Consider the following 57,671-nt stretch of genomic DNA (forward strand, 5'->3'; position numbering starts at 1 on the left):
GGCAGGGTAATGCTCGCAGATGGACAGGATCTGATCGGCGGCGTCGGCGGCATCCCCGCCGCAGACAAAGCCCAGCACCGCGTTTTTGAAGGGGTAGTTCATCACGCTGTCCAGTCCGTTGCCCAGCAGATAGGTGCGGCGGTGTCCATAGCCGAATTTGGTGGTGGCGTCCTCCCACACCTCGCCCAGCAGGAACTTGTCGGGGCTGACCCGTTTGACCGCCGTGCGGATCTGCTGGATGAAGCTGTCAGGCAGTTCGTCGGCCACGTCCAGCCGGAAGCCCGCTGCCCCCCGGCGCAGCCAGGTGTCGATGACGCCGCCTTCTCCGGTGATGAACCGGGCGTAAGAGGGGTCCTCCTCGTTTACTTCGGGCAGGGTCTCGAAGCCCCACCAGCTGCGGTAGCCGCCCTTGTAGTAGGGGGCGAAATCGTACCAGGAGCGGTAGGGGGAATGGGGGTCCCGCCAGGCCCCCTTGCAGCCATAGCGCCCTTCCTTGTTGAAGTAGATGCTGTCCGAGCCGGTGTGGCTGAACACCCCGTCCAGCACGATGCCGATGCCATAGCGGGCAGCGGCCTGGCACAGCTCCTCAAAATCCTGGTTGGAGCCCAGCAGCGGGTCCACGTTGAGATAGTTGGCGGTGTTGTACCGGTGGTTGGAGTGAGCCTCAAAGATGGGGTTGAGGTAGATATAGTTCACCCCGAGGTGATGCAGGTAGGGGAGCTTGGACTGGATGCCCTTGAGGTCGCCGCCAAAGTAATCGTGGTTGAGATGGCCGCCGTCCTCATTGGGCTGCCAGAAAGGCTCCGCGTGCTTGTCAGCCCGGTAGATCCGGTCCGAGAAGGGCATATGCTTGTTCTCCACCCCCTCGCAGAACCGGTCGGGGAAGATCTGGTAGAACACGCTCCCCTTGATGCACGCCGGCGTCTGGAAGCTGGGGTCGTAGACGGTCAGCTGCCAGCGCTCCCCCTCCTGCCAGGACAGCACCCCGCGGCCCATCTTGCCCCGGTAGATCTTGCGGAAGTCGGTGTACAGATCGAAATAATAAAAGTACAGTCCCACGTCAAAGACCTGCACGTCCACCGAAAAGTGGTTGACACCGGGGGTCTGGCCGTCGAAGCGCATCCGGTAGTACACAGGCTGGTCCCTGGGCCCTTCCTTTTGCAGGACCAGGTGGGGGTCCACATAGCCCATCTGCTCGGGGATGCACAGGGCCATATGCACCGTCTGTCCGGCGGGCAGGGCGCCGAAGGGGCGCTTGTAATAGGTGTCACAGCTGTTGAACAGGCAATCCAAGTTCGATCGTTCCTTTCAAAAGAGAAAAGGGGAAGCAGACCCTCTGTGCGCAGGATGCGCGGGACCACTTCCCCCTTAAAAGATACAAAGAGAATTGCAGGGCTGCTTATTTGACGGTGGGTGCGTGCCAGATGTCGCGGGCGTAGTCCAGCACGGCGCGGTCGGCGCTGAAGATGCCGCTGTTGGCGATGTTCTTCAGGCTCATGCGGGCCCAGCCCTCGCGGTCGGCGTACAGACGCTGCAGGTCGGCCTGGGCGCGGCGGTAATCCTTGAAGTCGGCCATGACCATATAGGGATCGCTGGTGAACAGGTTGGAGGTGACCTCGTGGAAGTTCTCGCCGTTCCAGCCGCGCTCCAGGAAGTTCAGCACCTCGTTGGCCACGTCATCCCCGGTGATGAAGGAGCTGGGATGGTAGCCCACCCGCTTGAGGTTCTCCACCTCCTGGGTCAGCATACCGAAGATGATCTCGTTCTCCTTGCCGGCGGCGTTGGCGATCTCCACATTGGCGCCGTCCAGAGTGCCCAGGGTGATGGCGCCGTTGAGCATGAACTTCATGTTGCCGGTGCCCGAAGCCTCGGTGCCGGCCAGGGAGATCTGCTCCGACACCTCGGAGGCGGGCATCAGGTGCTCGCTGAGGGACACGCAGTACTCCTCCAGGTAGACGATGCGCAGCTTCTGGTTGACGGCGGGATCGTTGTTGATCAGGTCGCCCAGCTTGCAGATCATCCGGATCATCTGCTTGGCCATATAGTAGCCGGGGGCAGCCTTGGCGCCGAAGATATAGGTCTTGGGGATGAAGTTGGCGTTGGGGTTGGCCTTCAGGTACAGGTACTGGGCGGCGATGTTCAGGGCGTTCAGATGCTGGCGCTTGTACTCGTGCATCCGCTTGACCTGGCAGTCGAAGATGGAATCGGGGTCGATCAGCTGGCCGGTGGTCTTGGAGATATAGTTGGCAAACTCGGCCTTGTTCTCCAGCTTGATCTTGTTCAGCTCGTTCAGGACGGTCTTGTCGCCGGCGTAGGCGTTCAGCTTGGACAGCTGGGCGGCATCCTGCTTGTAGCCGGTGCCGATGGTCTGATCCAGCAGCTTGCACAGACGGGGGTTGCCGCCCAGCAGCCAGCGGCGGTAGGCGATGCCGTTGGTGACATTCTTGAAGGCGGCGGGCTTATACAGGTAGTAGTCGTGGAAGACGCTCTGCTTGATGATCTCGCTGTGCAGCTTGGACACGCCGTTGATGCTGTTGGCGGTGTAGGCACAGATGTTGGCCATCCGCACCTGGTTGTCGCCGATCAGGGCCATATAGTCGATCTTGCCCTTGTCGCCGGGGAAAGCCTGGTTCAGCTGGATGCGGGCCCGGCGGTCCATCTCGGCCACGATCTGGTAGATGCGGGGCAGGGTCATCTTGAAGATGTCCACGTTCCACTTTTCGAGGGCCTCGGCCATGACGGTGTGGTTGGTGTAGGAGAACACCTTCTGGCAGATCTCGAAGCTCTTGTCCCAGTCAAAGCCGCACTCGTCCAGCAGGATGCGCATCATCTCGGGGATGGCCAGGGTGGGGTGGGTGTCGTTCAGCTGGATGGCCACCATGTCGGGCAGGTTCTCCAGGGTGCCGTAGGTGGACAGGTGGTTCTGGACGATGTCGCCCACCGAAGCGGCGGACAGGAAATACTGCTGGCGCAGCCGCAGGATCTTGCCCTCCACGTGGTTGTCGTTGGGGTACAGCACCTTGGAGATCAGCTCGGCCGAAGCGCTCTTGCTCATGGCGGTGCTGTAATTGCCCAGAGAGAAGCTGGACATATCGAAGTCGGGGGCCTTGGCCTGCCACAGGCGCAGCTTGGCCACGCCGGCTCCGTCGTAGCCCTGGACGTACATATCCGAGGGCACGGCCATGACGCTGTTGTAGTTCAGATGCTGCACATAGTGGAAACCGTGGTCCCAATTCTCGCGGATCTCGCCGTCAAAGCGCACCTCGATGGCCTGCTCGGGGTGGCTCTTGAGCCAGACCTGGCCGCCGGGCAGCCAGTTGTCGGCCCGCTCCTGCTGCCAGCCGTCCACGATCTTCTGCTTGAAGATGCCGTACTCATACAGGATGGAATAGCCGGTGCCGCCGATGCAGGTGGTGGCCATGCCGTCCAGGTAGCAGGCAGCCAGACGGCCCAGGCCGCCGTTGCCCAGACCAGCGTCGGGCTCTTCCTCATAGATGGTGTCCACGTTGATGTCGGCGGCAGCCAGGGCATCCTTGCACACCTGGTCCAGGCCCAGGTTCATCAGGCTGACCTTCAGGCTGCGGCCCATCAGAAACTCCATGCACAGGTAATACACCTGCTTGGAACCGGTGCCGATCACCTTCGACTGGAACTTCTTGTAGTTGTCGCTCATCATCTGGCGGCAGATCAGGGCCAGGGCCCGGTAGATCTGCTGGTTGGACGCCACCGAAAGATCGACGCCGTACTCGCTGGTGAGCTTGTTCTGCAGAAGGGTAGAGAATTCCTTGGTTGTCATACGTTCAATCTCCTGTCCAATATGGGTTGCGCAGCATAGTTTGCAAAATGTGGGGCGGCAGCGCGGGGCATCGGCCCCCGCCGCCGGCTGCTTGCCCGGATAAAAAACGGCGGAAACGTCGCGGTAACTCCTCATACTGTATCCGCGTTCATAACACAACAAAGTTATTATAATCGGTTCCACGCGGGATTGCAAGGAAGTGAGCCCATTTTTTCCGTATCCTCTATATTTTGATGGAAAAGTTTGTGCTGAAAGTGCACTAATTTCAAATTTGCTCTTTCTCTTAAGGCCCGATTATATTATAATAGGGTCAAATGGAACGCCGTCCGCACCGCCGCCCGGCCCCTGTTTTTGGGGGAAACTCGGGGAGAAATGCGGGGGGAAATGTCTGCGCCTGCATCCTGTATGAACAGGAGCAGGGAGTTTGCCCCCTCTGCGCCGCCGTTTTCGGGGGCGGACAGGCGGAAAGACGACAGGAAAGCGAGGCTGGCAGCTATGGTCAACAAAGTGCGGGTCAACATTGCGGGGGCGCAGTACGCCTTCGCCACCACCGATTCAGAAAAATACATCACCTCCCTGGCCGACAAGCTGGACCGGGACATCGGCAAGCTGATGGAGGCAAACCCCAGCCTGCCGGTGACCAAGGCTGCGGTGTTCTGCGCCATGGACTACCTGGACGAATACCAGAAGAGCACCGGCAGCGCCGAAAATATGCGCAGCCAGATCCAGGATTACATCGCGGACGCAGCCCGGGCCCGCACGGCAGAGGACAAGCTGCGGGCCGAGAACGAGGCCCTGCGCCGGGAAGCCGCCGCCCTGCGGGAACAGCTGGACAAGCTGCGCCGCCACAAGGAAAAGGAAGAGAAGGAGAAAGAGCAGGAGCAGGCCGAAGGCTGACAGGCTCCTGCGGTTGGAAGGAGAGCTATGGCACAGATCGAGATCCTTGCCCCGGTGGGCAGCGAAGAAATGCTCCGTGCGGCTGTATACAGCGGCGCGGACGCGGTGTATTTGGGGTTCGCGGGGTTCAATGCCCGCAGCGGCGCCGGCAATTTTGACGCCGCCAGCCTGTGTGAGGCGGTGCGCTTCTGCCATGGGCGGGGGGTGAGGGTCCATGTGGCCATGAACACCACCGTGTATGCCGGCGAGCTGGAGGCTTTGGCCGGCGCGGTGCGGGCCGTGGCGGCCAGCGGCGCGGATGCGGTGATCTGCCAGGACCTGGCGGTGGCCCGTCTGTGCAGGGAGATCGCGCCTCAGCTGCCCCGGCACGCTTCCACCCAGATGAGCGTCCATACCCTGGAAGGGGCGCTGGAGATGGCCCGGCTGGGTTTTACCCGCGTCATCCTGGCCCGGGAACTGAGCCTGGAGGAGATCCGGCAGATCACGGCCCACTGCGGCATCGAGACCGAGTGCTTTGTCCATGGGGCCCTGTGCATGAGCATGAGCGGCCAATGCTATATGTCCGCTTTCCTGGGCGGGCGCAGCGGCAACCGCGGCTCCTGTGCGGGGCCCTGCCGGCTGCCCTTTGACGCCAGTCCCCTGCCCGAAGGCCGGCCCGGCACCGCCTGCCACCTGTCCCTCAAGGACAACTCGGTGATCGACCGGCTGGACCAGCTGCAGGCGGCGGGGGTGGCGTCGGCCAAGATCGAGGGCCGGCTGCGCACCCCCGAATATGTGGCGGCGGCGGTCAACGCCTGCCTGGCCGGGCGGGAGGGCCGGGCCTATGACCGGGCCCTGCTGCAGGACGTGTTCAGCCGGTCGGGGTTCACCTCGGGGTATCTGGACGGAAAAATCGACGGCACCATGTTCGGGACCCGCAGCGAGGCGGACGCCCGGCAGACCCGCCGCGCCCTGCCTGCCCTGCGGGAACTGTACCGGAGGGAGCGGTCCCGTGTACCGGTGGACTTCAGGCTGGAAGTGGAGGCCGGGGGTGAAAAGCTCACGGCCGCCGACCGGGAGGGCAACCGCGCCATCGTCTACGGGGATACCCAGCCCCAGCCCGCCCGTACCGACCCCGCCGAGGGTCTGCGCCGCAGCCTGGCCAAGACCGGCGGCACGCCCTTTGCGGCCGGGTCCATCGAGATCCGGATGGAGGATGGCCCCTGGTACCTGCCGGGCAGCGCCGTCAATGAGCTGCGCCGCGAGGCCCTGGATGCCCTGCTGGAAAAGCGGTCGGCGGTGCGGCCCTGGCCGGTGCAGCCGGTCCAGATGCCGGCCCTGGTCCGGCGCAGCGCCCCGGCCCGGCCTCAGCTGTGGGCCCGGTTTGAGGAATGGGCCCAGGTGCCCCCCGAAGCGCTGGCCCAGGACGGACCCGTCCGGCTCATCCTGCCCATCGCCCAGGCGGACCAGGTGCCCGGGGAGTGGCGGTCCAGGACCATCCTGGAGCTGCCCCGGGCCATGTTCGGCGCCCTGGAACAGGATACCCTGCGCCGGGTGCAGCAGGCGGCAGGGCAGGGCTTTGCGGGGTTTGAGGCCAACAACATCGCCCACCTGGGCATCTGCCGGGGACTGCCGCTCACCGGAGGGATCGGCCTCAACCTGACCAACCCTCTGGCGGCCCAGGCTTATGCCGATTTGGGGCTGGAGGCCATGCTGGTGCTGCCCGAAGTCAGGGACAGCGAGATCGCCTGCATCGCCCCCCTTCGGCAGGGCGTGCCGGTGCCCACCGGGGCCCTGATCTATGGCCATATGCCCCTGATGCTCACCCGGGCCTGCCCCTTGCAGAACGTCCGGGACTGCGCCCACTGCGACAGGCAGGGGGTGCTCACCGACCGCAAGGCCAGGAAATTCCCGGTGCGGTGCACAGGCGGGGTGCGCACCATCTATAATCCCGTGCCCCTCTATATGGCGGACAAGACCGGGGCCCTGGCGGTGGACTACGGGGTGGCTTACTTCACCCTGGAAAGCCGGGAAGAGGCCGTCCGGGTGCTGGCCCGGGTCGTCCGGGGAGAGCCCTTTGACGGGGAGTTCACCAGAGGGCTGTATTATAAAGGTACGGCGTGAGCCGTCCCGGGTCCGCGGCGCACCTGCCGGCGGCCCTTTTGAATAAGATGAAAGAGACAAGAGAAAAGGATTGTACTGATATGCAGCAGATCACGGTAAAATATAAGGTACTGGACCCGCGGGCCCATGTGCCGGCCTACGCCACCGAGGGTGCGGCAGCCGCCGACCTGTGCGCGGTGCTGGACGCGCCCCTCACTCTGGCCCCCATGCAGCGGGCGCTGGTGCCCACCGGCCTTGCCATCGAACTGCCGGGGCCCGGGACGGTGGCCCTGGTCTATGCCCGCAGCGGCCTATCCATCAAGCATGGGCTGTGCATGGCCAACGGGGTCGGGGTGATCGACAGCGACTACCGGGGGGAACTGCGTGTGCCCATGATCAATCTGGGGACCGAAAGCTACACCATCCAGCCGGGAGAGCGGGTGGCGCAGCTGTGCATCGCCCCGGTGTACACGGCGGCCTTTGTGCCCGCCCAGACCCTGGGGGATACCGCCCGGGGCCAGGGCGGCTTTGGCTCGACCGGTAAGTGAGGAGGCTGCGCTGTGAAACTGATCTTGGCTTCCGGCAGCCCCCGCCGCAGGGAACTGCTCGGACTGTATACTGCGGAATTTGAAGTCTGTCCCAGCGCGTTTGACGAGCGGGCGGTGCACGCCGACAACCCGGCGGCCCTGGCAGGAGCCCTGGCCCGGGGCAAGTGCCTGGCGGTGGCCGCCCAGCATCCCGGGCGCCTGGTGCTGGGCAGCGATACGGTGGTGGAGCTGGAAGGCCGGGTATTCGGCAAGCCGGCCGACGCCGCCGACGCGGCCCGGATGCTGCGGGCTTTGTCCGGGCGCACCCATCTGGTGCACACCGGGGTGTGGGTGTCGGACGGCGAGCGGGACGAAGGCTTTGTGGACAGCTGCAAGGTGACCTTTTTCCCCATCCCGGAGGAGGAGATCCAGCGCAGCATCGCCAGCGGCGAACCCTTCGACAAGGCGGGAGCCTATGGCATCCAGGGCAGCGCCGCCCTCTGGCTGGACCGGCTGGAAGGGGATTATTACACCATCATGGGGCTGCCGGTCAGCCGCACCGTGCGGCTGCTGCACCGGTTTGGAGACTAAAAGGGGCGCCCCAAAGATGAAAAAAGGGGGAAAAATTGCCAAAGGACTTGTGAAAACGGGGCTTTGTGACTATAATAATGAAAGGACTGGCTGTGCCCGGCACACGGGTGGCCGTCTGCAAGATGCATTTTCTGCCCGGGCTGGCCGGTGGGGCCGGGCCGGGTACCGAGATAGGGGGCAGGATCGCGGGTCCGCCCTGTATGCGCGTGGCTGATTGGAGTTTAGGAGTTTAAAGGAGCTGGCTTAGCTATGAATTTTCTGTCGAAGGACATCGGGATCGACCTGGGCACCGCCAACACCCTGGTCTACATGAAGGGCAAGGGCATCATCATGCGGGAACCGTCGGTGGTGGCGGTGGACACCCGCAACGACGAAGTGCGCTGTGTGGGCGCCGAGGCCAAGGCGGTCATCGGCCGCACCCCCGGCAGCATCGTGGCGGTGCGCCCTCTGAAGGATGGCGTGATCGCTGATTTTGATATCACCGCCAATATGCTGGAGAATTTCCTCAAGAAGGCCTGCGGCAACAGCCTGTTTGCCCGGCCCCGGGTGGTCATCTGCATCCCCTCGGGCGTCACCGAAGTGGAGCGCCGCGCCGTCCGTGAGGCTACCCTCAAGGCGGGGGCACGCCAGGTGTCGGTGATCGAGGAGCCCATGGCCGCCGCCATCGGCGCAGGTCTGCCCATCAGCGAGCCCACCGGCAGCATGATCGTGGACATCGGCGGCGGCACCGCTGAGATCGCGGTCATTTCCCTGGGCGGCATCGTGGCATCCCGCAGCGTGCGGATGGCCGGCGATATGTTCGACCAGGCCATCATCGCGTTCATCAAGCGCAAATACAACCTGCTGATCGGTGAGCGCACCGCCGAGCAGATCAAGATCGATATCGGCTCCGCCTACAAGCTGGAGGAGGAGCTGACCATGGAGATCAAGGGCCGCAACCTGGTGGACGGCCTGCCCAAGAATGTGGTGGTCCACTCGGAGGACGTCCGCGAGGCGCTGCTGGAGTGCCTGGTCAAGATCACCGACGCCATCAAGGAGACGCTGGAGCGCACGCCCCCGGAACTGAGCGCCGACATCATCGACCGGGGCATCACCCTGACCGGCGGCGGCGCTTTGCTGCGCGGCCTGGATAAACTGATCCAGAGCGAGACCGGCATCGACGTCCATGTGGCGGAGAATCCCCTGGACTGCGTGGCCACCGGCGCCGGCGCCGTGCTGGACCATGTGGATGTGCTGCACGACGTGCTGGACACCGACGGGGACCATATGTGACGGACCCGGCCCGCAGCCGGCGTGGCCGTAAGAAGCGAACAAGCGCGGATGGCACCGGCTGTCCGCGTTTTTTCGACCCGATGGGGGGCTTGACGCAGTGAAGGACTTTTTCGACACCTGGAAATTCAGGATCTTGATCGCGGTGGCGGTGTTTCTGGCGGGGCTGATGCTGTATGCAGCGGCCAATGGCCGCCTGACTGCCGCCCCTCAGGAACTGCTGAGCGTGGCGGTGGCGCCGTTCCAAAAGGTGGCCGCCGTGATCAGCGGGGGAGTGGCCTCGGTATGGGACAAGTATACCAGCATCGACGAGACGATGGCGGAAAACGAGGCCCTGCGGGAGGAGAATGCGCAGCTGCGCAGGCAGCTGGCAGACTACGACCAGCTGAAAGCCGAGAACGAAGCCTATAAGAATCTGGCCGGCATCCAGGAGGATAACCCGGAGATGAGCTTTGTGTCGGCCTTTGTGATCGGGCGGGACGCCCTGGATGCCTTCGGCGGCTTTACCCTGGACAAGGGCACAGTCAACGGGGTGGAGCGGGGCGATACCGTCATCGACGACCAGGGCCGGCTGCTGGGCACCGTCATCGAGGCGGACCTGACCAGCTGCCGTGTGCTGACCATCCTGCACCCCAGCTTCAACGCGGCCGGGGTGGTATCCCGCACGCGGGACAACGGCATCCTGACCGGGGACGCCGCCTACGCGGCCGAAGGGCAGTGCGTCTTTACCGACCTGTCCCGGGAGTCGATGGCGTCGGTGGGGGATGAGGTGATCACCACCGGTCTGGGAGGCGTCTACCCGCCGGATATCCTGGTGGGGCGGATCGTCAGCATCGAGCCGGAGGCCAGCGGCACTTCGGTGGTGGCGGTGATCCAGCCGGACGCCGACGTACTGGGGGCCAAACAGGCCTTCATCATCACCGACTACTGAGCAAGGAAGGGCGGGGCTTATGGAATCACGGCGCAAACGCAGGCGTTCCCAGCTGTACAAGTGGGGGCTGTACGTCCTTTTGCTGCTGGGATGCACGGTGCTGCAGACCGTCCCGGGGTTTCTTCTGCTGGGGCAGGCCAAGCCTGTGCTGCTGCTCCCCCTGGCGCTGGCGGTGGCCGTCTGCGAGGATGAGTTTTCGGGGGCGCTGTTCGGGGCGGTGTGCGGCCTGATGTGGGACTACACCGCCGGCCGGACGGTGGGGCTGCTGGCCCTCACCCTGATGGGGCTCAGCTTCGCGGTATCGGTGGCCAGCCAGCTGTATCTCAAACTGAACACCCTCAACTTTGCGCTGGTCAGCGCGGGGGCGGTGTGGCTGGTGGTGTCGGGGGACTTTTTGTTCTATTACGCCATGCCCGGTTACAGCAATATGCTGGGCCGCTATCTGGGCTATGTGCCCCTCACGGTGGTGATGAGCGGGCTGCTGGCGGCGCCCCTCTACCGCGCCGCCGTCTGGATCAGCGAGACGTTCAAAATCGACAACGGTGTGATCTGATACACCCGGAAGGAGGGGCACGCGCCTATGGATGAGCACAAGACAGTGGTGCGCCGCCTGGCCATGCTGATCGCCGCTGCAGTGGCTGTACTGGCACTGTATACCCTGCGGCTGATCTTTCTGCAGCTGGTGCATGGGGAGGAGTTCGCCGCCCAGGCCACCAGCACCACCGAATACCGCTTCAACGTCACGGCGGCCCGGGGGGACATCGTAGACAGCGCCGGCCGCCGCATTGCCACCAGCACCACCAGCTACAATGTGGTGCTCAGCCGGCTGCTGATCGGGGACAACGACCTCAACGAGACCATCCGCAGCGCGGTGGAGATCCTGCAGGCCAACGGCGAAAGCTGGAACGACGGGCTGCTGATCGGCCAGGCGGACGGGGCGGGGCACTATGCCTTCACCGATGACCCCGCCAGCGAGAGCCAGCAGGAGGATGTGGCCAGCCTCAAGGAGGCCCTGGGCCTCCAGCAGTATGCCACCGCCGACGATGTGATGGACCGCCTGATCCAGCGGTACGAGCTGGAAGGATATGACCCCGCCTGGCAGCGGGTTCTGGGGGGCATCCGCTACCAGATGGAGCAGGAAGCCTTTTCCAATGTGAACAACTTCACCCTGGCGGAGAACGTCTCGGACAAGACGGTGGCCACCGTGATGGAGCACAGCCTGACGCTGCCCGGGGTGGAGATCGCAGAGACCAGTGTGCGCAGCTACACCGACGGCACCATCCTGCCCCATGTGCTGGGCCGGGTGGGCAAGATCACCGCCGAGATGTGGCGCGTTACCGACGAAAACGGCCAGGTGACCTACCCGCTGCGGGAAAAGGGCTACGCGATGAACGACGTCATCGGCATCTCGGGGCTGGAGTCCGCCTATGAGGACCAGCTGCGGGGTCAGGACGGCGTGGAGACCATCACCCGGGACAGCGACGGGGTGATCATCGACACCAGCATCACCACCGAGCCCCAGCCGGGCAAAACGGTGATGCTGACGGTGAACAGCGAGTTCCAGAAGGCTGTGGACGAAGCCCTGGCCCGCAACATCCAGCAGATCGCCGCCACCTACAACACCGATGCCAGCGCCGGCGCGGCGGTGGTCATCGACGTCAAGGACGGCAGCATCCTGGCCTGCTCCAACTATCCCACCTACGACCAAAATCTTTACAGCACCCAGTACAGTGCGTACAGCGCCGACCCCGGCCTGCCCCTGTACAACCGCGCCCTGCAGGGCCTGTACACTCCCGGCTCCACCTACAAGCCGTCGGTGGCCATCGCGGCCCTCCTCAGCGGGGTGATCGACCGCAACAGCACCGTCTACTGCAACGGCGTCTACAACTATTTCAGCGATTACCACCCCCGCTGCACCCGCCACGGACACAGCGGCGACATCGACGTGGTCACCGCCATCAAGTGGAGCTGCAACATCTTCTTCTACGACGTGGGCCGCCGCACCACCAGCGAGATCTACGACCAGTATGCCTACCAGCTGGGCCTGGGCACCCCCACCGGGGTGGAAGTGAGCGAGTCCACCGGCCGCCTGACCACCCGGGAGGACTCCAACTACACCGCCTCGCTGGAGATCCAGGCCGCTATCGGCCAGGGCAATACGGTGGTGTCCCCGGTGCAGCTGGCCACCTATGCCGCCACCATCGCCAACAAGGGCGTGCGCTACCGCACCCACTTTGTCAAGGCCCTGGTGGACACCAACACCGGTGAGGTGCTGGAGGAGACCGCCCCCGAAGTGATGGACGTCATCGAGGATCAGGTGGGCGCCTTTGACATCGTGGAGGAGGGGATGGTGGGGGCGGCCCAGACCGTCAGCGGCCTGGCCAACTACCCCTATACCATCGCCTGCAAGACCGGTACCCCCCAGCGCAGCGAATACACCATGGTGGGCAACCGGCGGCAGTATTACACCAACTCCACCATCATCGCCTATGGCCCGGTGGAGGACCCCCAGATCGCTGTGGGCATCGTCATTGAATATGGCGGCGGCGGTGCCCGTGCCGGCGAGCTGGTGGCGGATATCTTCAACGCCTATTTCTTCGAGCGCTCCAACAGCATGATCCCCGTACAGGAGGGCGAGCTGCTGGAGTGAGCCGGCCTCCCCAAACAGGCCCGGCGCCCCGCAAAAGCGGGCCAGTTCTTTGCATCTGTATGGAAAAAAGATGCGGATTCTAAAAATATTGAAACTAATGTATAAAAACGGTTGCTATTCTGAGAAAATTGTGGTAATATCATAATTGAATAGTAGCACTGTTTATTTGGATTGAATCGGGTTTAGACAAAGGAGATGGATACGGATGACGATTGCGCTGATCGCACATGACTCCAAAAAGGAATTGATGGTGCAGTTTTGTACGGCGTACTGCCGTATCCTCAGCCAAAACCAGCTGGTCGCCACAGGCACCACCGGCAAGCTGATCGCTGAGGCCACCGGCCTCCAGGTCAAACGGTTCTTGTCGGGCAAGCAGGGAGGAGACCAGCAGATCGCCGCCCGCATCGCCTGCAATGAGATCGACCTGCTCATCTTCTTCCGCGACCCGATCAATGCCAAACCCAGTGAGCCCAACGAGATGACCCTGCTGCGGCTGTGTGATGTACATAACATCCCCATGGCCACCAATATCGCCACCGCCGAAGTGCTGATCCACGGCCTGGAGCGGGGCGATCTGGACTGGCGCAGCATCGTCAATCCGCCTCAGGCGTAACGGCTGCCCCTGATCGTACTGCAAAAGCCCCGCTGTGCCCCGGTATGTCCGGCGTGCAGCGGGCTTTTTCGCGTCCGGACGCAAAAAAGCTCCCGGCTAAGGCTTCCGGGAGCTTTGGCTGTGCAGGCAGAAGTCAGCGTGCGGACGTGATGAAGCCGCTGCCGGCCACCGCGTCGTTCCGGTAGAAGGCCGCAGTCTGGCCGGGGGCGGGGGCGCGTACCGGCTGCTCAAAGACCAGGGTGTCCACACCGTCAAAGGCGGCGCTTTGAGCTTGGGCGGCGCTGCGCACCTTGACCTTGTATGTCCCGGCGGGCAGGGGCTGGCCGTCCGGGGTGACGATGCCGTCTACCGTCACGGTGGTGAAAAATTCCTCCCCGGCCCGGGCCAGACGGATATCGCCGTTGGGGCAGATCTCGCGGATGAACACCGGCTCGCCCAAGGCAATGCCCAGGCCCTTGCGCTGGCCCACCGTGTAGTGCAGCACCCCTTTGTGGGGGCCAAGGTCCTCTCCGTCGGGGGAGATGAACCGTCCGGCCTTGCCCTCCATGCCGCGGTCCCGGATGAAGGCGGCATAGTCCCCGCCGGGAATGAAGCAGATCTCCATGCTGTCGGGGGCGTCGGCGCAGTCCAGGCCGAAGTCCCGGGCCATCTGGCGCACGTCGTCCTTTTCAAATTCGCCCAGGGGCAGCACCAGACGGCTGAGGACCTCCTGGTCCAGCCGGCTGAGCATATAGGTCTGGTCCCGGGCAGCGCTTTGGGGCAGGTGGATGCGGCTCACCCCGTCGGCGTCCACCTCCACCCGGGCATAGTGGCCGGTGGCGATGTACTGGATGCCCAGCCGGTCGGCCGCCGCCAGCAGTGCGGTGAACTTGACGGCGGGGTTGCACCGCACACAGGGATTGGGGGTGCGGCCGGCGCAGTAGTCGGCGCAGAAGGGAGCCACCACTTCCTGCTCAAACAGAGCCTGGGCGTCCAGCACGATGCATTCGATGCCCAGCTGCTGGGCGGCCTGCCGGGCGGCCTGAACCGCTCCGTCGTGGGCGTCCGAGAAACGGATCACTGCGCCGGTCACCGCAAAGCCCTGCTGCTGCAGGATGCGCACCGCCACGCTGGAGTCCACCCCTCCGCTCATCCCCACCAGGACCTTGTCCTGCTCCTCATAGGTGTCAAACCCGCTGCCGGGCAAAATGGTATCGTTCATGTTCAGCTCTGCCTCCCGCCATGTGCTTTGCTCTGCGCCACGGCCAGACGGTCGCAGCGCTCGTTCTCCGGGTGGCCCGCGTGGCCCTTGACCCAGACGTAGGTGATGGTGTGTTTTTCGGCCAGTTCCAGCGCCCTGGCCCACAGATCGGGGTTCTGGGCAGGGGATTTGTCCGCCTTTTTCCAGCCCCGGGCCCGCCAGGACCTGGCCCAGCCTTTTTCCAGCCCGTTGATGACATACTGGCTGTCGCTGCAAAACCGGATCTCGCAGGGTTCCTTCAGCAGGCCCACCGCCTCGATGAAGGCGGTCAGCTCCATCCGGTTGTTGGTGGTGGAGCTGTCGCCGCCGCTCAGCTCCTTCTCATAGACTTTATCGCCGCTGCGGTACCGCAGCAGCGCCCCCCAGCCCCCCGGGCCGGGGTTGCCGCTGCAGGCGCCGTCGGTGTAGATCTCGACTTTTTTCATATCGCTCTCCTTGCAGGGTTCAGGGGCACGCAGCGCCCGCTGTCCCTCTTATATTAGAGGCAGGCAGGGGGCGCTGTCAAGGGCAAAACGTATATTTTCCCGCCGCCCTGCCCAAGCTCGAATTGACAAAACCCGGCTTACCTACTATAATGATTGCAAGTAGAAAGCGCCAGGATGTGCGTACAGCGCGCATTCAGGGCGTATCCGGGGCCCTTCCTGCTCTGTGCAGAGCATCCGATCCCGCGTCGTGCGCAGGGGTCTTTCAGGACAGGGCGGCCCGGGTATGCCCCAGCCTCCGGGGGGCCGGCCGCGGTCGCATTGAGCAGATGGACCGTGCAGGCCACCAGCGCCCGCCCCGGGGCCACAGCATCCGATCAGCAAGCCGGAGAGCGGCTTTTTTGAGATACGATCCTTTACCGGAGACCGGGCGGAAGGCCGCGGCCTCCCCTTTGGTAAGGGCCGGACGGCCCTTGCCCTGTTTGCGTTATGGAGGTACACATGGCAACAAAAGAGAACACTGGCACATCTTCCGGCAGCACCCGCCGCCCCAGCCCTGCGGCTGACAACCGCGTCCAGCGCACCCGCCGCCCCATGCGCCGGCCCCGCCGGCCCCAGCCCCCCAAAGGCGGCGCGGCAGTGCCCATCCACATCTACCCTCTGGGCGGCCTTGGGGAAGTGGGCAAGAATATGACCGTCTATGAGTGCTGCGGCGATATGATCATTGTGGACTGCGGCCTGGTGTTCCCCGACAGCGAGATGTATGGGGTGGATATGGTCATCCCCGACTTCACCTTTGTGCTGCAGAACAAGGACAAGATCAAGGGGCTGCTGATCACCCACGGCCACGAGGACCACATCGGCAGCATCCCCTATCTGCTGCAGAAGATGGACCTGCCGGTCTATGGCACCCGGCTGACCCTGGGGCTGATCCGCAACAAGCTGGAGGAGTTCAACCTGGCAGGCAAGACCCGTTTTGTGGAGATCGTCCCCCGGCAGAAACTGCAGCTGGGATGCTTCACGGTGGAGCCCATCCACGTCAACCACTCCATCCCCGATGCGGTGGCCTTTGCCATCGAAAGCCCCGCCGGCGTGGTCATCCAGACCGGCGACTTCAAGATCGATTACACCCCCCTGGCCTGCGGTCCCACCGACCTGACCACCCTGGCCGAGTACGGCCGCAAAGGGGTGCTGGCCCTGCTGAGCGATTCCACCAATGCCGAGCGCCCCGGGTTCACCGCCACCGAGCAGAAGGTGGCTGCCGGCGTCCACAACCTGTTCACCCAGGCGCGGAACAAGCGGATCATCATTGCCACCTTTGCTTCCAACATCTACCGCATCCAGCAGATCATCGACCTGGCGGTGCAGGAAGGCCGCAAGGTGGCGTTCAGCGGGCGGAGCATGGTCAACAACACCGCCATGGCCCAGGAGCTGGGCTATATGCATATCCCGGACGGCACCCTGATCAGCGTGGACGAGCTGAACCGCTATGCCCCCGAGGAAGTGGTGCTGATCACCACCGGCAGCCAGGGCGAGCCTTTGAGCGCTTTGTCCCGGATGGCTTCCTGCAGCCACCGGCAGGTGCGGGTGGGCCCGGGGGATTTCATCATCATCTCGGCCAACCCCATCCCCGGCAACGAAAAGAGCGTCACCAAGATCGTCAACGGCCTGCTTTTGCTGGGGGCCGAGGTGATCTATGAGAGTATGTACGATGTGCACGTCTCGGGCCATGCCTGCCAGGAGGAGCAGAAGCTGATGCTCACGCTGACCCGGCCCAAGTTCTTCCTGCCGGTGCACGGCGAGTACAAGCAGCTGAAAAAACACGCCCTCACGGCGGCCAGCCTGGGCATCCCCCACAGCAACATCCTGATCGCGGAGAACGGCTCCAACGTCATCCTGACCCAGGATGAGATCAAGCTGGGAGAGCCGGTCACCGCCGGCGCCGTCATGGTGGACGGCCTGGGCGTGGGCGACGTGGGCAATGTGGTGCTGCGGGACCGCAAGCACCTGTCGGAGGACGGCCTGGTGATCATCGTGGCCACCGTGGACGGCAAGACCGGCCGTGTGCTGGCCGGGCCGGACCTGGTCAGCCGGGGCTTTGTGTACGTCCGTGAGAATGAGAGCCTGATGGAGGGCGCCCAGAGCACGGTGGAAATGGCCCTGAACCGCTGCGTAGAGGAGCGGGTCCGGGACTGGAACAGCGTCAAGACCCGTATGCGGGAGGCGCTGAGCAGCTATATCTACCGGCGCACCAAGCGCAGCCCCATGATCCTGCCCGTGCTGATGGAGGTATGACCTCCATCCCCGCCGGGGCCGTGCCGTGCAGGATGGACCTGCGCGGCTGAACCGCCGGGCCGCCCGCCCCGGGGGCATCCCGGGGACACAGCGGCAGAGGGGATGCAGGCAGCTCCCCGGCCCGGCCAGTGAAGTGTGTCCTCCCGAAGGGGAGGGGAAAAGAGGCATCCGCCATGAAGCAAAAACCCAGATGGACGCTGGAAATGTTTACAATGGGCTTTGCGCTGCTGGCGGCGGCGCTGTCCCTGCTGCTGCTGGTGGTACAGCCCGCCCTGGGCCCTGTGGTGCTGGTGGTGGCGGTGGTGTGCATCATCCTGGTGGTGGTGTCGCGCTACCGCATCCGCCGGTGGGCGGCCCGCTGGGTCACCGGCACCAGCTTTGAAAATTCCCGCACCCAGTACAGCCTTGCGTCCCTGTCCCAGCCGGCGGCCCTGCTCAGCGGGGACACGGTGGTGTGGTATAACCTGCCTTTCCGGGACAGGGTCCTGGCCGGCGGGGACCAGCTGGCCGGACGCGTGAACAAGATGCTGCCCGGACTGGATATGGCCCAGTGCGCCGGTCCGGACGGCCAGGTGCTGGCCTGCGTCAGCGGTACCTGGCGCATCCATGCCTCCACCGTCAAGGGGGAGGGAGAGAAGGTCAGCATCCTGATCCTCAACGATGAGACCGCCCTGCGCAGGGTCGAGCTGGAATACAAGGCCAGCCGTCCCGGTTATATGATCTTCTCGGTGGACGGCTACGACGATGTGTTCAGCGACATGCTGGACAGTGAGAGCGCCCGTTTGCTGGAGCGGATCAACCGCACCATCGAGGCCATGATCGCCCGGGGCACCGGTTTTCTGCGCCGGGTGGCCAACGGGCGCTACATCGCTGTGGTGGAGGAGCGTCAGCTGGAGCAGTTCGCCCAGCAGGGCTACGATGTGCTGGACAAGATCCGGGCCCTGGAGCCCAGCATCAACCTGTCCATCTCCATCGGCATCGGCCGGCGGGCCCCCACCCTCCACGAAGCCCAGGAGATGGCGGTGCAGGCTCTGGATATGGCCCAGGGCCGCGGCGGCGACCAGGCCGCCGAGATGACCCCCGACGGCTTCACCTTCTATGGCGGCGTCAGCCATGGCGTGGAAAAGCGCAGCAAGGTGCGCAGCCGCATCGTGGCCGAGGCCCTGGTGGGGCTGATCAAGGCCGCCGACCATGTGGTCATCATGGGCCACCGGATGAGCGATCTGGACGCCATCGGTTCGGCGGAAGGGATGCTGCGGATCTGCAAGATCTGCGATGTGCCCGCCGTCATCGCCGTCAAGCGGGAAGCCACCCTGGCCTCCAGCCTGATCAACGCCATTGAGGACGCCGGTCAGGAGGGGGATTTCATCGACCCTCGCAGCGCCCTGAGCATCATTTCCAAGGAGACTTTGTGCATCGTGGTCGATACATACCAGGTCGGCCAGGTGGAGTGCAAGGAGATCCTGGAAAAGTGCGGCAAGATCGCCGTCATCGACCACCACCGCAAGGGGGTAGGCTATATCGAAAACGCCGTGCTGGTCTGCCACGAGCCCTATGCGTCCTCGGCCAGCGAGCTGGTCACCGAGCTGCTGCAGTATGTGGGCACCCGGGATGACAAGCCCACCCGCATCGAGGCCGAGGGCCTGCTGGCGGGCATCATGCTGGATACCCGCAACTTCAGCCTGCATACCGGCGTGCGCACCTTTGAGGCGGCGGCGGCCCTGCGCCGCTACGGCGCCGAGACCGAGCGGGCCTGGGCTTTGTTCGACGTCAGCCTGCCCGAATACAACGCCAAGGCGAGCCTGGTGGCCAAGGCCCAGATGTACAAGGGCTGCGCCGTGGTGCTGAGCGGGGAATTGCCCGCCGAAGCGCAGGTGGCGGTGCCCCAGGCGGCCAACGACCTGTTGAGCATCGAAGGGGTGCAGGCCAGCTTTGTGGCGGTGCAGGCCGGCAGTATGGTCAAGATCTCGGCCCGCAGCATGGGCCAGGTGAATGTGCAGGTGATCATGGAGAGCATGGGCGGCGGCGGACACCAGACCATGGCGGCCACCGTCCTCAAGCACACCACCATGGAGCAGGCCCACGCCCACCTGTGCGCGGCCATCGACGCCTACCGGGCTGCCCAGAAAAAGGGCAGCGTGAAAGCCTGACAAGCTGAAAGGAGAAGGGAAATGAAGCCCTATGATTATCTGATCGTGGGGGCGGGGCTGTTTGGCGCCGTCTTTGCCCATGAGGCCCGCAGCAAGGGCAAGCGCTGCCTGGTCATTGACCGGCGGGACCACATTGCGGGCAATGTGTACACCCAGCAGGTGGAGGGGATCAACGTCCACCGCTATGGCGCTCATATCTTCCACACCAACTCCAAAGAGGTGTGGAACTATGTGGGCCGGTTTGCCGAGTTCAACCGCTACACCAACAGCCCGGTGGCCAACTACCACGGCCAGATCTACAACCTGCCCTTCAACATGAATACCTTCAATAAGATGTGGGGCGTGGTGACTCCCGCCGAGGCCAAGGCTGAGATCCAGCGCCAGCGGGACGCCGCCGGCATCACCCAGCCCAAAAACCTGGAGGAGCAGGCCATCAGCCTGGTGGGCACCGACATCTATGAGAAACTGATCAAGGGCTACACCGCCAAGCAGTGGGGCCGTCCCTGCGACCAGCTGCCCGCCTTCATCATCCGGCGGCTGCCGGTGCGGTTCACCTACGACGACAACTATTTCAATGCCCTCTATCAGGGCATCCCCAACGGCGGCTACACCGCCATGGTGGAGCGTATGCTGGAGGGGGTGGAGGTCCGCCTGGGGGTGGACTACCTGCAAGAGAAAGCGCAGCTGGACGCTTTGGCGGACCGTGTGATCTACACCGGCGCCATCGACGCCTATTTCGGCTATCAGCTGGGGGCGCTGGAATACCGCAGCGTCCGGTTTGAGACGGAGGTGCTGGACACCGACAACTACCAGGGCAACGCGGTGGTCAACTACACCGACGCCGAGACCCCCTACACCCGCATCATCGAGCACAAGCACTTTGAGTTCGGCACCCAGCCCAAAACGGTGATCAGCCGGGAGTACAGCGCCGAGTGGAAGGTGGGGGACGAGCCCTACTATCCCGTCAACGACGATAAGAACAGCGCCCTCTACGCCCGTTACCAGGCCCTGGCCGGGGAGGAAAAGAAGGTCCGCTTCGGCGGGCGTCTGGGCGAGTACCGCTACTACGACATGGATAAGGTGATCGAGAGCGCCCTGGCCGCTGCCCGGGAGGAGCTTGCATGAAGATGGATCGGAACATGATCGCCTATTGCGGCGCCTACTGCGGTGTGTGCGAGTGGAAGGACAAGATCGGCTGCAAAGGCTGCAAGGCCAATGCGGGAACGATGTTCTGGGGCGAATGCGATAAGGCGTGCTGCTGCATCGAAAAGGGCTTTGCCCACTGCGGCGAGTGCCCGGATCTGCCCTGCCAGAAGCTGCAGGAGCTGTTTGATGACCCGGAACACGGCGACCGGGGCGTGAGGCTCCGCAACCTGATGCACTGGAAAGCCGGAGACAGCGTGTATGAAGAACTGGGCAACGCAGCCCAGGAGAAAGCAAAGGGCCTGCAATAAAAAGGACGCGGGCAAAGGGCTTGCCGCCCTTGCCGAAACGGCCCGGATGCGCTATACTGTAAGATAGAGACAGGCCTGCGCGGCGCGAGCTGCCAGGCCGGAAATGAGGGATTGCCATGAAGGTTATTTTGAAGCAGGACGTCAAGGGGATCGGCAGGAAGGACGAGATCCATGAGGTGTCGGACGGCTATGCCCGCAACTACCTGTTCCCCCGCAAGCTGGCTGCTGTGGCCGACGCTACCGCGCTGAACATCGCCCGCAGCAAGGAGGCCGCCGCCGATTTCCATGAGGCGGAGAATGTGGCCGCTGCCCAGGCGCTGGCGGCCAAGATCAACAGCCGCATCGTCACCGTCAAAGCCAAGGGCGGCGCTTCGGGCCGCCTGTTCGGCAAGGTGACCGGCAAGGAGATCGCCGCCGCCCTGTCCGAGGCCACCGGCGAGACGGTGGACAAGAAGAAGATCGAGCTGGAGGTCAAGGATATCCGGGACGCCGGCGTCTTCAACGGCAAGGTGCGCCTGTATCCGGGCGTCGTGGCCAGCTTTAAAGTGAATGTGGAGGTCGAGCAGGCCTGAGTGACCTGCCCGGCGGCCGCTGCGCTCCCTGCAAAAGAGGGGGCGCTTTTTTGAGTTTCTGCCCCGGATGGGCAAAACGAGTGGAAGGGGGAGGCAGATATGCCGGAACAACGCCGGAAGGGCGGCTATTCCAATCAACTGAACCTTGAGAGCATGGGCATCCAGCCGCCTTACAGTATGCAGGCGGAACAGAGCGTGCTGGGTGCGGTGCTGCTCAAGCCCGATGTGCTGACCGACCTGGTGGAGATCCTGCGCCCCGAGATGTTCTATGCCGCCCAGAACGGGCGGATCTATGCCGAGATGGTGCGCCTGTTCACCGGGGATCAGACCATCGACTTTGTCACGCTGCTGGACGCGGTGGTGTCGGACAACATCTTTGCAAGCCCGGACGAGGCCAAAGTCTACCTGACCGGCCTGGCCGAAACGGTGCCCAGCATCTCGAATGTGCGGGCCTATGCCGAGATCGTCCAGGAAAAATACCTCATCCGCCAGCTGATGGGGGTGGCGGCGGATATTTTGCAGGACGCCGGTGACGAGCCCGACGCCAGTATGCTGCTGGAAAACGCCGAACAGCGCCTGTATGAGATCCGTTCGGGGCGGGATTCCAGCGCCCTGACCCCCCTGTCCTCCAGTATGGTGGAGACCCTGACCAACCTGCAAAAGATCAGCGGCCCCGATGCCGACAAATACAAGGGTATCCCCACCGGCTTCCGGCTGCTGGATACCGTCCTGACCGGTCTGGGCCGGGGCGACCTGATCATCCTGGCAGCCCGTCCGGGCATGGGCAAATCCAGCTTTGCGCTCAACATCGCCACCCGTGTGGCCATGAAACAGCACATCCCGGTGGCCATCTTCAGCCTTGAGATGACCAAGGAGCAGCTGACCAACCGCATCCTGTCCGCCGAGGCGGGGATCGACAGTCAGGCGTTCCGCACCGGCGCCCTCACCGCCTCGGACTGGGAATACCTGGCCCTGGCCACCGAGAAGCTGCACGATGCGCCCATCTACATGGACGACACTTCCTCCATCACCATCACCGAGATGAAGGCCAAGATCCGCCGGATCAACCAGGACCCGGCCCGGCCCAACATCGGCCTGATCGTCATTGACTACCTGCAGCTGATGACCTCGGGCCAGCGCACCGAGAACCGTGTGCAGGAGATCAGTTCGATCACCCGCAATCTCAAGATCATGGCCAAGGAGATGAATGTGCCCATCATCGCCCTCAGCCAGCTGTCCCGTGCGGTGGAAAAGCAGGGCAGCAATTCCGGCCACCGGCCCCAGCTGTCGGACCTGCGCGACTCGGGCTCGATCGAGCAGGACGCCGACTGCGTGCTGTTCCTCTACCGGGATTCCTACTACGCCAGCCAGCAGCCCGACGGCGCCGACGTGGACGCCGATACCGCCGAGTGCATCGTGGCGAAGAACCGCCACGGCGAGACCAGCACCGTCCCGCTGGGCTGGGACGGCGCGCATACACGCTTTATGGATGTGGATTTCAGGCATTGATATGACCGAAGAAGAAAAGACTCTGCATGGGACACGGGACCGGGTGCTGGCGTTTTGCAGGCAGGCCGGGCTGCTGGCTCCGGGCCAGCAGGTGGCGGCAGCCGTGTCGGGCGGGGCGGACAGTATGGCCCTGCTGCGGCTGCTGCTGGATCTGGCCGGCCCTCTGGGGATCCGGGTGTCGGCCTGCCATGTGAACCACAGGCTGCGGGGCGCCGCGGCCGACGCCGACGAGGCCTTTGTGCGGGCCCAGTGCGCCGGGCTGGGGGTGCCCCTGCGGGTGTTCCGCGCCGGAGAGGAGGGCCTGCCTTCTGCGGCCGGCGGGGAAGCCGAAGCCCGGGCGCTGCGCTACGCCTGCTTTGCCCGGCTCCACCGGGAGGGGATAGACCGGGTGGCCACGGCCCATACTGTTAGCGACCAAGCGGAAACGCTCTTGTTCCGGCTGGCCCGCGGCACCGGGCTGCACGGGGCGGGGGGCATCCGCCCGGCCCGGGACTTTTACGTCCGGCCGCTGCTCTGCCTGACCCGCCTTCAGGTGGAGTCCTATTGCAGGGCCTGCCGTCAGACATGGGTCACCGACGAGACCAACCTGGAGGACGGCTATGCCCGCAACCGGCTGCGCCACGATGCGCTGCCCGCTTTGCGCCAGGCCAACGCCGCCGCCGAGGAAAATCTGGCCCGCTTCTGCGAGAAGGCTGCCCGGGCCGACGCCTACTTTGCCCGGGCGGCCCGGGAGCTGCTGGACCGGGCCGCAGCCGCCTGGCCGGGAGCCTGGGACCTGGGACCTCTGCGCCAGGCCGACCCCCTGATCCTGGAGGCGGCGGCCCACGCCCTGGTGGCCCCGCACCGGGACCCCGAGGCGCTTTATATCCGGCTGGTCTGCGAGGCGGTGGCCCGGGGCGCCGGAGCGGTGCAGCTGCGGCCGGATGTGCGGCTGCGGGCCGGCCAGGGCTGCCTCTGGCTGGAGGAGGGGCCTCCTGCCGGACCGCTGCAGCCGGCGACTTTCTGCCCCGAAAAACAGTCCCGCTATCCCCTGGGCGGGGGCAAAACCCTGTCGGCACAGCTGGTAAGAGAGACTTTTCAAGAAAAAACACAGGTCGTTCACAAAAAAGACTTAAAAAATGTAGCAGATTATGCTAGAATAACCATGTTGCATCCTGCCCTCACCCTGCGCAGCCGTCAGCCGGGGGACACCTACCGGCCTGCGGGCCGCGGGGTGACCAAATCCCTGCGCAAGTGGATGAACGAGCAGGCCATCCCGCCCTGGATGCGGGACAGCCTGCCGTTGCTGGCGGATGGCAGCCAGGTCGTTTGGGTCTGCGGCGCAGGCTTTGCGGAGGGCCTGGCCCCCGATGGGGCCGCCGGCCTTGCCCTGCGCCTGGAGATACAACCCGAAAGGGAGAACAGAGAGGATGTTGAGTCATGACGATGCACGATGATATTCAGACCATTCTGGTCACCGAGGAACAGCTGCAGGCCAAGGTGGCCCAGCTGGGGGCCCGGATCAGCCAGGATTACGCAGGCAAGGACCTGCTGCTGGTGTCCATCCTGAAAGGGGCGGTGGTCTTTATGGCCGACCTGATGCGGGCGGTGAGCATCCCCTGCAGCATCGACTTTATGGTGGTGTCCAGCTATGGCGGCACCAACACCGAGACCACCGGCCTTGTCAAGATCGTCAAGGATCTGGACGCCGATCTGACAGGCAAGGACGTGCTGATCGTGGAGGATGTGCTGGATACCGGGGTCACCCTGTCCAACCTGGTGCCCATGCTGAAAATGCGCAACCCCAGCTCGGTGAAGATCTGCGCCATCCTTGACAAGCCCGCCCGCCGCAAGACCGACATTGCCGCCGACTACCGCGGCTTTGAGGTGCCCGACGCCTTTGTGGTGGGCTATGGCCTGGATTACAACGAAAAATACCGCAACCTGCCCTATGTGGGCGTGCTGAAGCCGGAGATCTATCAGTGAGCCCGGCGCCAAAACCATTCAGAACTGGAGTTGATCGTTTTTGCAGCAGAAAAGACCACATCTGAACCCGCTGATCCTGGCGCTGGCGCTGGCCGCCGTGCTGATGATCTGGTCGGTGTTCACCACTTCCAACACATCGTCCGGCGCCACCATGAGCTATTCTACGGTGGTGCACTACTTTGAACATTTGCAGGTGACCGCCTTCACCCTGGACCGGAACACCGGCGTCATCACCATGAACATCAAGGAAGGGGATCTGCCCCTGCCCGGCGCCACCAGCGACACCCAGACTTCCGGTACAGGCGGTCTGATGTCCGGCCTGCTGGGGTCGGGCAGCTCCTCGGGCGACTCGGTGCAGCAGAATGACGACGGCACGGTGACCGTCCGCTACCAGCTGCCCTATGCCGCCATGTTCGTCAATGAGGTGCAGGGCTATATCGAGGCCTATGACGCCGCCAATCCCGACGCCCCCATGGAGTACGACTACACCGCCCTGCGGGAGTCGGTGCCCTGGATGGAGATCTTCTTCTATCTGGCCATGCTGGGCTGCACCGGCTTCATTCTGTTCTCGATGCTGCGGGGCGGCGCCGGGGGCGGCAACGTGATGAACGTGGGCCGCGCCAAGGTCAAGGACGAGTCCACCAACCAGAAGACCGCCACCTTTGCCGACGTGGCCGGCGAGGACGAGGAAAAAGAAGAGCTCAAAGAGGTGGTGGAGTTCCTCAAGAGCCCTGAGAAATTCAACTCCCTGGGCGCGCGCATCCCCCACGGCGTGCTGCTGGTAGGCCCTCCGGGCACCGGTAAGACCCTGCTGGCCCGGGCCTGTGCCGGCGAGGCGGGGGTGCCCTTCTACTCCATTTCCGGTTCCGACTTTGTGGAGATGTATGTGGGTGTGGGCGCATCCCGTGTGCGCGACCTGTTCGACAAGGCCAAAAAGAGTATGCCCTGCATCATCTTCATCGACGAGATCGACGCCGTGGGCCGCCAGCGCGGCGCCGGCCTGGGCGGCGGCCACGACGAGCGCGAGCAGACCCTGAACCAGCTGCTGGTGGAGATGGACGGCTTTGAGGCCAACGACGGCATCATTGTCATGGCGGCCACCAACCGCGCCGACATCCTGGACAAGGCCCTGCTGCGTCCCGGCCGCTTTGACCGCCAGGTCTATGTGGGCCTGCCCGACGTCAAGGGCCGTGAGGAGATCCTCAAGGTGCACACCCGCAAAAAGCCTCTGGCACCCGACGTGTCCCTCAAGGTCATCGCCCAGCGCACCGCCGGCTTTGCCGGTGCGGACCTGGAGAACCTGGTCAATGAGGCGGCCCTGCTGGCGGCCCGCCGCAACCGCAAGGCCATCACCATGGAGGACATCGAAGAAGCCTCCATGAAGGTGATGGCAGGCCCCGAGAAGAAGAGCCGGGTGGTCACCCCCGAGGAAAAGAAGCTGACCGCCTATCACGAGGCGGGCCACGCAGTGGCAGGCTTCTACTGCAAGCACCATCCCCGCGTGCATGAGATCACCATTATCCCCCGCGGCCAGGCCGGCGGCTACACCATGTATCTGCCCGAAAAGGACCGCTCCTACGTCACCAAGGGGGAGATGTTCGAGGACATCGTTTCCAGCCTGGGCGGCCGCGTGGCCGAGCAGCTGATCCTGGATGACGTCTCGACCGGCGCTTCCAACGACCTGCAGCAGGCCACCAACATCGCCCGCCAGATGATCACCCGCTACGGTTTCTCGGAGCGGCTGGGCCCCGTGGTCTACGGCACCTCCCAGGAGGAGACCTTCCTGGGCCGTGACTTTGGCCAGGGCAAGGGGTACAGTGAGACCACCGCCGCCGAGATCGACAGCGAGATCCGGGACATCATCGACGAGGCTTACGAGACCTGCCGCCGCACCCTGACCGAGCACATCGACCAGCTGCACGCCCTGGCACAGGCTTTGATCCAGCGCGAGAAGCTGAACGAGGCCGAGTTCAATGCCATCATGCGGGGCGAGACGCTGCCCCCGCGCAAGGATGAGGCCCAGCCCGCCCCTGCGCAGCAGCCTGCTCCGGATGAGTCCAGAGCAGCTGAGGCCGAGCCTGCACAGCAGCCTCTGCCTGAGAACGAGCCCCCCGCCGGCCCGGTGGATATCCCCGGGGAGAGTGCTCCCGGCCAGGACGACCCCAAACCGGACGGGCAGTGAGCCCGCCCCGCCATAGAGAGGGAAGGAGTTGAGTGTTGTGGAGGAGAGCTTTGATCCCATTGCCCAAACCAGAGCCAACTACTATACGCCGGGCAGCCCGGTGCAGTTTGTCCGGGTGGAGCTGCTCAAGGGCAGCATCAGCGGGGACCGCGCAGTCTGCCTGACGTTCAAGAACATTTCCCGGGTGAATCTGACCGCCCTGGACGTCCGTTTCAAGTGCAAGACCACCGGAGGAGAGATCCTCTGTGAGGATGAGTTCGCTTACCAGGGCCTGGATATCAAGCCCGGGGAGCTGTTCGGCATGGACGATGCGGTGTTCATCACCCAAAAGCCCATCACCAGCGTGGACGTGGTGCTCAAGAACGTCTACAACGGCAAGCGTGTGGTCCGCCTGGACAATATCAAGCGGGTGCGGCTGCCTGCCCCCCGCCGCCTGCCGGAAGACCTGGCCGCCGCCCTGGAAGAACGGATGGGCCGCAAGGGGATGGTGTACGCCCCCCAGGTGCTGGACTGTGGCTGGTACTGCGCCTGCGGCGCCTTCCATCCCAAGGAGGAGGACACGGTCTACTGCAGCGAGTGCGGCTCGGACCGGATCCTGCTGCAAAACGCCCTGAACACCCTGATGCAGCCGGAGCAGCCCCCCGAGGAGGATCTGCCTGCCCCCGAGGCCGAGGCAGAGCCCACCCGCATTGCCGGAGCTGCCGAGATGGGCGGTACCCGCGCCTTTGAGCCGGTGCAGCCTGCCCGCCGTCAGGAGACGCGGGCCAGCCAGGAGACACGGCTCTTCACCCAGCCCAGCGCGCCCCCGGCCCAGCCGGAGGAGCCTGAGCCGGAACAGCAGCCGGAGGATGCCACACGGGCCGTCCCGGCGGCGGACCGCTGGGCAGAGGAAAAGCCTGCCCACCGTCCCCGTCCCGCCCCCGTCCGGGAGGACGAGGAGGATGAGGAGGACGACCGCGACCCCATGGCGGAAAATATCATCCGCTGGGTGCCGCCGGTCACCGCCCTGATCTGCGCGGGCATCGCCCTGTATGGCTTTATTTACTATCAGTTCTTTATCTGAACCAGCCCGCCCAGGGGGAGCGTGTTTTGACCGCTCCCCCTGTTTTGGGTCGGAGCGTCCTTTCCCGGCAGGTTTTTCAGAGCCGGGATCGGAACAGAAGGGAGGGGAGAGTATGCCTGAAGCCTATTTGCAGGCGGCCTTTGAGATCAAGGCGTCCTGCGATGAGATCAGCCGCCGCATCCTGCGCTGGCACTGGGACGCCAAACCCGGGCCCCACAGCTTTGACTCCCTGCTGGAGCACATCGCACGCCGCCAGGAGGAGAGCCCCACCTACTACGGCCATATGCCCGACGTCAGCCGCAAGACCAGCTGGCAGCAGCTGGATACCACCCTGTGTATGCGGGTGCTGCTGGACCCCGAAAGCGACGCCGCGCAGCCTCTGGATCTGCTGGGCAGCACGGCCCACCCGGGCGCGGCCCGCAGGGCCTGCAACGCGGTGCGCACCGCCCGCAACGAAGCGGCCCACGCCTCGGACCGGGCGGCAGGGGGCCAGGCGGCCATCCTGTTCGATGAGGCGGTGGAGTGCATCGAGGACGCCTATGCGGGCACCGCTTTCAGCGAAAAGGAGCTGGCCAAGTATTACCAGCTCTCACGGGATTACCTGCGCCGGTGCGGCGTAGGGGGCAGGGAACCGGCTCCGCCCCCCGATCAGCCGCCTGCGCCGGAAGATCCGGCCCCCGAAGTGCGGGTCTATCCCACCGGGGAGGCCCGTCAGAAGGCCGCCGCAGCCCGCCAGAAGGGCAGCCGCAGCGCCGCAGGCACGCCGTCCCGGGAGAGCGCAGCCCCTGCCCGCTCCCGCGCCGCACGCAAGGCGGCCCCGGCCAGGGAGCCGGCCCGCCGTTCCCGCACCTCCAGAGAGGAGGAGCCGGGCAGCCGGGCGGCTGTGGTGCTGGCGCTGGCGGCGCTGGTGATCGGTTTGGCAGTGCGGGCAGCCCGGATGGGCGTGCTGCCCTTTTTGTAAGAACATTGTGAGGGATCGGATATGGACAAACGACTGATTTTTTTGGATATCGACGGCACCTTCATCCAGCCGGGGCGGATGGAAGCCCCGGCCAGCGCGGTGGAGGCGGTGCGCCAGGCGCAGGCCAATGGCCACAAGGTGTTTTTGTGCACCGGCCGCAACTACAAAATGACCTCCCCGGTGCTGCGCTATGGCTTTGACGGCTATGTGTGCAGCGCGGGGGGCTATGTGGTGTGCGGGGACACCGTCCTGTTTGACTGCCCCATGGACAAGGCCCAGAGCGACGGAGTGCGTGCGGTGCTGGAGGCAAGCGGGGTGGAGTGCACCCTGGAGGCCAGGGACGCCACCTACGGGGGCGGCCAGATGATGGAGCGGCTGGCCTCCTACCAGGCCCAGCGCCCCGACGCCGTGAACAGCGAACTGGAGCGCTGGCGTCAGGCTTTTGCGGACGGAATGCTGATCCGCCCGCTGGAGGAATACAAGGGGGAGCCGATCTACAAGATCTGCTACATAGCCCCGGGCCGGGATTGCCTGGCCCAGGCCAGGGCCGCCTATGAGGATCAGTTCCTCTTTTGCGAGGCCGGGGGTCCTGCGCAGCGTCAGGGCTTTGTCAGCGGCGAGCTGATCAACCGCAAGTTCAACAAGGGGGAAGGCATCCGCCGGATCTGCGATTTCTGCGGTCTGCCCACCTCTGCGGCGGTGGCCTTTGGGGACAGCGAGAACGACCTGGAAATGGCCGATGTGGCCGGGGTCAGCTGCTGCATGGAGAACGGCGCCGAGGCCCTCAAGGCCCGCTGCACCTTCACCTGCCCCTCGGTGGACGAGGACGGCATCGCCGTGGCGTTCCGCCGGCTGGGCCTGATCTGACCCGCCGCCCAAAAAGAAAAGCCGGCGTCTGCCGGCTTGTAAGGGATCGCGTTTATGCGCCGCCTTCGGGCGGCGCTTTTTTGTGGGCGGCGGCCTGCCAGCCCATGGTGTATTCTTCCTGGCCGGTGGCGGGATCGATGCCCTGTCCCAGGATCTCAAACCCTTCCCGGCGGTAAAAATCCAGGGCGCGGGGGTTCTTTTGATAGGCGTGGAGCCGCAGGGCAGGCTTGTGTTCTTTGGCGCAGTCCAGCAGCAGCCGGCCTACTCCCTGGCTGCGGGCGTCCTGGCTCACAAAGATCCCCTCGATCCACTGTCCCACAAGGCCGATGAAGCCATCGATTTGGCCGGCCTGGTCCTGGTGCACATAGACCTCTGCCCGGGGCAGAGCGGCCCGCACGGCTTCCCGCTGCTCTTCCCAGTACGAGCGGGGGATAAAGCTGTGGGCCTGGATGTTGGCGTCCAGCCAAAGGCGTACGACGGCGTCCAGGTCTTCCGGCTGAAATGGGCGGATCATACAAAAACTCTCCTTTCAGGGGTCTGCGCTTTCGGGGCGCAGGTCGGTGTAGTAGCAGGTCGGTGTAGTATAAGATCTCCTTTCGGTGATCTCCATCATTTGGCGGGTGAAGCGCAGGCTGCCGCACACCGTGAGGATCTTCATGACAGAGCCTCCCGGATGGCCGCAAGGACAGGGTCCAGGGTGCTTTCGTCCACGAAATCCACCTGTTTGCCGTAGGTTTCCAGCATGGCCCGGGTCTCGGCGTTCTGCTTTTCGGGGGGCAGCTTTTTGGCGTGGCTGCACAAAAGGGACATCATGGTCTTGTGCATCAGGTTCAGCTTACTGTAATCGATGCCGCCCCGCAGATGGAAGATCTGGCTGCGCGCCAGCACCGCCGGGGGCACCTGCAGGGAGATGGAGCGGCGGATGTTGGCGACGTTGGCCGGGTCGGCGGGGTCGGCCAGACCCACCGTGACGATCATCAGCCGGGCGTCCTGGGGCAGGGCCTGCAAGGTCTGCTTGAGCCCTTTGACCCCGCCGGCATACAGTCCCCCCAGGTGGACTGCCAGTCTGCATCCCGCAAGGTCTGGCTTGTGCTGCGCGTTGTGGACGGGCAGGCCGGACATCCGGCCTAGGGCTTCGGCGTAGCGCCGGGTGGTTCCGTACTGGCTGCCATAGAGGATGACGGATTCCATAAAGACTCCTTTCGTTGCGGTCATTGGCTGCGGTAGGCCCGCAGCATCCACCCGCCCAGATTGCCCAGCAAAAGGGCCAGCGTCACCGGCATGAACCAAGCCGGCAGCGGCCGGGCCAGGATGGAGCAGAGGGCCAGAAAGCCGAACACAAGGGCCATCAGCAGCTTGGTGCTGCTGAGCAGGTGGAGCAGGGCGGCATAGACCCGGGCCTGGTTTGCCTCGGTGATCTGCAGGCCCCCGGTATTCCACAGGGCGGGGAAACGGCCGATCACCGACAGCAGCCCATAGAGGACCCAGGCCACACCCAGCAGCGCTGCCAGACTGGTCTTGCTGCCCCACCGGTCGATCTCGCCAAAGGCGTTGTAGTGCATGGGCACCCGGCTGGGCAGGGCCTGCCAGCGGGCAGCCAAAAACACACTGATCCCCGCCAGCACCAGCAGCGCCAGCGCATTCAGCAGGCGGTCCAAAAAAGCAGGCTTCATAAAGGTACTCCTTTGCGGCTTCCAGGGCAGGATTCAGTTGTTTTTGTTGTCCCTGCCGCCGGTGTGGCGGTCGATGAAGGACTGCCAGGCCTTGCCCCGCAGCAGCATGGCGCCGCAGACGGCCAGTGCGGCGGCAATGAGGATGACGATCTCCATAGGAAAACCTCCTTTTGCAGAAAACCTCAGTCCCTCGCCCGGAGCTGCCAGAAGGCCACGGCGCTGGCGGCCGCTACGTTCAGGCTGTCCACACCGTGGGACATGGGGATCCTGGCGGTGTAGTCGCAGTGGGCGATGGTGTCGGCGGTCAGGCCGTCCCCTTCGGTGCCCAGCACCAGGGCCAGCCGGGGTTCGGCCATCAGGGCGGGGTCGTCGATGGACACCGAACGGTCGGTCAGGGCCAGGGCGGCGGTCTTGAAACCAAGAGCCTTCAGCCGGGCCAGGCCGGCAATGGGCCAGTCGGCGGGCTCGGCGCCGATCCGGGTCCAGGGCACCTGAAAGACGGTGCCCATGCTCACCCGCACTGCCCGGCGGCACAGGGGGTCGCAGCAGGAGGGGGTCACCAGCACTGCATCGATGTGCAGCGCTGCCGCTGAACGGAAGATGGCCCCGATGTTGGTGGAATCCACAATGTTTTCCAGCACCGCCACCCGGCGGGCGTCCCGGCACAGAACTTCCACGCCGGGCAGGGCGGGACGGTGGAAGGCCGCCAGTACTCCGCGGGTCAGCTGGTAGCCGGTGAGGGCCGTCAGGATATCCCGGTCGGCGGTGTAGACGGGGGTATCAGCCGGGCAGCGGGCCAGGATCTCCTGGGCCGGACCCTCGATCTTCCGCCGCTCCATCAGCAGGGAAAGGGGAAGCAGCCCCGCGTCCAGGGCCCGCGCAATGACCTTGGGGCTCTCGGCAATAAAGACCCCTTTTTCCGGCTCCAGGCGGCTGCGCAGCTGGGCCTGGGTCAGGCGTGCAAATACGTCCAGGGCGGGATCGGACAGGTCGTTGATCTCGATGATATGCGGCATAGGCTCTCCTTTATGAGGGGTTGGAGGTGAAGTCGCTGTGTCCCGACAGTCCGTCCAGGCTCAGCATCCCTTCCAGGGCGGCGATGTCCGCCGACACGTCCAGGGCGTCCGACTGGAACAGCTTGTCCAGCTGGTTTTCAAAGGCGGTGACCAGCAGGTCGAGTGAGCGCTCGATGCTCTGCTTGGTTTTGGCGATGTTCTCACCGTCCACCCCCTGGCTGTCCAGCTGGGCGTAAGTGTGCAGCAGCTTGAGGGAGGTGGGCAGGTAGTAGCTGGTAAACTTGCGCAGCTGCTCCTCCTTGTCCGGGTCGGCCTCGGCCAGGGCGAAGATGCGAGCGCTGACCTGCTCCAGCCGGTCGGCCTTGCCCTTCATGTCGGGGTCGGTGATGGCCTGTCCGGCCTGATGCAGCTGGCGCAGCAGTTTCTGGTACTGGGTCTCCCCGCCGGCGTCGGGTTGGGGCTCGGGAGCGGGCTGGGCAGGGATGGGGGCCGGGCCCCGCACTACCAGAAAGCCGGTGCGGTTGTCGATGTAAGCATCCGTGCCGAAATAGCCGTGGTCGATGGCGTTTTCCAGCACCTTGCGGCCCTCTTTTTCGGTCAGGCCTGCCGCCGCGAACAGCTCGTCCAGGGGGATGTTGTCCCGGCCGCCCACCACCTTGTCCAGCTGGCGTTCCAGCCGGCGGCTCCGGCGGATCACCAGGCCCAGGGCCAGCGCGCCCCCGCCGCCCACGATCATGGTCAGATTGGAGAACACATCGTTCCACAGGCTATAATAGATGCTCTCCGGCAGGCTGAGCACCCCGGCCAGCAGCACAAGGCCTCCCAGGACAGTGCACCACTTGATCAGGGTCTGCTGGCGGCGGCGGGACTTGCGCTGTTCGTCGGCCGTCATGCCGTCGGGGGTATAGTGGACACTGTAATCGTAGGCTGCCTTTGGGGCGCCGGCCTCTTGGGGGCGGAAAGCGGTGCCTGCGAACTGGCTCTCCTGAAAGGCATTCCGCTCTTTCTTTTCCGCATCCCGGTCGATGGTCCGCAGGATAAACAAAACCACCGCCAGCCAGGGGACGGTGCCCAGCAGGACCAACAGGAAAATGGTGGGGATGCGGGCAAAATAGTGTTTGTGCTCCGGCTGCATCGTGATGAAACCTCCTGACAAAACGGCACAAAAAAGCCGTGTTCCCCTTTATTATAATGGAACACGGCTCGTTTGTTAAGGCTTTCTTATAAGAGAGGAAAAATTTTTGATCCTGGCCGGGATGGACGGTGTGCGCGGCCCTCCTGTTATTTCATGAGGGCGCAGACGGCGTCGGCGTAGGCGACAGGGTCGTCCACCGGCAGACCCTCGATCAGCTGGGCCTGGGCATAGAGGATCTGACTGTACTGGTTCACCTTGTCGGTGTCGCCGGCCTCCTGGGCGGCTTTGAGGGCTGCAAAGACCGGGTGGCTGGCGTTGACCTCCAGCACCTTGTCGCTCTTGACATCCTCGCTGCCGGGCTGGCGGGACAGGACCTTCTCCATCTCAATGGACAGGGGACCCTCCGACGACAGGCAGACCGGGTGGTCCTTCAGCCGGGTGGAGACCTTGACTTCCTTGACCTTGCCCTCCAGGGCGGCCTTCATGGCGTCGAACAGGGACTTGTTCTCGGCGGTGGCGTCCTCGGCGGCCTTCTTCTCCTCGTCGGTCTCAAGGCCCAGGTCGCTGCCGTTGATGTTCTTGAACTCCACGGTGCCGTCCTTGCCCTCGGCATCCTTGCGGGGGAAGCTGTGCATGATCTGGAAGCAGAACTCGTCCACGTCCTCGGTCAGCAGCAGCAGGTCATAGCCCTTGTCCAGCACCAGGGAGGCGGCGGGCAGCTTGGCCAGCCGGTCGGCCGAGTCGCCGGCGGCGAAGTAGATGTACTTCTGCTCGGCGGGCATCTTGTCCACATACTCCTGCAGGGTGACCATCTTCTGCTCCTTGGCGGAGTAGAACAGCAGCAGGCCCCGGAGCAGCTCGGTGTGCATCCCGTAGTCGGAGTAGACGCCGAACTTGATCTGGCGGCCGAACTCCTTCCAGAAGGCTTCGTACTTCTCCCGGTCGTTGACCAGCATGGCGTTCAGCTCGTTCTTGATCTTCTTCTCCAGGGCGTTGTGGATCAGCTTGAGCTGGCTGTCCTTCTGGAGGGTCTCACGGCTGATGTTGAGGCTCAGGTCCTGGCTGTCCACCACGCCCTTGATAAAGCTGAAGTAATCGGGCAGCAGGTCGGCGCACTTGTCCATGATCAGGACGCCCGAGGCATACAGGGCCAAGCCCTTTTCGTACTCTTTGGTGTAGAAATCGTAGGGCCGGTGGCCGGGCACGAACAGCAGGGCGTTGTAGTTGGCGGTGCCCTCGGTGCGGCTGACGATCACCCGGGCCGGGTCGGCATAATCCCCGAAGCGGTTCTTATAGAACTCGTTGTACTCGGCGTCGGTGACCTCGCTCTTCTGCTTCTTCCAGATGGGGACCATGCTGTTCAGGGTCTCCAGCTCGGTGTACTCCTCCCACTCGGGCTTGTAGTCCTCGGGCTTGGGATCGGGTTCGGGCTTCTGGCGGCTCTTGGTGCGCTCCATCTGGATGGGGTAGCGGATGTAGTCGCTGTACTTCTTGACGATGGCGGCCACGCCGTACTCGGACACATAGTTGTCGTAGTTGTCGGCGTCGGTGTTGGGCTTGATGTGCAGGATGATATCGGTGCCGGCGGTCTCCTTTTCGGCGGGGGTGATCTCATAGCCTTCCACCCCGCTGGACTCCCACTGCCAGGCCTGGTCGCTGCCGTAGGCCTTCGAGATGACGGTGACCCGGTCGGCTACCATAAAGGCGGAGTAGAAGCCCACGCCGAACTGGCCGATGATGTCGATGTTCTCATCCACGTTTTCGGCCTTGAAGTCCTGGCTGCCCGAGTGGGCGATGGTGCCCAGGTTCTGCTCCAGCTCCTCCCGGGTCATGCCGATGCCGTTGTCCGATACGGTCAGCATGCGGGCGTCCTTGTCCAGCGTCAGCAGGATGCGGAAATCCTCCCGGTCCATCCCCACCGAGGTGTCGGTCAGGCTCTTGAAATAGAGCTTGTCGATGGCGTCGGAGGCATTGGAGATCAGCTCCCGCAGGAAGATCTCCTTGTTGGTATAGATCGAATTGATCATCAGGTCCATCAGCTTTTTGCTTTCGGCCTGGAACGGCTGCATTGCCATAGCAAAAACCTCTTTTCTGGTATGGGTAGTTAGCACTCATAGTTTACGAGTGCTAATATACACCGTTTTGACCTGAAAATCAAGAGGGAAGGGGCTTCCTTCATAAAAAGTTTAAAAATCCCCCTTTCCAGCCGGGGCGCTGTGAGGTACAATAAGGGGCAGGCAGACCATCCAGGTCGTATAGATGGGAGGATAAAAAGATGAAGATCGAGACGTTGAACCCCTGCGGCAGCCGGCTGACGGTCTATCTGCGGGATGCAGAGCAGGCCATGCCCCTGTTCCAGATCCGGCCTTTGGTGTTGGTGATCCCGGGCGGCGGCTATGAACACGTCAGCCCCCGGGAAGGGGACCCGGTGGCTCTCCGCTTTTTGGCAGCGGGCTACCATGCGGCGGTGCTGCATTACAGCGTGGGCGAACAGGCCCGGGATTACCGCCCCCTGGCCCAGGTGAACGGGGCGCTGGCCGCCCTGCGGGCCCATGCGGCCGAGTGGGGCATCTGTCCGGACAAGATCGCGGTGTGCGGTTTTTCGGCAGGGGGGCACCTGGCGCTGTCCTCGGCTGTGCTGGACCTGCCCGACCCTGCGCTGCCGGCTGGCCAGCAGCGCCCCGACGCCCTGATTTTGGGTTATCCGGTGGTGAGCGCCGGTCCCTGCGCCCATCGGGGCAGCTTCGTGCAGCTCAGCGGCAGCCGGGATGAGGCCAGCCACCTGGCCTTTGGCCTGGAGGACAAGATCACCTCCCGCACGCCCCCGGTCTTTGTGTGGCATACCATGGACGACAGCACCGTGCCGGTGGAGAACACCCTGCTGCTGGTGTCCGCCCTGCGCAAGGCCCAGGTGCCCTGTGAAGCGCATCTGTTCCCTCACGGCGTCCACGGTCTGAGCGTCTGCACCGCCGAGGTCAACACCCCGCTGCCCCATGCGGCCCACTGGTTTGCGCTGGCCTGCGAGTGGCTGGGGGAGACCTTGGACTTCCACCCGTAAGGGAAAGACGACTTTTTCGTAAATACGATGAAAAGATTGTGGAAACCGATTGACACGGGCCACCTGTTTTTGTATACTATGGAGCGGAGGGCATCCGCTCTGTACGGCAAAGGAGAGCGAGAGATATGCCGTTCCGTGATGACCAGCCCAGGATATCGGTGAAGGGCCTGCTGCTGCAGGCTTTCCTGACCGGATGGGAGAAGTCGGGCAAGGCCATCCCCCAGGACGAATATCTGGACAGCTCGATCCGGGTGATCGAGAAACTGCAGGTGGAGCCTGAGACCCTCTATGCAGAGGAGGGACTGGGCCTTTTGGACGGGGACCATGTGGACCACCTGGAGGATCTGCTGCGCGCCGACGGCGCATGGCTGTACTATGGGGTGGAAGCCGAAAACTTCTTCCTGCTGCAATGGTATCCGGACCAGGCCTCGGCCCAGGCCAAGCTGGCCGACCTGGAGGCGCTGGGGGATGGGGTCCAGTATGTGGTGGATCTGACCCTGCGCCGCGAAAACCCTTCACAAGCGGAATATTTTGGGGATTCATCCCCGGTGCAGCTGCGTTCCTGACGGCGGCCCGGGGCCTATCTTAGGGAGGAAACCTATGATCCTGTCTGAAACAGAACACAGCTGCCTGCGGGGCATCCTGCAAGCCTACGAAAAGGACCCCCGTGTGCTGGAGATGGACAACTACATCCAGCACGGCAGTGTGACCACCTACCAGCATTGCTGGAACGTGGCCCGGGTGAGCTTCTGGATCAACCGGCGGTTCCACCTCGGCGCGGACGAGACTGCGCTGGCGGTGGGGGCGCTGCTGCACGATTTTTATCTCTACGACTGGCACTGTGCAGGTCGGTTCCAGCTGTGCAGCGGGCTGCGCAGCATCTTCAAGATGCACGGTTTCATCCACCCGCTGCTGGCCAGAGAGAACGCCGAGCGGTGCTTTTCCCTCAGCCCCAAGGTGCGCAACATCATCCGCAGCCATATGTGGCCCTTGACTTTGCTCCACGCGCCCCGGTGCCGGGAGGCGGTCATCGTCTGCATCGCCGACAAATACTGCGCGGTGCTGGAGGCGCTCTACCGCAACCATCAGAAGGCCATCTGCGTGTGAGCCCCCTTTTACACCCATACAAGACAAAAGCCTGTGCCCTTTAAAAGGCACAGGCTTTTTTGTGTTTAAAGCTTGATGTATCCCGGGGGCTCGTCGGCGGCACAGCGCCGCTCCATCAGCCAGGTGTCCAGCCAGCGGCCGTGACAGTCCCGGGCGATCCGCTCCCGGCGGCCCACCACCCGGAATCCGCATTTGGCGTGCAGGCGCCGGCTGGCCTCGTTGTCCTGGAGGACGGTGGACTGCAGGGTCCAGTAGCCGGCGGCCTCGGCCTCGCGGCACAGGGCGGTCAGCAGGTGGTATCCGTAGCCGTGGCCGCGGTAGCGCTCCCCCACATAGATGCTCACCTCGGCCACCCCCCGGTAGCACCAGCGCATATTCACCCGGGACAGCACCGCCCACCCCGCGATGGCCCCGTCGGGGGCCAGGATCACCAGCCGGCACTCCCGGATGTGGGAGGCATCCCACGCCCGGTAAGGGGGACAGGCAGTCTGGAAGGTGGCGTGTTCGGTGGCGATGCCCTGGGTATAGATCTCGGCCACCTGGGGCCAGTCCTCTGGCCGCATGGGCCGGATCGTCATTTCCTGTTCCATGAAAATTCGTCCGTTCTTTCGTATCAGAAATCGATGGGAGCGCCCTGCAGCTCGGCCTCGGTGACATAGCCGGAGGCGATCACTTTGGCCCGCATGGCTGCGTAGAGCTCGGCATTGGTGGTTGAGGTATAGGGCTGCACAAACAGGACGCCGATGCCCAGCAGCAGGCTGCCCAGCAGGTTCCATCCCAGGAAGGACAGGTCCAGCACAAAGATGTTCCACTTTTCGCCGTCGGTCATCATGGTGCTGATCTCAAAGGCGCGGCTGGCGTCCATGCCGGGATTTTCAGCCAGCAGCCAGCCGACGAAACGGTACTGGTAGGACTTGACGATGCCGGGAACGATCAGCAGCAGGCTCCACAAGACGATCTTCAGGTTGAGAAGGAACATGACCCACACCGTGTTCCAATAGCCATAGGTAAAGCTGGAAAACAGCATGCCCAGCCGGGCGGGAGCGGTGCGGTTGAACAGCAGGTAGCGGTTTAGTCCCACCTGGATGGCCGGGCTGACCAGGATGGTCCAGCACAGCGCCGCAAAGAGGAACAGCAGGATGGCCAGGGTGCCCAGCGTGAAAAGATAGGGCAGCAGCAGGGAATAGGGAAAACCCTGATTGCTGGCCAGCTGGGCGGCTTCCTGGGGCAGGCTGGATGCGCTGTTCGAGCCGACGTTGTACCGCAGCTCGATGGTGCCGCACAGCAGGGAAGTGATGAGGCAGGCGAGAAAGACCTGCCAGTAGCTGCGGCTCAGCACATGTTTGGCGTTGGTCTTTAAAAGTTTGCGTGTCCACATAAAAAGGACCTCCTCCTTTGCAACCAAAATCAAAGGGCACAGCAACAGTATAGCAGATTTCGCCCCAAAGCACAATGCGACGGTTTTGTAAATGTTTTGACAAGGAGCCCTTTGGAGGGTACAATAGAAGAAACTGCGCCGCCGGCTGGCGGAGAGATGACAGGAAAGAAAGGTACTTCTTATGACGATCACAGGCAAGATCCAAAAGAGGCTTTGTGCCGGCGCGGCCCTGGCGATGCTGGCGGCAGCGCTGCTGATGCCTGCACAGGCAGCCGGCGCCCCCCATGTGACCCCTGACACCACGGTGGCCGAGATGCGGGCCAATGAGGGGATCATGGGTTCGGGGGTCAATACATGGGACAGGGGAGACCTGCTGCCCGAACAACCCTGGATGTACGGCCACTGGACGCTGCGCCGGTTCATCGGATCCACGGTGGAGGACGGCGTGGCCGGGCTGAACCTCATCATCGACAACTATAATCAGGGAGTGCAGGTCACCTACCCGATCTATACCCCCGAGGAGATCGCGGCAGACCCCTCCCTGGCTGAGGTGGAGCTGTATTATTTCCCTGCCACCCAGCCCGGCGCCAAATATGCCCTGGTACTGGCGGGCAATATGTTCGAGCGCACGTCGGTGGTCAAGGAGGCCTGCGGGGCGGTCAGCCAGCTGCACGAGATGGGCTATGGGGCCTTTATCCTGCGCTACCGCATCGGGCGCGACCTGAAAGACAACGCCAACTACAAGGACCTGGTGCGGGCGGTGCAGTTCATCACCGAGAACGCCGAGAAGTTTGAGGTCCAGGCCGAGGACTATGCCCTGGTGGGCCACTCGGCAGGGGGGCAGCTGTGCGCCATCTTTGGCACCGACCGGATGGGATACAGCAATTACGGCCTGCCCAAGCCCGGGGCGCTGCTGCTGGCCTACCCCATCATCAATTATATGTACAGCAAACCCGCCTTCTTTTACCTCTACGACGGGGCGGAGCCGGGGGACCACCTGGCGCCGGGGGACTACTATTACAACATCGAGGTGGCGGCGGAAGTGAGTTCCGATTTCCCGCCCACCTTCCAATGGTATGGCCGGAATGACAATACCCTGAAGGGGATCTTCTTCCCCCTGCAGAGCCCCGCGCTGGACCGGGCTCTGGAGGCCCATGGCGTCATGCACCAGATGCTGGTGTTTGACAATGCGCCCCACGGCAGCGCCACCGGCACCGGCACCGACGCGGAGGGCTGGCTGTACCAGGCAGCCGCCTTCTGGGAACAGGCGGTGGCTGCACGGCACGCAGGCGGGTAAGACAGAGCGGTGACCCATCCCAAAAGAGAGGTGATTTTATGCCCCGAGATCTCAATGAAACTTTCCGCAGCCTGAATGAGGGCCTGCCCGGCGATATCGCCAGACTCAAGGCCGCAGGGTATTTTGCCGAGGCCATCGCCCGGATCGATGAACGGCTGGCCGAGGACTGGTCCGCCACCCAGAACGGCCCGGGCCTGGCCGCCAACCCCACCCCCCGCGGGCCGGACGGCCAGCGGGAAGCGATGACGGCGCAGCGGGAGATCATGCGCCGTCTGCCCCTGGAGTACCCTTACGACCAACAGCAGGCCGTGGCCAAAATGCAGGCCAGAGTGCCGGATTTCACTCTGGAGGAGCTGCAGGCCCTGGAGCGGGCCGGCCGGGTGGACTGGCGCTTTGTGGAAGGGGAAAAGCACTACCTGGACCGGTTCGATGAGACGCTGCTGGACACCGACCCCAGCTTTGCGGCCCGGCAGGCATCGCCCCCGCCCCGGGACGGCCAGGCCCTGGCCCGCCGCAGGGCGGTGCACCAAAAGATGAAGCAGCGGGGGTCTGCCCGTGCGCGCATCACCCTGGCCACAGGGGTGGGGATGTCGGACCAGGCCTTTGCCCGGGCGCTGGCCAGGGCCAAAGCCGAGGGCCGGGACAGCGTCCATGTGCGGGCCTGGCTGCCCCTGCCGGCGGCCTGCCGGGCCCAGAGCGACATCCGGCTGGAGGAATGGTCGGTGCAGCCCACCCTCATTGCCCTGGCCGACGTGCCCCAGCGCACCGCCTATTGGGAGGCCGACCTGACCGAGAACCGCTTCTTTACGGCGCGGTACAGCTACATCAGCACCGCCCGCTACATCGAGCCGATGGACGCGGTGCCCGACAGCACCCAGCCCAGCTTTGACACCGCCGAGGAGCCGCCCCACATCGTATTCACCCCCTTCCTGCGGGCGCTGGCGGCCCAGCTGACCCAGGGGGTCACCAGCCCGGTGGAAAAGGCCCGGCGTTTCTATGACTACATCACCCTGAACGTCCGCTACCATTACCAGCCCTCCTACTTTGTGCTGGAGGACATCCCCACCTGCTGCGCTGCCGACCGCCGGGGGGACTGCGGCGTGATGGCCCTGACCTTCATCACCCTCTGCCGCATTGCGGGCATCCCAGCTAAGTGGCAGAGCGGCCTGGCGGTGGGACCGGGCAAGTGCGGCTGCCATGACTGGGCCAAGTTCTACATCGAGCCCTGGGGCTGGATGTACGCCGACTGCTCGTATGGGGCCTCGATGGCCCGGGCAGGGGAGGAGGAGCTGCGCCGCCACTACTTTGGCAGCCTGGACCCCGGCCGGATGGTGGCCAACCGGGCCTTTGGCGCGCCTTTCGATTCGCCCATGTACGGTTTCCGGGCGGACCCCTACGACAACCAGACCGGCGAGGTGGAGGCCGACGGCGTGGGCCTGTACGGGGACCAGGTGGTCAGCACCAAAGAGACTCTGTGCTACGAAGAATTGGATTGACCAGGAAAGGTATATGATGGAAATGAGCATTGTACTCTGCCTGCTGCTCGTGGTGGGCGATATCCTGCTGGTGGTGCTGCTGCTGCGCAGCCGCCGCCCCGATGACAACGCCCGGGAGGAGATGGAACACTGGCTGTCCGAACAGCTGGCCGCCCAGGCTGCCGACTTTGACCGGAGACTGCGGGCCAGCCAGGCCGCCCTGGCCGACCAGAACTATGCGGCCATCCGGGGGGTCAAGGATGCGGTGGAGGGCATGGCCCGCCAGATGACCGACAGCCAGGGGGTCCAGCAGAAAAACCTGGAGGGCCGGGTCCAGAGCATGGAGCGCACCCTGGAGAGCCGCCTGCGCACTCTGGAACTGTCCAACAGCCAGAAGCTGGAGGATATGCGCCGCACCATGACCGAGGGGATGGACGCCGTCCGGGCGGAGAGCGCCAGGAAGCTGGAGGAGATCCGCCATACGGTGGACGAGCAGCTCCAGGATTCCCTGCAAAAACGGGTCAGCGAGAGCTTCCGGACGGTCAGCGACCAGCTGGAGCAGGTGTACAAGGGCCTGGGTGAGATGCAGACCCTGGCCGCCGATGTGGGCGGCCTCAAACAGGTGCTGTCGGGGGTCAAGACCCGGGGCATCCTGGGTGAGATCCAGCTGGGTGCCATCCTGGAGGAGATCCTGGCCCCCGAACAGTATGCCACCAATGTGGCCACCATCCCCGAATCGGCCAACCGGGTGGAATTTGCGGTGCGGCTGCCCGGAGCCGACGGCCAGAACATCTGGCTGCCCATTGACTCCAAGTTCCCGGGGGACACCTACGCCCACCTGCAGGACGCCTATGCCTCGGGGGACGCCCAGGCCGTGGAAGCGGCCCGCCGCGCCCTGGAGCAGGTGGTCCGCGCCGAGGCCAAAGACATCCGCACCAAATATGTGGAGCCCCCCTATACCACCAACTTCGGCATCCTGTTTCTGCCCTTTGAGGGACTGTATGCCGAAGTGGTCAACCTGGGCATGGTGGAAAAGCTCCAGCGCGACTACCAGGTCAATGTGGCGGGCCCCAGCACCATGGCCGCCCTGCTGAACAGCCTGCAGATGGGCTTCAAGACGCTGGCCATCCAAAAGCGCTCCAACGAGGTGTGGCAGGTGCTGGGCGCGGTCAAGACCGAGTTTGAGAAGTTCGACAAGGGGCTGTCCCGCCTGCAGGACCGGCTGCGTCAGTCCGACCGGGAACTGGATGACCTGATCGGCACCCGCACCCGGGCCATCAACCGCAAACTGCGTTCGGTGCAGTCTCTGGACGACGCCAGCGCCGCCGCCCTGCTGGAGCTGGACGCGGCCCCCGGCCAGCCGCCCCGGGCCAGCCTGACCGGCGGGGAAGAATGAGCGGATTTTTTATCCCGTGAGCGGTTTTGGCATTGCTTTTTCCCTATGAATATGGTATGATAACAGCCGCGAAGGAACCAGGGCGCCGCCGCAGGCCCGGTCACGGCCACCCCGGCCCGGCGCCCTTTGCAGTAAAATGGAAATGATAAGAAAAAATGGTAAGGAAAGGACGACCCGCCATGAACGTATACAAGACCCATGTCACCGATTCTGTGTTGGGCATCAGCATCAACGACACCACCCTGGATCTGTTTGAGAGCCAGTACCCGGTGCCCACCGGCGTCAGCTACAACTCCTACCTGATCCGCGACAGCAAGACCGCCGTGCTGGATACGGTGGACGCCCGCGCCACCGACGCCTGGCTGGAGGCGCTGGAGGCGGAACTGGACGGCGCCGCCCCCGATTATCTGATCGTCTCCCATGTGGAGCCGGATCACTCGGCCAATGTGGCCCGTCTGGCCGCCAAGTACCCCGCCATGCAGGTGGTGGGCAACGCCAAGACCTTTGCCTATCTGGAGAACTTTTTCCCCGGCGCCATCGCTGCCGGCCGCAAGGTGATGGTGAAGGACGGCGATACCCTGGAACTGGGCAGCCACACCCTGCACTTTGTGTTTGCGCCCATGGTCCACTGGCCCGAAGTGATGGTCAGCTATGAGTCCAGCGAGAAGATCCTCTTCTCGGCCGACGGCTTTGGCCGGTTCGGCGTGGTGGCCGACGGCGACAGCTTTGACAACTGGGTGGAGGATTCCCGCCGCTACTTCCTGAACATCGTGGGCAAGTACGGCCCCCAGGTGCAGGCCCTGCTGAAGAAGGCCGCCGCCCTGGACATCGCGCAGATCTGCCCCCTGCACGGCCCCGTGCTGAAGGGCGACCTGACCGGCTATCTGCACCTGTACGATACATGGTCCAGCTACAAGCCCGAGGCGCCCGCCGAGATCCTGGTGGCGTCGGCTTCCATCCACGGCCACACCCTGGCCGCCGCCCGTACCATGGCTGAAAAGCTGCGTGCCGCCGGGGCCAAGGTCACCGAGATCGACCTGTGCCGCACCGATGTGTCCTATGCGGTGGCTGAGGCGTTCCGCTGCGGCAAGATGGTGCTGGCCTGCGCTACCTACGACGGATTCCTGTTCCCCCCGATGGAGACCTTCCTGACCCACCTCAAGACCAAGAACTTCCAGAACCGCATTGCGGGTCTGATGGAGAACGGCATGTGGGCTCCCATGGCCGCCAAGCTGATGACCGCATCCCTCACCGGCATGAAGGGGATCACCCTGTGCGAGCACATCGTCAGCATCCACGGCGCAGTCAAGGCTTCCACCGAAGCCCAGATGGACGCCCTGGCCAGCGAGATCATGGCCCGCTGCGCCGCAGCCGACTGAATATAAAAAACGCCCCGGCAGCAATGCCGGGGTATTTTTGTTTTCAGTTCAGGTCGTCCAGGATGTCGGGCCAGAGGGCCTGTTCCTGCCGCAGGGCATCGAACCAGCAGTCCAGATAGATCTTGTGGGCGGCCGGGATGATGGTACGGCGCAGAAGGTACTGCTCCTCGGTCAGGTCGCTGTCTGTGGGGCGCGGGGCAGCATCCAGGCCGAACACCTGGCCAATGGCAGACTCCAACTCGGCGCAGAAGGTGTTGTAGGCCCTCTCCGCCGTACTGATCTCCTGCTGGATGGCAAAAAGCATCTGGATGTTCTCCATCGACAGCACGTTCTTGACCGCCACGATGTACATGAGGTAAGCGATCTGGTCCCGCATATACTTCTTGCGCACCGGGTGGGTGATAAGGCCCTTTTTGACGTAGTTGCTGACCATAGAGCCGGTCAGCTCCATCCCCGCAAAGGTGCGGAAATGGCTGTTCACATATTGGACGGTCTGGTCCAGATACAGCCCCATGGTCGGCAGCTGGTCATACCGGGGCAGGGCAAAACCCGCGGCAGAAGCCGCAACACGGCGTTTCGTTTCAGCATTCATGATTTCAGTATACAGCAAAACGTTGAAATGTCAACAGAAAACGAAAATAAAAACTTGTGTTAAGATTTTTTGATTGTGTTGACAAGTTATTGAAAACCTGATATGATGAAATCAAATCAAGCTACGGTTGGCTCTGCCGGCTGCAGAATGGAGAGATGTATGTATGAAACGGAAGATCGTGGTGGATTCCTCATCGAATCTGAGCCGGATGCAGGGGATCGACTTTGCCTGTGTGCCCCTGAAGATCATTACCGATGAGCAGGAGTATGTGGATGCTCCTGAGACGGATGCTTTTGCCATGGCCCATGCTTTGCGCAGCTACAAGGGCAAAAGTTCGACCTCCTGCCCCAATGTGGGGGACTTTCTGGCCGCCTATGAGGGGGCGGACGAGATCTTTGTGGTGACCATCACCGGCACCCTGTCGGGCTGCAACAACGCAGCCCGCATGGCCGCCGAAGAATATCAGGACAATCACCCCGGGGCCCGCGTCTTTGTGCTGGACAGCCTGTCCACCGGGCCGGAGATGTGCCTGCTGGCCCGGCGGATGGCGGCCCTGGCGGCCACAGATGCCGCCTTTGATGAGATCTGCCAGGACGCAGAGGCATACAGCCAGCATACCCACCTGCTGTTCAGCCTGGAGTCCCTCAACAACCTCGCCCGCAACGGCCGCGTCAAGCTGACCGCCGCCGTGGTGGCCCGGGCGCTGGGGATCCGGGTGCTGGGCCAGGCCAGCCCCCAGGGCGAACTGGATCTGATCTGCAAGACCCGCGGCGAGCACGGCGTGCTGGAGCGGATCATCCTGGAGATGAAGGCCAAGGGCTATGCCGGCGGTCCGGTGCAGATCGCCCATTGCGACAACGAGAATGCCGCCCGCCGCCTCAAGCTGATGATCGAGGCGGTGTGGCAGAACGCCAGGGCCGAGATCGTCCCCTGCGGAGCGCTGTGCAGCTTCTATGCGGAGCTGGGCGGCCTGCTGGTGGGCTATGAGGACGCGAAAGCGCCTGCGCTGCCCGTAAAAGAATAAGAGACCCCGGCCGGCCCGCCTGTGTGTACAGACGGGCCGGTTTTGTCTCTTTTTGGGGAGGGCGGCTTGCAAAAAGCGCACAGGGGCGGTATACTGTCGGAAAAGGAAAGCGTCCCGGGGCCGGCCGGCAGGCCCCGCAAGGGAAGGAGAAGCTATGTTCAGACTGCCCATTGTCAAATTCTTCAGCCGTTTTGTCAATAAGATCACCATTACCTTTCTGCTCATCCTCATCGAACTGGTGTGGCTGGCCTCCCTCTATCTGCGACTGACCGAGTACGCGGCCTGGCTGAATGGCGTCATGACCTCGCTCAGCGTGCTGATCATCCTGTTCCTGGTGCGCAAAGATGAAAACCCCGCCTACACCATCGCCTGGATGGCCCTGATCGGCATTACGCCGGTGTTTGGCGGTCTGATGTACCTGTTCTGGGGCAACAAGCGCCCCTCCCGCCGGATGCGCCGCCGGATGGCCGCTGTGGACCGCCGCCACCGCGGGCTGGTGGCCCAGCACCCAGACCAGGTGGCGGACCTGCCCTCCCGCACCCGCCAGCTGAACAGCTATATTGCAAAGTACGGCCCTTGGCCTGCCTGGCAGAACACCTCGGTGCAGTATTATTCCAGCGGCGAGGAGATGTTCCCCCACCTGCTGGAGGATCTGCGCAAGGCCCAGCGGTTCATTTTCCTGGAGACCTTCATCATCCGTCCCGGCAAGATGTGGAACGCGGTGGAGGATATCCTGCGGGAAAAGGCCGCCGCCGGTGTGGATGTGCGGGTGATCTATGACGATATGGGCTGTCTGACCACCGTGCCCTCGGGCTTTGTGGTCCGGCTGGAACGGGCCCACATCCGCTGCATCCCCTTTAACCCGGTGGTGCCTCTGGTGTCGCTGGTGATGAACCACCGGGACCACCGCAAGATCGTTTCCATCGACGGCAACGTGGCCTACAACGGGGGGACCAACTTTGCGGATGAGTATATCAACGCAGAGGAACGGTTCGGCTACTGGAAGGACGCCGCCGTCCGGCTGGAAGGCCACGCGGTGTGGAATTTCACGGTCATGTTCCTGAATTTCTGGAACGCTTTCCGCCCCATGGAGGAGGATTACAGCCCCTTCCGCCCCACCTGCACCGCGCCCACCGACGGGGTGGTGCAGCCCTATGCCGACAGCCCTCTGGACGAGGAGCGTCTGGCCGAGAGCGTCTACCGGGATATCATCGACCAGGCCCAGCGGTATGTCTATATCTTTACGCCCTATCTGGCCATCGGCGAGGATCTGCTCAACTCCCTCAAGCTGGCGGCCAAGCGGGGAGTGGATGTCCGGCTGGTGCTGCCCGGTATCCCGGATAAGCCCATCGTGTTCCGGCTGAGCCGCTCCTACTACCTGCCCCTGCTGCGGGCGGGGGTGAAGATCTACGAGTTCACCCCGGGGTTCATCCACTCCAAGTGCTATGTCAGCGATGACCACATCGCCACCGTGGGCAGCATCAATATGGATTACCGCAGCCTTTACCTCCACTTTGAATGCGGCACCCTGCTGATGGGGGGCAGCCAGGTGGCGGCGGTGCGCGCCGACGCCGAAAAGGCCTTTGCCCAGAGCCATCGCATCTCCATCGACGACTGCCGCACCAGCCTGCTGGGCACCCTGCTGGACGACGTGCTGCGCCTGGTCAGCCCCCTGCTGTGATACGAGTTTTCAACACGGCTTTGAGAAGCGCTTTGCGGCGCTTGAGCGTGTCGAAAAACGACACGCTCCAGGGGGAACCCATTTCTGCGCGCAGCCGCGCGTCAGAAATTCCTTCCCCCTGGTGGTTGCGGTTCCCTGCTTTTGCTGCGCCCGTCGCAGCGGGCTTGCAAAAGGCAGACCGCTGCCCCTGCTCCGCTTTGGCTGTTTCGTCCGCGGGACGCGCCTCAGCTTCGCAGTCCCTGGGGACAAAATTTAGCGCTGAACCGCGCACTCGCCGCAAGGCGGCTCGCACACTCTCAGCGCCAAATTTCCCTGTATGTGTCCCGTCCATCCGCACATGTCGGCTGGACGGGACTTTTTGATTATCTGCGCTTTTCTGTGCGCATAAAACCGGTCCGGGGCGGGCATACTGGCCCAAAAGCCCCCGCAGGGGCATACAAAGGAGCGAGAAGATGAGAGCAAGACAGTATCTGGCGGCCCTGGCCGCGGCGGTGATGCTGGCCGGATGCGGCCAGACCGGGACGAGCAGTTCGAGCGGAGCCTCATCGGGACAGCAGGCCCTGCGCACCGGCCTGGCCGTCCAGAGCAAGGCCGAGGATGGGGAGATGCACACGGTGGCCGCCGCCGTATGGCTGGACCAGGAGGGCCGCATCCAGCGGGCGGTGGTGGACGAGTTCGAAGGGCAGCTGGCCTCGGGAGAGGACGGCAAAAACACCTGGCCGGAGGACCTGCGCACCAAGCGCCAGAAAGGCGCGGACTATCCGCTGGACAAGGTCTCCTCCATCGGCAGGAGCTGGGCCCAGCAGGCGGACGCCTTTGCCGAACACCTGAAGGGGATGACTGCCAGCCAGGTGCGGGCGGTGCAGACCGACGAGGACGGCTATGCCCGGGACCCCGACCTTTTGGCGGGCTGTACCATCAAGATCGACGATTACCGGGAGGCTGTGGCAGCCGCCTGCGCGGACGCCATGGCCTGATGGTGTGCCCCTCGTGAAAATAGATAGATTTACAGCGGGGAACGCCGCGCGGATTGTCCAAAAATACGCTTGCAAATCAGGGCGATCTGCACTATAATGTCTCCGTTCAAAGACAGCGTCCTGCCCTGTTTGGGGCAGGGCGCTTTTGACGGCAAAAAAACGGGTGCACCCGCCTGTGGTGCGGGGCAAGGAGGATGCGTATGACCAAGGATATGACCCAGGGCCGGCCGCTGCAGCTGATTTTGCTGTTTGCGGTGCCTATGATGCTGGGCAGTTTGTTCCAGCAGTTTTACAATATGGCCGACACCATCATCGTGGGCCGCTTTGTGGGCGTGGAAGCCCTGGCGGCGGTGGGCAGCGTGGGCGGCCTGAGCTATCTGGTGCTGGGCTTTGTCAACGGCATTGCCTGCGGCTTTGCCATCCCTCTGGCCCGGTGCTTCGGCGCCAAGGACGGGGAGGGAATGCGCCGCTACACCGCCAATTCGGTGTGGCTCTCCATCCTGTTTGCGGCGGTGCTGACGGTGGTGACGGTGGCCCTCACCCGGCCCATCCTGGTGCTGACCAACACCCCCGCCGATATCATCGATATGGCCGACGCCTACATCCGCACCATTTTTGCCGGCATCCCCTTCACCCTGCTCTATAATGTCACCAGCGCCTTTATGCGGGCGCTGGGGGACAGCCGCCGGCCCCTCTATTTCCTGATCGTGGCCAGCGTGCTGAACGTCTTTTTGGATATCTTCTTCATCCTGGCCTTCGACGCCGGGGTGTTTGGGGCGGCGCTGGCCACCGTCATCAGCCAGGCCATTGCGGGTGTGTGGAGCCTGGCTTATATGGTCCGCAACTTCCGTATGCTGGGCTGGTCCAAGGAGGAGGGCCGCCTCAGCCGGTCCCACTGCGCCGAGCTGTGCCGGATGGGCCTGCCCATGGGCCTGCAGTGCAGCGTCACGGCGGTGGGCAGCATCGTGCTGCAGGCTGCGGTCAACGGGCTGGGCAGCGCTGCGGTGGCTGCCATGACCGCAGGCTCCAAGGCGGGCCAGATCCTGTCGGTGCCCCTGGAGAGCATCGGCACCGCCATGACCACCTACACCGGCCAGAACCTGGGCGCAGGCAGCCTGCCCCGGGTGCGCCAGGGCGTGCGGACGGCGCTGGGCATCGGGTGCGTGTACAGCGTGGCCTCCTTTGTGATCCTCCACTTTGTGGATACCCTGCTCATCGGGATGTTCCTGGATACCAGCCAGGACGCGGGCGGCGTCATCATGGCCAACGCCCGGGAGTTCCTGTTCTGGAACAGCGTATTCTACATCCCTCTGGCGGTGCTGATCGTCTACCGCTACTCCATCCAGGGCCTGGGTTATTCGGGCCTGGCCATGTTTGCCGGCGTGGCGGAGATGTTCGCCCGGGCCATGGTGGGCTTTGCCATGGTGCCGGTCTTTGGCTATTGGGCCGGGTGCATCGCCAGCCCGGTGGCCTGGCTGTTCGCCTGTGCTTTCCTGCTGCCCGCCTACCATTTTGTGATGGCCCGGCTGGAGCATCCCGCTGCCGCCGGCACGGTGCGGCTGCGCAAAGCTTGACCCTGTGATCCAGACGGCCCCCTTCCGGCCCGCGGCGCCATGCCGCCTGCCCGGGAGGGGGCTTTTTTGCGCCGGTACAGGCCATTTACAAAACCAGTCCGAAAGGGTATACTTAGAATATATCTGCAAACGTCCCGGCCCCTGCCCAAGCGCCGTTTTCGGCCTGCGGCAGAGGCGGCCGAAGGGGCGTATCCGGGGTCGCCCGGATCTTGCGAGAAGGGAGGGCCCGCCTGTGGAGCAGCAGGAGCTGGAGCAGCTGGAAGGCACCGTAGAGGACATTATTTTTGAAAACAGTGACAGCGGCTATACCGTGTTCGAGCTGTCGGGGGGCGGTACCTTGACGGTGGTCTGCGGTACGGTGGGGGAGCTGCACCCGGGCCAGGCCGTGGTCTGCCGGGGCCGCTATGAGAACCACGCCACCTATGGCCGCCAGTTCCATGCAGTGGAATGCATGACCGATATGCCCAAGGATCTGGATGCCGTGTATGCCTTCCTGGCCAGCCGGTCTCTGCCCTATGTGGGCCCCGCCACCGCCCAGAAGATCATCGAAAAATTCGGGGCTGCGTCCCTGGATGTCATCGCCAACCAGCCCGCCCGCCTGACCGAGATCAAGGGGATCTCAGCGGACAAGGCCGACCGCATCCAGCAGGAGTTCAAACGGATGTTCGGGATGCGGGAACTGATCGCCTACCTGGCCCAGTTCGAGATCGGGCCCCGGCGGGCTATGGAGGTGTTCCGCACCTTTGGGCCGGGCGCAGCCCAGGCCATCGCGGCCAATCCCTACCTGCTGTGCGGCGAGCCTTTGCAGCTGGATTTCCGCCATGCGGACAGCATCGCCCAGTATTACCAGATGGAAGGGGACTGCCCCCAGCGACTGGAGGCGGCTTTGCTGCGCACCCTGCGCCACAACGCCGGCAACGGCCATACCTGCCTGCCCCGGGAGCGTCTGGTGGCCACCGCATCGGCCTTCATCCATCAGCCCGCCGATAAGCTGACCGATGCGTTGGAGCGATGCCTGGCCGGCGGTGAACTGGATTCCCGCAGCCTGGGCGGCGCGGAGTACATCTATCTGCCCGATCTGCTGGCTGCCGAGGAAGCCATCGCCGCCCGGCTGGCGGCCCTGGCGGGGCGGGAGCGGCAGGCCGCACTCCACCTGGACCGGGATATCCAGACCCTGGAGCTGAGCCAGGGGTTCGCCTATGCCCCTGAGCAGCGGGAGGCCATCCGCCAGGCGGTGACCGAGAACTGCCTGGTGCTCACCGGCGGCCCCGGCACCGGCAAGACCACCACCGTCAAGGCCATCCTGAACCTGCTGGAGAGCCGGGCCGAACGGGTGGCTCTGTGCGCCCCCACCGGCCGGGCTGCCAAACGGCTGTCCGAGCTGACCGGGCGGAAGGCTTCCACCATCCACCGGCTGCTGGAAGTGGATTACAGCGGCGGCGTAGTCACCTTCATCCACAACGAAAAGAACCTGCTCAAGTGCGACGTGGTGATCCTGGATGAGATGAGTATGGTGGATGTGCAGCTGTTCCAGAGCCTGCTGGCTGCCCTGCGGCCCGCCTGCCGGATCATTATGGTGGGGGATGCCGACCAGCTGCCCAGCGTAGGCCCCGGCAACATCCTCAGTGAAGTGATCCGCTCGGGGGCGGTGCCCACCGTCCGGCTGGAGCACATCTTCCGCCAGGCCAGGCGCAGCCTGATCGTGGAGAACGCCCACAACATCGTCAGCGGCCGCCCCCTGCAGAAGGGGGGCAGGGAGGACGATTTCTTTTTCCTGGAGGCGGACGGGGAAGCCTGCCAGAAGCTGGTGTGCGACCTGGTGGCGGTCCGGCTGCCCCGCAGCTACGGGCTGGACCCGGTGCGGGATATCCAGGTGCTGTGCCCCACCAAGATGGGGCCCTGCGGCACCCAGGCGCTGAACCCTCTGCTGCAGGACCTGCTCAACCCGCCGGCCAGGGGCAAAGCCCAGCTGCAAAGCGCCTCCCGGGTGTTCCGGGTGGGGGACAAGGTGATGCAGGTGCGCAACAACTATGAGATCATCTGGCGCCGGGACGGCGGCGAACAGGGGGTAGGAGCCTACAACGGCGACATTGGCATTGTGGAGTCCATCGACACCCGCAGCCGCTCGATGGTGGTGCATATGGACGACCGGCGGCTGGTCTATCCCGCCGAGAATCTGAACGAGCTGGAACCCGCCTACGCCATCACGGTGCACAAGAGCCAGGGCAGCGAGTTTGCGGCGGTGGTGCTGCCTGCGGCAGGGGTGCCGCCCCGGCTGTGCTACCGCAACCTGTTTTACACCGGGGTCACCCGGGCCCGCCGGCTGTGCGTGGTGGCGGGCCGCCGGGACACGGTGGCCGCCATGATGGCCAATGTCCGCCAAAACCTGCGGTACAGCGGTCTGGCGGCCCTGCTGCAGCAGCGCCTGGCCCCAAAAGGCCCGTGAAGGCCGGCGGCTTTTCCGCTGTACTTTTCGGGCGGGATATGGTATACTGAAAACTGGATTTTTACGGCCCCGCAGGGCCTTTATATCATAGAGGACAGCCGGGGCCTGCCGCCTGCGGCGAGAAAGGATGCAGCATTATGGCACAGAACGATATCGGGATTGATCTGGGCACGACCACCATCATCATCGCGCAGGAGGGCAAGGGCGTGGTGCTCAACCAGCCCAGCGTGGTGGCGGTGGATACCCGCAAAAAGACGGTGCTGGAGGTAGGGGACAAGGCCCTGGCCATGGTGGGCCGCACGCCCAACTACATTTCGGCCACCTTCCCGCTGAAGGACGGGGTCATCAGCGACCACACCATGACACGGGAGCTGATCTGCCGCTTTGTCAATGAGGTGTACAGCTCCCACATGGTCAAGCCCCGCGTGGCGGTGTGCGTGCCGGCGGCCATTACCGGCATCGAGAGCGACGCGGTGGTGGAAGCCGTGGTGGCGGCGGGCGCCCGTCAGGTATACCTGATCGACGAGCCCATCGCGGCAGCCCTGGGTTCGGGGCTGGATATCACCGTTCCCGACGGCCGGATGATCATTGACATCGGCGGCGGCACCACCGATATCGCGGTCCTCAGCCTGGGCGGCAAGGTCAAGGCCACCAGCGTGCGGGTGGCGGGCAACCACTACGACGACGAGATCCTCAAGCACGTGCGGGCCAAGTTCAACATCGCCATCGGCCAGCGCACCGCCGAGGAACTGAAAAAGCGGGTGGCCTGCTGCCCCCAGAAGACCGACTTTGACGAGACGATGGAGATCAAGGGCCGCAGCCTGCTGACCGGGCTGCCGGTGCGGGTCAATGTGTCCACCAGCGACCTGTATGAGCCGGTCATGATGCTCAGTGAGCAGATCGGCACCGCGGCCCACCAGGTGCTGGAAAAGACGCCCCCCGAGCTGGCCGGCGACATCTACAAGAACGGCGTCATGCTGACGGGCGGCGGCGCGCAGCTGCACGGCCTGCCCGAGTACCTCAGCCAGGAGCTGAAGGTGGATGTGTACGTTTCCCCCGATCCGGTCAACTGCGTGGCCCTGGGCACCGCCATGAGCCTTTCGATGGGCGACAAGCTGGAGGTCGGCTTCACCGACGCGACCCCGCGGATCGGCCGCCGGTGAGAAAAGGCTGTTGAAATCCGCCAAAAAACCGGGTATAATGGGAAATAAATAAGATGACCGGCCCAATTTGGGCTGCAACAGGAGGATGAACATGGATACCAATACGATCATGATCTTGGTGATTCTGGCAGCGCTGCTCATTGCCTTTGTGGTGCTGCGCGGCCGCGGCAGCTCCAAAGCCCGCTCCGATTTTTCCGCCCCCACCGCCCCGCTGCCCGAGTCGATGCCCGCAGCCCCGGCTGCGCCGGCTGCTCCCGCCGCGGCGTCCGCGCCCCAGGTGGAGGCCGGCATCCCTCCTGAAGTGGTGGCAGCCATCACAGCGGCCATCTATGCCATGGGCAGCGGCCGGTATGTGCTGAAAGCTGTCCGCCGCGCCGACCGCTCGGTGTGGGCCCAGGCGGGCGCCGCCGACGTCACCGCACCTTTCTGAGAGTGCCTGTGAGGAGGAACTGTCATGAAAACAAAAAAGAAACTTGCGTCTGTTGTGCTGGCGGCAGCCATTGCGGCGGCTGCTTCCGTGCCGGCCTGGGCTACCGAGAGCTTCGATCTTTCGGTGTTCCAGGGGATCGAAGGCATCACGGCGGAACAGCAGAGCATAAAGGTGGATGACACCATGGTGTCAGGCGCCATCGTGTGGCCGACTTCCTATTTACAGACGGCCAACGACGAGCAGCCGGTGGGAACGGTCAGGGTATATCCCATGGTGGAATCGCTGCAGGACGGGGACTATATGGCGTTTATCTTCTGCTGCTATCCGGAAGAAGGGACCAGTCCGCTCTTTTATGAGGCGGAGCTGGACATCGCCGGTGTGACCCATACGCTGGAGACAGCCCCCAGTATGATGGACCTGGCGCTCAGTGAGGGAGCGCGCAGCTCCGTTACTTCCCCTCTGACCCGGGACAGCCTGACCATGCTCCAAAGCCTGGCAGAGCATCGGGACGAGGAGATCCGCGGCCGGCTGAGAGGCATGCCGGATATCCGGCAGATGTATACCACCGGCAGCAAAGAGGATGTCGTGATGGAATTTGTCCTGACCCAGGAGGATAAGGATACCCTCATCGATTTCTACAACCGCTTCGGGATGGCCGGCGGCTTGCGGGAGGACAATCTGCGGGTGATTTTTGGCGAAGAATAAACCGTAACAGTTGGACCGCTATGGCCCGACCTCCGGTACAGGAGGCCGGGCTTTTTTGCGGGGCCAGTTGCCCGCCTTTACTTTAAATAGAGGCCGGTTTGTGGTATACTGTAAAAAGATTTTGTAGGACAGGAGAAGCACATGGCAAAGGATATACAGACCGAATTTTGTACTTTGCGGGATACATTCATAGAAAAGCAGTTCGGCCGGCTGAATGAGATGCAGCGGCAGGCCGTTTTTACCACCAGCGGCCCCCTGCTGATTTTGGCAGGAGCGGGCAGCGGCAAGACCACCGTGCTGGTCAACCGGATCGCCAGCTTGATCCGGTTCGGCAGCGCCCACGGTTCGAACTGGACCCCCCGTCCCGCCACCGACGAGGACGTGCGGGCCCTGCGCACCGCCATCATGACCGGCACCGATGTGCCCCTGTGGCTGGACGAGATGCTGCGCAAGGACCCGCCCCACAGCTGGAACATCATGGCCATCACCTTTACCAACAAGGCCGCCGGCGAGCTGAAAGCCCGCCTGCGCGCCATGCTGGGGGATGAAGAAGGGGATGAGGTGTTCGCCTCCACCTTCCACTCGGCCTGTGTGCGCATCCTGCGCCGCTATGCCGAGGAACTGGGCTGGCCCCGCAGCTTTACCATCTACGATACCGACGACGCCCAGCGGGTGATGAAGGCCCTGTATAAAGAGCAGGGCGTGGACGATAAGCTCCTGCCGGTCAAATCGGCCCTGGGGCAGATCGGCCGCTGGAAGGATCAGCTGATCGCCCCCGCCGATGCCGTCCGGGACAGCGCCGGCAAGACCAAGGCGGAGATCGCCGCCAGGCTGTACGGCCTGTACGAAAAGCGGCTGCGGGAGGCCGGCGCCTTCGACTTTGACGGGCTGATCTACTACACCGTCCGGCTGCTGCAGGAGCATCAGGAGGCCCGGGAGTACTACCAGAACCGCTACCGCTACCTTTTGGTGGACGAGTACCAGGACACCAGTGTGGCGCAGTTCCGTCTGGTCAGCCTGCTGACCGGCCCCGACCGCAACATCTGCGTGGTGGGCGACGACGACCAGAGCATCTACCGCTTCCGGGGCGCCACCATCGAGAATATCCTCAACTTTGAACGGTATTACCCCGGGGCCAAGGTGATCCGGCTGGAACAGAACTACCGCTCCACATCCAACATCCTGGACGCGGCCAACTGCGTCATCCGCCACAACACCGAGCGCAAGGGCAAGACCCTTTGGACCAAGAACGCCGAGGGCGCCCCGGTGCACGTTTACCAGGCCGAGGATGAGCAGGATGAGGCCGCCCATATCGCCGAGGTGATCGGCCAGCATCTGCGCCAGGGCGGGCATCTGTCGGATCATGCCATCCTCTACCGGATGAACGCGCAGTCGGCCCCCATCGAAAACTACTTCACCCGTGCGGGTATCCCCCACAAGATCGTGGGAGGCCAGCGGTTCAACGACCGCAAGGAGGTCAAGGACATCCATTCGTATATGTCCATCGTGGCCAATCCCCGGGACGATGTGCGCCTGCGCCGGATCATCAACGAGCCGGCCCGGAAGATCGGCGCGTCCACCGTGGATACCATCGCGGAACTGGCCGCCCAGGAGGGCGTGGGGATGATGGATATCATCAGCCGGGCCGATGAATACGCCCGGCTCAGCCGTGCGGTGGCGCCCCTGCTCAAATTCTGGCAGATGTACCGCCAGCTGCAGGACGCTCTGGACACCTGTCCGCTGGACCTCTTTGCCCAGAAGCTGATCGACCTGACCGGCTACCGGGCCATGCTGGAACAGCAGGCCGCCCAGGGCCATGAGGATGCCCAGGACCGGCTGCAAAACCTGGGCCAGCTGGTGAACAACGTCAAAAACTACTGCGACACCCGGGGGGTGGATGCCAGCCTGGAGGGCTATCTGGAGGAGATCGCCCTGATCAGCGACATCGACAGCTACAACGCCGACGCCGACCAGGTGGTGCTGATGACCATCCACTCGGCCAAGGGCCTGGAGTTCCCCTATGTGTTCCTGGTAGGCATGGAGGAGGGGATCTTCCCCAGTGAGATGAGCCGTTATTCCGAGGAGGATCTGGAGGAGGAGCGCCGCCTGGCTTACGTGGGCATCACCCG

At 63.8% G+C, this 57,671-nt stretch carries 52 protein-coding genes (2 of these 52 running past the window's edge); 37 read left to right on the forward strand and 15 right to left on the reverse strand.

What is annotated here, in order from left to right:
* Positions 1-1,293 carry the 5' portion of a glycoside hydrolase family 13 protein gene (locus B5E66_RS00495; protein ID WP_087228027.1) on the reverse strand. 564 nt of this gene lie to the left of the window's left edge, so 1,293 of the gene's 1,857 nt are visible here — the first part of the coding sequence; the start codon lies at positions 1,291-1,293; its stop codon lies beyond the left edge, outside the window.
* A 106-nt stretch (positions 1,294-1,399) separates the two neighbouring features.
* Positions 1,400-3,796: a glycogen/starch/alpha-glucan phosphorylase gene (locus B5E66_RS00500; RefSeq protein WP_087228028.1), complete on the reverse strand. Its 2,397-nt coding sequence runs from the start codon at positions 3,794-3,796 to the stop codon at positions 1,400-1,402.
* Between the two features lie 495 nt (positions 3,797-4,291).
* Here B5E66_RS00500 and B5E66_RS00505 point away from each other — a divergent pair, with 495 nt between their 5' ends.
* The 9 genes from B5E66_RS00505 (at position 4,292) to mgsA (ending at position 13,356) form a co-directional block, all read left to right on the forward strand.
* Complete coding sequence (locus tag B5E66_RS00505) at positions 4,292-4,693, forward strand: cell division protein ZapA (protein ID WP_087228029.1); 402 nt, start codon at positions 4,292-4,294, stop codon at positions 4,691-4,693.
* Between the two features lie 27 nt (positions 4,694-4,720).
* Positions 4,721-6,796 carry a U32 family peptidase gene (locus B5E66_RS00510; protein ID WP_087228030.1) on the forward strand — a complete coding sequence of 692 codons (2,076 nt, stop codon included), beginning with the start codon at positions 4,721-4,723 and terminating at the stop codon, positions 6,794-6,796.
* A gap of 80 nt (positions 6,797-6,876) precedes the next feature.
* Positions 6,877-7,323 carry a dUTP diphosphatase gene (gene dut / locus B5E66_RS00515; RefSeq protein WP_087228031.1) on the forward strand — a complete coding sequence of 149 codons (447 nt, stop codon included), beginning with the start codon at positions 6,877-6,879 and terminating at the stop codon, positions 7,321-7,323.
* Positions 7,324-7,335: 12 nt separating this feature from the next.
* On the forward strand, positions 7,336-7,893 hold the full coding sequence (locus B5E66_RS00520; RefSeq protein ID WP_087228032.1) for a Maf family protein: 558 nt from the start codon (positions 7,336-7,338) through the stop codon (positions 7,891-7,893).
* 249 nt (positions 7,894-8,142) lie between these two features.
* Positions 8,143-9,165, forward strand: a complete 1,023-nt coding sequence (mreB, locus tag B5E66_RS00525) for a rod shape-determining protein (RefSeq protein WP_087228033.1) — start codon at positions 8,143-8,145, stop codon at positions 9,163-9,165.
* Positions 9,166-9,262: 97 nt separating this feature from the next.
* Complete coding sequence (gene mreC / locus B5E66_RS00530; protein WP_242955883.1) at positions 9,263-10,093, forward strand: rod shape-determining protein MreC; 831 nt, start codon at positions 9,263-9,265, stop codon at positions 10,091-10,093.
* Between the two features lie 19 nt (positions 10,094-10,112).
* Positions 10,113-10,646: a rod shape-determining protein MreD gene (gene mreD / locus B5E66_RS00535; RefSeq protein WP_087228034.1), complete on the forward strand. Its 534-nt coding sequence runs from the start codon at positions 10,113-10,115 to the stop codon at positions 10,644-10,646.
* A 27-nt stretch (positions 10,647-10,673) separates the two neighbouring features.
* A complete protein-coding gene (locus B5E66_RS00540; protein WP_087228035.1) occupies positions 10,674-12,743 on the forward strand; it encodes a peptidoglycan D,D-transpeptidase FtsI family protein in 2,070 nt (689 codons plus the stop codon).
* A 205-nt stretch (positions 12,744-12,948) separates the two neighbouring features.
* Positions 12,949-13,356, forward strand: a complete 408-nt coding sequence (mgsA, locus tag B5E66_RS00545; protein ID WP_087228036.1) for a methylglyoxal synthase — start codon at positions 12,949-12,951, stop codon at positions 13,354-13,356.
* A 133-nt stretch (positions 13,357-13,489) separates the two neighbouring features.
* Here mgsA and mnmA read toward each other — a convergent pair whose 3' ends face one another.
* A complete protein-coding gene (mnmA, locus tag B5E66_RS00550; RefSeq protein WP_087228037.1) occupies positions 13,490-14,557 on the reverse strand; it encodes a tRNA 2-thiouridine(34) synthase MnmA in 1,068 nt (355 codons plus the stop codon).
* A gap of 2 nt (positions 14,558-14,559) precedes the next feature.
* Positions 14,560-15,021, reverse strand: coding sequence for a ribonuclease HI (rnhA, locus tag B5E66_RS00555; protein WP_087228038.1), 462 nt, complete (start codon positions 15,019-15,021; stop codon positions 14,560-14,562).
* Positions 15,022-15,519: 498 nt separating this feature from the next.
* Between rnhA and B5E66_RS00560 the strand changes: the two genes are divergently transcribed.
* From B5E66_RS00560 to B5E66_RS00615, 12 genes are all read left to right on the forward strand, one after another.
* Positions 15,520-17,313 carry a ribonuclease J gene (locus B5E66_RS00560; RefSeq protein ID WP_087228039.1) on the forward strand — a complete coding sequence of 598 codons (1,794 nt, stop codon included), beginning with the start codon at positions 15,520-15,522 and terminating at the stop codon, positions 17,311-17,313.
* Positions 17,314-17,486: 173 nt separating this feature from the next.
* On the forward strand, positions 17,487-19,463 hold the full coding sequence (locus tag B5E66_RS00565) for a DHH family phosphoesterase (RefSeq protein WP_087228040.1): 1,977 nt from the start codon (positions 17,487-17,489) through the stop codon (positions 19,461-19,463).
* Positions 19,464-19,484: 21 nt separating this feature from the next.
* On the forward strand, positions 19,485-20,588 hold the full coding sequence (gene glf / locus B5E66_RS00570) for a UDP-galactopyranose mutase (RefSeq protein WP_087228041.1): 1,104 nt from the start codon (positions 19,485-19,487) through the stop codon (positions 20,586-20,588).
* Positions 20,585-20,917, forward strand: coding sequence for a DUF3795 domain-containing protein (locus B5E66_RS00575; RefSeq protein WP_242955885.1), 333 nt, complete (start codon positions 20,585-20,587; stop codon positions 20,915-20,917). The genes glf and B5E66_RS00575 overlap by 4 nt, the downstream gene beginning before the upstream one ends.
* A 116-nt stretch (positions 20,918-21,033) precedes the next feature.
* Positions 21,034-21,489: a 50S ribosomal protein L9 gene (rplI, locus tag B5E66_RS00580; RefSeq protein ID WP_087228042.1), complete on the forward strand. Its 456-nt coding sequence runs from the start codon at positions 21,034-21,036 to the stop codon at positions 21,487-21,489.
* A gap of 99 nt (positions 21,490-21,588) precedes the next feature.
* The gene (gene dnaB, locus B5E66_RS00585; RefSeq protein WP_087228043.1) at positions 21,589-22,998 is read left to right on the forward strand and encodes a replicative DNA helicase; all 1,410 of its coding nucleotides are present in this window, start codon (positions 21,589-21,591) and stop codon (positions 22,996-22,998) included.
* Between the two features lies 1 nt (position 22,999).
* Complete coding sequence (tilS, locus tag B5E66_RS00590) at positions 23,000-24,421, forward strand: tRNA lysidine(34) synthetase TilS (RefSeq protein ID WP_087228044.1); 1,422 nt, start codon at positions 23,000-23,002, stop codon at positions 24,419-24,421.
* Positions 24,418-24,963, forward strand: a complete 546-nt coding sequence (gene hpt, locus B5E66_RS00595) for a hypoxanthine phosphoribosyltransferase (RefSeq protein ID WP_087228045.1) — start codon at positions 24,418-24,420, stop codon at positions 24,961-24,963. The genes tilS and hpt overlap by 4 nt, the downstream gene beginning before the upstream one ends.
* A 103-nt stretch (positions 24,964-25,066) precedes the next feature.
* Positions 25,067-27,145, forward strand: a complete 2,079-nt coding sequence (gene ftsH, locus B5E66_RS00600) for an ATP-dependent zinc metalloprotease FtsH (RefSeq protein WP_164474855.1) — start codon at positions 25,067-25,069, stop codon at positions 27,143-27,145.
* Between the two features lie 37 nt (positions 27,146-27,182).
* Positions 27,183-28,208, forward strand: coding sequence for a hypothetical protein (locus B5E66_RS00605; RefSeq protein WP_087228047.1), 1,026 nt, complete (start codon positions 27,183-27,185; stop codon positions 28,206-28,208).
* 112 nt (positions 28,209-28,320) lie between these two features.
* The gene (locus tag B5E66_RS00610) at positions 28,321-29,169 is read left to right on the forward strand and encodes a hypothetical protein (protein ID WP_087228048.1); all 849 of its coding nucleotides are present in this window, start codon (positions 28,321-28,323) and stop codon (positions 29,167-29,169) included.
* Between the two features lie 21 nt (positions 29,170-29,190).
* Positions 29,191-30,036 (forward strand): HAD hydrolase family protein, encoded by an 846-nt coding sequence (locus tag B5E66_RS00615; RefSeq protein WP_087228049.1) that lies wholly within the window; start codon positions 29,191-29,193, stop codon positions 30,034-30,036.
* A gap of 52 nt (positions 30,037-30,088) precedes the next feature.
* On the opposite strand, the gene B5E66_RS00620 is transcribed toward B5E66_RS00615, so the two are convergent.
* The 8 genes from B5E66_RS00620 to htpG all read right to left on the reverse strand — a co-directional run bounded on the left by B5E66_RS00620 (position 30,089) and on the right by htpG (position 35,935).
* Positions 30,089-30,550, reverse strand: a complete 462-nt coding sequence (locus B5E66_RS00620; RefSeq protein ID WP_087228050.1) for a GNAT family N-acetyltransferase — start codon at positions 30,548-30,550, stop codon at positions 30,089-30,091.
* Between the two features lie 15 nt (positions 30,551-30,565).
* The gene (locus tag B5E66_RS13490) at positions 30,566-30,694 is read right to left on the reverse strand and encodes a hypothetical protein (protein ID WP_255396616.1); all 129 of its coding nucleotides are present in this window, start codon (positions 30,692-30,694) and stop codon (positions 30,566-30,568) included.
* Positions 30,691-31,227 carry a flavodoxin domain-containing protein gene (locus tag B5E66_RS00625; protein WP_087228051.1) on the reverse strand — a complete coding sequence of 179 codons (537 nt, stop codon included), beginning with the start codon at positions 31,225-31,227 and terminating at the stop codon, positions 30,691-30,693. Before B5E66_RS00625 ends, B5E66_RS13490 begins: the two co-directional genes overlap by 4 nt.
* A 20-nt stretch (positions 31,228-31,247) precedes the next feature.
* Positions 31,248-31,709 carry a DUF1648 domain-containing protein gene (locus B5E66_RS00630; protein WP_087228052.1) on the reverse strand — a complete coding sequence of 154 codons (462 nt, stop codon included), beginning with the start codon at positions 31,707-31,709 and terminating at the stop codon, positions 31,248-31,250.
* Between the two features lie 33 nt (positions 31,710-31,742).
* Positions 31,743-31,865 (reverse strand): hypothetical protein, encoded by a 123-nt coding sequence (locus tag B5E66_RS13495; RefSeq protein WP_255396617.1) that lies wholly within the window; start codon positions 31,863-31,865, stop codon positions 31,743-31,745.
* Between the two features lie 26 nt (positions 31,866-31,891).
* Positions 31,892-32,725, reverse strand: coding sequence for a TrmH family RNA methyltransferase (locus B5E66_RS00635; RefSeq protein ID WP_087228053.1), 834 nt, complete (start codon positions 32,723-32,725; stop codon positions 31,892-31,894).
* 10 nt (positions 32,726-32,735) lie between these two features.
* Positions 32,736-33,860 carry a 5-bromo-4-chloroindolyl phosphate hydrolysis family protein gene (locus B5E66_RS00640; RefSeq protein ID WP_087228054.1) on the reverse strand — a complete coding sequence of 375 codons (1,125 nt, stop codon included), beginning with the start codon at positions 33,858-33,860 and terminating at the stop codon, positions 32,736-32,738.
* Between the two features lie 146 nt (positions 33,861-34,006).
* Positions 34,007-35,935, reverse strand: a complete 1,929-nt coding sequence (htpG, locus tag B5E66_RS00645; RefSeq protein ID WP_087228055.1) for a molecular chaperone HtpG — start codon at positions 35,933-35,935, stop codon at positions 34,007-34,009.
* Positions 35,936-36,135: 200 nt separating this feature from the next.
* On the opposite strand from htpG, the gene B5E66_RS00650 reads away from it, so the two are divergent.
* The 3 genes from B5E66_RS00650 (at position 36,136) to B5E66_RS00660 (ending at position 38,025) form a co-directional block, all read left to right on the forward strand.
* Positions 36,136-36,918: an alpha/beta hydrolase gene (locus tag B5E66_RS00650; RefSeq protein WP_087228056.1), complete on the forward strand. Its 783-nt coding sequence runs from the start codon at positions 36,136-36,138 to the stop codon at positions 36,916-36,918.
* Between the two features lie 125 nt (positions 36,919-37,043).
* Positions 37,044-37,484, forward strand: coding sequence for a hypothetical protein (locus B5E66_RS00655; RefSeq protein ID WP_087228057.1), 441 nt, complete (start codon positions 37,044-37,046; stop codon positions 37,482-37,484).
* 34 nt (positions 37,485-37,518) lie between these two features.
* Complete coding sequence (locus B5E66_RS00660; protein WP_087228058.1) at positions 37,519-38,025, forward strand: HD domain-containing protein; 507 nt, start codon at positions 37,519-37,521, stop codon at positions 38,023-38,025.
* A gap of 65 nt (positions 38,026-38,090) precedes the next feature.
* Here B5E66_RS00660 and B5E66_RS00665 read toward each other — a convergent pair whose 3' ends face one another.
* The gene (locus B5E66_RS00665; RefSeq protein WP_087228059.1) at positions 38,091-38,615 is read right to left on the reverse strand and encodes a GNAT family N-acetyltransferase; all 525 of its coding nucleotides are present in this window, start codon (positions 38,613-38,615) and stop codon (positions 38,091-38,093) included.
* 23 nt (positions 38,616-38,638) lie between these two features.
* Positions 38,639-39,403, reverse strand: coding sequence for a DUF975 family protein (locus B5E66_RS13040; RefSeq protein WP_158098292.1), 765 nt, complete (start codon positions 39,401-39,403; stop codon positions 38,639-38,641).
* Positions 39,404-39,584: 181 nt separating this feature from the next.
* Between B5E66_RS13040 and B5E66_RS00675 the strand changes: the two genes are divergently transcribed.
* From B5E66_RS00675 to B5E66_RS00690, 4 genes are all read left to right on the forward strand, one after another.
* Positions 39,585-40,700 (forward strand): alpha/beta hydrolase, encoded by a 1,116-nt coding sequence (locus tag B5E66_RS00675; protein ID WP_087228060.1) that lies wholly within the window; start codon positions 39,585-39,587, stop codon positions 40,698-40,700.
* A gap of 38 nt (positions 40,701-40,738) precedes the next feature.
* Positions 40,739-42,196, forward strand: coding sequence for a transglutaminase-like domain-containing protein (locus B5E66_RS00680; protein WP_087228061.1), 1,458 nt, complete (start codon positions 40,739-40,741; stop codon positions 42,194-42,196).
* Between the two features lie 13 nt (positions 42,197-42,209).
* The gene (locus B5E66_RS00685; RefSeq protein WP_087228062.1) at positions 42,210-43,571 is read left to right on the forward strand and encodes a DNA recombination protein RmuC; all 1,362 of its coding nucleotides are present in this window, start codon (positions 42,210-42,212) and stop codon (positions 43,569-43,571) included.
* Between the two features lie 179 nt (positions 43,572-43,750).
* On the forward strand, positions 43,751-44,950 hold the full coding sequence (locus tag B5E66_RS00690; protein WP_087228063.1) for an FprA family A-type flavoprotein: 1,200 nt from the start codon (positions 43,751-43,753) through the stop codon (positions 44,948-44,950).
* 43 nt (positions 44,951-44,993) lie between these two features.
* Here the strand turns inward: B5E66_RS00690 and B5E66_RS00695 are convergent, their stop codons facing one another.
* The gene (locus tag B5E66_RS00695) at positions 44,994-45,542 is read right to left on the reverse strand and encodes a DUF1836 domain-containing protein (RefSeq protein ID WP_087228064.1); all 549 of its coding nucleotides are present in this window, start codon (positions 45,540-45,542) and stop codon (positions 44,994-44,996) included.
* 163 nt (positions 45,543-45,705) lie between these two features.
* Between B5E66_RS00695 and B5E66_RS00700 the strand changes: the two genes are divergently transcribed.
* From B5E66_RS00700 to B5E66_RS00740, 9 genes are all read left to right on the forward strand, one after another.
* A complete protein-coding gene (locus tag B5E66_RS00700) occupies positions 45,706-46,566 on the forward strand; it encodes a DegV family protein (protein WP_087228065.1) in 861 nt (286 codons plus the stop codon).
* A gap of 154 nt (positions 46,567-46,720) precedes the next feature.
* A complete protein-coding gene (cls, locus tag B5E66_RS00705; RefSeq protein WP_087228066.1) occupies positions 46,721-48,247 on the forward strand; it encodes a cardiolipin synthase in 1,527 nt (508 codons plus the stop codon).
* A 452-nt stretch (positions 48,248-48,699) separates the two neighbouring features.
* Positions 48,700-49,224 carry a lipoprotein gene (locus tag B5E66_RS00710; protein ID WP_087228067.1) on the forward strand — a complete coding sequence of 175 codons (525 nt, stop codon included), beginning with the start codon at positions 48,700-48,702 and terminating at the stop codon, positions 49,222-49,224.
* A 200-nt stretch (positions 49,225-49,424) separates the two neighbouring features.
* On the forward strand, positions 49,425-50,798 hold the full coding sequence (locus B5E66_RS00715; protein WP_087228068.1) for an MATE family efflux transporter: 1,374 nt from the start codon (positions 49,425-49,427) through the stop codon (positions 50,796-50,798).
* Positions 50,799-51,030: 232 nt separating this feature from the next.
* Positions 51,031-53,244 (forward strand): SF1B family DNA helicase RecD2, encoded by a 2,214-nt coding sequence (gene recD2 / locus B5E66_RS00720; RefSeq protein ID WP_087228069.1) that lies wholly within the window; start codon positions 51,031-51,033, stop codon positions 53,242-53,244.
* A gap of 137 nt (positions 53,245-53,381) precedes the next feature.
* Positions 53,382-54,407, forward strand: coding sequence for a rod shape-determining protein (gene mreB / locus B5E66_RS00725; RefSeq protein ID WP_087228070.1), 1,026 nt, complete (start codon positions 53,382-53,384; stop codon positions 54,405-54,407).
* A 91-nt stretch (positions 54,408-54,498) separates the two neighbouring features.
* Positions 54,499-54,837 carry a hypothetical protein gene (locus tag B5E66_RS00730; RefSeq protein WP_087228071.1) on the forward strand — a complete coding sequence of 113 codons (339 nt, stop codon included), beginning with the start codon at positions 54,499-54,501 and terminating at the stop codon, positions 54,835-54,837.
* A gap of 24 nt (positions 54,838-54,861) precedes the next feature.
* A complete protein-coding gene (locus B5E66_RS00735) occupies positions 54,862-55,542 on the forward strand; it encodes a hypothetical protein (protein WP_087228072.1) in 681 nt (226 codons plus the stop codon).
* 141 nt (positions 55,543-55,683) lie between these two features.
* Positions 55,684-57,671: the 5' portion of an ATP-dependent helicase gene (locus tag B5E66_RS00740; protein WP_087228073.1), read on the forward strand. Its footprint extends 523 nt past the window's final position; 1,988 of the gene's 2,511 nt are visible here — the first part of the coding sequence; the start codon lies at positions 55,684-55,686; the stop codon falls past the right edge of the window.

The sequence above is a fragment of the Faecalibacterium sp. An121 genome, from assembly GCF_002160915.1.
Lineage (GTDB): Bacteria > Bacillota > Clostridia > Oscillospirales > Ruminococcaceae > Faecalibacterium > Faecalibacterium avium.

Coding starts and splice junctions, on each gene's coding strand:
- B5E66_RS00500 (WP_087228028.1), bottom strand. CDS start 3,796: ATGACAACCAAGGAATTCTCTACCCTTCTGCAGAACAAGCTCACCAGC.
- B5E66_RS00505 (WP_087228029.1), top strand. CDS start 4,292: ATGGTCAACAAAGTGCGGGTCAACATTGCGGGGGCGCAGTACGCCTTC.
- B5E66_RS00510 (WP_087228030.1), top strand. CDS start 4,721: ATGGCACAGATCGAGATCCTTGCCCCGGTGGGCAGCGAAGAAATGCTC.
- dut (WP_087228031.1), top strand. CDS start 6,877: ATGCAGCAGATCACGGTAAAATATAAGGTACTGGACCCGCGGGCCCAT.
- mreB (WP_087228033.1), top strand. CDS start 8,143: ATGAATTTTCTGTCGAAGGACATCGGGATCGACCTGGGCACCGCCAAC.
- mreD (WP_087228034.1), top strand. CDS start 10,113: ATGGAATCACGGCGCAAACGCAGGCGTTCCCAGCTGTACAAGTGGGGG.
- B5E66_RS00540 (WP_087228035.1), top strand. CDS start 10,674: ATGGATGAGCACAAGACAGTGGTGCGCCGCCTGGCCATGCTGATCGCC.
- mgsA (WP_087228036.1), top strand. CDS start 12,949: ATGACGATTGCGCTGATCGCACATGACTCCAAAAAGGAATTGATGGTG.
- mnmA (WP_087228037.1), bottom strand. CDS start 14,557: ATGAACGATACCATTTTGCCCGGCAGCGGGTTTGACACCTATGAGGAG.
- rnhA (WP_087228038.1), bottom strand. CDS start 15,021: ATGAAAAAAGTCGAGATCTACACCGACGGCGCCTGCAGCGGCAACCCC.
- B5E66_RS00560 (WP_087228039.1), top strand. CDS start 15,520: ATGGCAACAAAAGAGAACACTGGCACATCTTCCGGCAGCACCCGCCGC.
- B5E66_RS00565 (WP_087228040.1), top strand. CDS start 17,487: ATGAAGCAAAAACCCAGATGGACGCTGGAAATGTTTACAATGGGCTTT.
- glf (WP_087228041.1), top strand. CDS start 19,485: ATGAAGCCCTATGATTATCTGATCGTGGGGGCGGGGCTGTTTGGCGCC.
- B5E66_RS00575 (WP_242955885.1), top strand. CDS start 20,585: ATGAAGATGGATCGGAACATGATCGCCTATTGCGGCGCCTACTGCGGT.
- rplI (WP_087228042.1), top strand. CDS start 21,034: ATGAAGGTTATTTTGAAGCAGGACGTCAAGGGGATCGGCAGGAAGGAC.
- dnaB (WP_087228043.1), top strand. CDS start 21,589: ATGCCGGAACAACGCCGGAAGGGCGGCTATTCCAATCAACTGAACCTT.
- tilS (WP_087228044.1), top strand. CDS start 23,000: ATGACCGAAGAAGAAAAGACTCTGCATGGGACACGGGACCGGGTGCTG.
- hpt (WP_087228045.1), top strand. CDS start 24,418: ATGACGATGCACGATGATATTCAGACCATTCTGGTCACCGAGGAACAG.
- ftsH (WP_164474855.1), top strand. CDS start 25,067: ATGATCTGGTCGGTGTTCACCACTTCCAACACATCGTCCGGCGCCACC.
- B5E66_RS00610 (WP_087228048.1), top strand. CDS start 28,321: ATGCCTGAAGCCTATTTGCAGGCGGCCTTTGAGATCAAGGCGTCCTGC.
- B5E66_RS00615 (WP_087228049.1), top strand. CDS start 29,191: ATGGACAAACGACTGATTTTTTTGGATATCGACGGCACCTTCATCCAG.
- B5E66_RS00620 (WP_087228050.1), bottom strand. CDS start 30,550: ATGATCCGCCCATTTCAGCCGGAAGACCTGGACGCCGTCGTACGCCTT.
- B5E66_RS13490 (WP_255396616.1), bottom strand. CDS start 30,694: ATGAAGATCCTCACGGTGTGCGGCAGCCTGCGCTTCACCCGCCAAATG.
- B5E66_RS00625 (WP_087228051.1), bottom strand. CDS start 31,227: ATGGAATCCGTCATCCTCTATGGCAGCCAGTACGGAACCACCCGGCGC.
- B5E66_RS00630 (WP_087228052.1), bottom strand. CDS start 31,709: ATGAAGCCTGCTTTTTTGGACCGCCTGCTGAATGCGCTGGCGCTGCTG.
- B5E66_RS13495 (WP_255396617.1), bottom strand. CDS start 31,865: ATGGAGATCGTCATCCTCATTGCCGCCGCACTGGCCGTCTGCGGCGCC.
- B5E66_RS00635 (WP_087228053.1), bottom strand. CDS start 32,725: ATGCCGCATATCATCGAGATCAACGACCTGTCCGATCCCGCCCTGGAC.
- B5E66_RS00640 (WP_087228054.1), bottom strand. CDS start 33,860: ATGCAGCCGGAGCACAAACACTATTTTGCCCGCATCCCCACCATTTTC.
- htpG (WP_087228055.1), bottom strand. CDS start 35,935: ATGGCAATGCAGCCGTTCCAGGCCGAAAGCAAAAAGCTGATGGACCTG.
- B5E66_RS00650 (WP_087228056.1), top strand. CDS start 36,136: ATGAAGATCGAGACGTTGAACCCCTGCGGCAGCCGGCTGACGGTCTAT.
- B5E66_RS00655 (WP_087228057.1), top strand. CDS start 37,044: ATGCCGTTCCGTGATGACCAGCCCAGGATATCGGTGAAGGGCCTGCTG.
- B5E66_RS00660 (WP_087228058.1), top strand. CDS start 37,519: ATGATCCTGTCTGAAACAGAACACAGCTGCCTGCGGGGCATCCTGCAA.
- B5E66_RS00665 (WP_087228059.1), bottom strand. CDS start 38,615: ATGGAACAGGAAATGACGATCCGGCCCATGCGGCCAGAGGACTGGCCC.
- B5E66_RS13040 (WP_158098292.1), bottom strand. CDS start 39,403: ATGTGGACACGCAAACTTTTAAAGACCAACGCCAAACATGTGCTGAGC.
- B5E66_RS00675 (WP_087228060.1), top strand. CDS start 39,585: ATGACGATCACAGGCAAGATCCAAAAGAGGCTTTGTGCCGGCGCGGCC.
- B5E66_RS00680 (WP_087228061.1), top strand. CDS start 40,739: ATGCCCCGAGATCTCAATGAAACTTTCCGCAGCCTGAATGAGGGCCTG.
- B5E66_RS00685 (WP_087228062.1), top strand. CDS start 42,210: ATGATGGAAATGAGCATTGTACTCTGCCTGCTGCTCGTGGTGGGCGAT.
- B5E66_RS00690 (WP_087228063.1), top strand. CDS start 43,751: ATGAACGTATACAAGACCCATGTCACCGATTCTGTGTTGGGCATCAGC.
- B5E66_RS00695 (WP_087228064.1), bottom strand. CDS start 45,542: ATGAATGCTGAAACGAAACGCCGTGTTGCGGCTTCTGCCGCGGGTTTT.
- B5E66_RS00700 (WP_087228065.1), top strand. CDS start 45,706: ATGAAACGGAAGATCGTGGTGGATTCCTCATCGAATCTGAGCCGGATG.
- cls (WP_087228066.1), top strand. CDS start 46,721: ATGTTCAGACTGCCCATTGTCAAATTCTTCAGCCGTTTTGTCAATAAG.
- B5E66_RS00710 (WP_087228067.1), top strand. CDS start 48,700: ATGAGAGCAAGACAGTATCTGGCGGCCCTGGCCGCGGCGGTGATGCTG.
- B5E66_RS00715 (WP_087228068.1), top strand. CDS start 49,425: ATGACCAAGGATATGACCCAGGGCCGGCCGCTGCAGCTGATTTTGCTG.
- mreB (WP_087228070.1), top strand. CDS start 53,382: ATGGCACAGAACGATATCGGGATTGATCTGGGCACGACCACCATCATC.
- B5E66_RS00730 (WP_087228071.1), top strand. CDS start 54,499: ATGGATACCAATACGATCATGATCTTGGTGATTCTGGCAGCGCTGCTC.
- B5E66_RS00735 (WP_087228072.1), top strand. CDS start 54,862: ATGAAAACAAAAAAGAAACTTGCGTCTGTTGTGCTGGCGGCAGCCATT.